Below are 57,671 nucleotides of genomic sequence, written 5' to 3'. Positions count from 1 at the left end.
GGCGTGCAGCTCGCGGTCGGTCTGGACCTCCGCGAGGAGGATGCCGTCCGTCATCAGCTTGATGAAGGTGCTGTCCTGGTTCACCTGGTCGGTGAAGCGGACCTTCCAGCCGACGGCCTCGCCGAGCGGGGTGTCCAGCTCGTCGGCGACCCGCTCCGCGACGGTCCGGGCGGCGATCCGGCGCGGCTGGGTGTGCCCGATCATGCCCCGGACGCCCCGGCCCAGCTCCAGGCAGATCTTCGGGATCTGGGTCGTCTTGCCCGACCCCGTCTCACCCGCGACGATCACGACCTGGTGGTCGCGTATCGCCTCCAGGATCTCGTCCTTCTTCTGGCTGACGGGCAACTGCTCGGGGTAGCTGACCGCGGGCACCCGCGCCGCGCGCCGCGCCGTTCGCTCGGCGGCCCTGCCCGCCTCGGCGGCGATCTCGTCCAGCACGGCCTGCCGCGCTTCGGGCTTACGGATGCGGCGGGCGCCTTCGAGACGGCGGCCGAGCCGGTGGGAGTCCCGCAGTGAGACCCCGGCCAGCAGCGTCTGGAGGTCGGCGAAGGAAGTAGACATACGGCCCCCAGGATCGCACCCTCGTCGGAGCAGTGGCGAACGCATTTCCAGCGCAAGCTGGTGCAGTATGGAGCAGATCATTCCGATCAGCTCGACCGAGCCCAGCCGGCCCAGCCACGGGAAGGGACAGCGCGTCCATGCCGCTCAGCCGTGCCCCGCGGAGCCGACTGCCGCTGTCGGCCGCCGTGCTGCTGGGCATGGTCCTCGCGCTGCTGGTGCTCGCCTGCCCGCTGTCCGCCGACGTACGAGGCGCGGACGCCGGGCCGGTGGCGAGCGCCCCGGGGGAGCCGCAGGGCTGCGGCAAGGGCGCGCCGGACGAGGACCGGGGGGCCCATCCCTCGCCGCCTCCGCGCCCGGTCTGCTCGTACGAGCCGGTGCCGGTGGCGTACGCCGCGTACGGGACGGGGGCCGGTCAGGTGTGGTCCGGCCGGCTGCCCGGCGGGGCGCCGGACCGGGGGCCGCCGCCACCTGTCCCACCGACCCCGGTGGACCTCTCGATCCTGCTGCGCGTGTAGGCCGGACCGCCCGGACCGGCACCCCCCTGCCCTGGGCCCGCGTCCTTCCGCGGCGGCTTCCGCGCCGTGCCCGCCCGCAGCCCGATCCGTCCGTGCACGAGGACGGGTGGGCGACGGCCGACGGTCGGCGTGGCGCGGCCGTACCCGTGGTGGGCGTGCCGCTGCCCGGATACGGGTCCGCCGCCGGGCACCGTCGTGTCCGTGTCCGTGTCCGTGTCCGTGCTGCGTGCCTGTGCCCGTGTGCGTGTCCGTGTCTGCGGGTCGTGTCCGTCCGCGCGGTCGCCGCGCCGCCGTGCCCACCGCGTCGGTGCGGCGCCGTGCCGGTGCGAGCGCTGTGTCCGGATGTCCGCCGACCGCCCCGCGCGGGGCGCGTCCCCGCCTTCCGCTCCCGCCTTCGTTTAGGAGAACCGAACCACCATGCCCTCCCCTTCCCGCACCTCCCGTCCGGCCGACCGGCGCTCGCGCAAGTCCGTGGTCATCGGCTCCGGCGTCGTGGTCGCGGCGCTGCTGCTCGGCATCGCCTCGTACACCGCGACCCGCCCCGACGACTCCCCGGCCCGGTCCTCCGCGTCCGCGCCCGCCGAGGTCTCCGCCGATCCGCAGAGCGGGGTCTACGCCGAGCTGGCCCGGCTCGCCCGGCGCGACGCCGCCGACCCGCTCGCCGTGGGGCGGGCCGACGCGCCCGTCGTCCTGATCGAGTACGCCGACTTCAAGTGCGGTTTCTGTGGCAAGTTCGCCCGGGACACCGAGCCCGGGCTGATCGAGAAGTATGTGGACTCCGGTGTGCTGCGGATCGAGTGGCGCAACTTCCCGATCTTCGGCGCGGAGTCCGAGGCCGCCGCGCGGGCCGCCTGGGCCGCGGGCCGGCAGGGCCGTTTCTGGCAGTTCCACGCCGCCGCCTACGCGGACGGCTCCAAGGAGAAGGGCTTCGGCGAGGAGCGGCTGAAGGAGCTGGCCGAGGAGGCGGGCGTCAAGGACGCCGACCGCTTCGCCCGGGACCTCGACAGCGCGGAGGCGAAGGCCGCCGTGCGCAAGGACCAGGAGGAGGCGTATCAGCTCGGCGCGAGCTCCACGCCGTCCTTCCTGGTCAACGGACGTCCCATCGCGGGCGCGCAGCCCATGGAGACCTTCACCGAGGCCATCGAGGCCGCGCACCGGGCGGCCCCCGAGCCCTCCGGCACGGCGGGCCCCGCGGAGAAGGCCGGTCCGGCGGATCAGGCCCCGGCGGATCAGAGCCCGGCGGATCAGGGTTCCCCCGCGCCGGGTTCCGCTGAGCCGGAGGAGGGGGCCGGACGATGACGGACATCGGCTATCTGGCCGCCTTCCTCGGCGGACTGCTCGCCCTGGTCAGCCCGTGCAGCGCGCTGCTGCTGCCCGCGTTCTTCGCGTACTCGCTGGACTCGGCGGGCAGACTGCTGCTCCGGACGGGCATCTTCTACGCCGGTCTCGCGACCACCCTGGTCCCCCTCGGTGTCGCGGGCTCGTACGCGGGCCGCTTCTTCTACGGCAACCGCGATCTGCTCGTCGCCGTCGGCGGCTGGCTGATCATCGCGCTCGGCGTGGCCCAGATCCTGGGCCTCGGTTTCGCCTCCCGCCGGATGGCCGAGATCTCCGGCCGGCTCCGCCCGGTGACCGCCGCCCCCGTCTACGCCCTCGGTCTCGTCTACGGCCTCGCGGGCTTCTGCGCGGGCCCCATCCTCGGCAGTGTGCTGACCGTCTCCGCGCTCAGCGGCAGCCCCGTCTACGGCGGGCTGCTGCTCGCGGTCTACGCCCTGGGCATGGCGGTGCCGCTCTTTCTGCTCGCCCTGCTCTGGGACCGTTTCGACCTCGGCCGCCGGGGCTGGCTGCGCGGCCGCCGGCTGCACCTCGGCCGCTTCCGCCCGCACACCACCTCGCTGGCCTCGGGGCTGTTCTTCATCGTGCTCGGCTCGCTCTTCCTGGTCTTCGACGGGACCACCGCGCTCCCCGGGCTGCTGTCGGTCGACGACTCGTTCACGGCCGAACGCTGGGCGGGCGAGGTCGGCACGGCCGTCCCCGACTGGGCGCTGCTGCTCGGCCTGGTGGCGGCGGTCGCCGTCGTCCTCGGGGCACGGGGCTGGAGGCGCCGCGGAACCGGCGCCGGGCCCATGGGGAACGGGACGGACACCGGACTCCTGGGGAACGGGACGGACGCCGGGCTGCTGGGGAACGAGACGGTGGGGGACGCCCGCGAGTCGGCCTGAGCCGTCGGCGCGGGGCCCTTCGGCCGGGCTCCGGCGGCGTCACACCGCCGTCAGGGCCCGGACCGCCCCGGGGGTCCAGGCCCCGGCCGCCCCCGGGGCCCCGGCCAGATAGCGGGCGACGCAGCCGCCGTCCCAGGTGCCCGCCGCGAGCAGCCCGACCGCGAGGTGCCGCAGATACACCGCCGACGGGCTGTTCAGGGCGGCCTCCGTCCAGGACCAGGGCCCGGTGACGGTCAGCAGGGGCACCCCGTTCAGCGAACCGGGGCACAGCAGCGTCCCGTACCGCGCCGGTGCCGCCGCCCGCGCCCGGCCCGTCCCGATCACCTCCCGGAGGCCGGGACACCACCCGGGGGGCCGGCGCGCCTCTTGGGCGGCGATGTCGCGGAACTGCCCCGCGGTGACGAGATGGGCGCGGGCCAGGACGGGGGAGCCCGGGTGCCCGGGGCCGGGGGAGGGGTCGTAGAAGGCGCTGCCGCCGGTCCATACGGGTGATTCCGTGGCGAAGTACAGCAGCCCGGGGAGTTCCACGGAGACGGTCCGTACAGGGTCGGCCGGGTTCCGGCACCCCGGGTGGCTCCGGGCCGCGCCGGGAGCCCGTCCGCCCCGGAGATAGCGGCGCAACCGCGCCGGGTCCATGTTCGAGCCGTAGGCGACGTACCAGACCCGGTCGGACTCCTCGGGCTCCACGGACACCGGGGGACGGGGGCCGGGGCGGTGGACGGTGCGCGGCGTCATGTCTTGATGAGACATGAGCAGCCCTGGGGGCACGAGCACACGAGCGCACGAGAACAGCCCCACCGGAACGCTCCGATGGGGCCGTGTGCCCCGAGGGGCGAAGGTGGCTGGGGCCGGGGTCGAACCGGCGACCTTCCGCTTTTCAGGCGGACGCTCGTACCAACTGAGCTACCCAGCCGTTACGACCACGGGGGCCGTAGCGGTCCTGACGGGATTTGAACCCGCGGCCTCCACCTTGACAGGGTGGCGAGCACTCCAAACTGCTCCACAGGACCAAGCGTTGTGCGAGCACCAGTCTCGCACAGGTAAAGCGTGCCCCCAACGGGATTCGAACCCGTGCTACCGCCTTGAAAGGGCGGCGTCCTGGGCCACTAGACGATGAGGGCTAAGGGCCCGCCTGGGCGCTTCGTCAGCGCGTCGGGGACGTGAGAAGCATATGGGATGGCAGGAGGTATCGCCAAAACGCTTTTCGCCAAGGGTCCTCAGCGGTCCTTCCCCGGGGTCTCGCGCCGGTCCGCCCGCCGGTCCCCGGGCGGGGCCCCGCGTCCGTCGTCGGCCGTGTCCGGGAGGCGGCGGCTGACCTCGGCCGTGGCCAGCCCCAGACCGCCGAGGGTGATCTCGTCCCACGCCTGGAGCCGCCGGGTGCCCCGGTCCAGATAGAGCACCGACGCCCGTATCCTCTCCGGCTCGCCGCTCCTGTTCTGGAGGGCGCGCAGCCCGCCGCCGCCCGTGGAGCCCTCGGTCCTCAGCCGGGTGCCGTGCGGGAGCACCTCGTTCACCCGGCGGTGGACATGGCCCGCCAGGACGAGCGGGACGGTGCCGTCGGTCTCCCGGGCGGCGATCGGGTCGTGCACCACCGCGAGGTCGGCGGGTGTCCCCGCGCGGGTCTGGTCGCGCAGGGCGGAGGCGAGCCGGATGCCCGTCATCCGTTCGGCCGGCTCGCCGAGGGCGGGCGTCGAGCGGTCGGGGGTGAACCGCGGGTCCCCGCTGCCCGCGATCCGCAGCCCGGCCACCGTGACGGCCCTGCCGTGGTCGAGCACCCGGACGTTGTCCATCCGTTCCAGATACGCCTGTGTGGTGGCCGAGTCGTGGTTGCCGCGCACCCACACATAGGGCGCGCCCAGATCGGCGATCGGGTCCAGGAAGCCGTTCTCGGCGGCGGTGCCGTGGTCCATGGTGTCGCCGGAGTCGACGATCACATCGATGCGGTACTGCTCCACGAGGGTGCCGATGACATGCCAGGCCGCCGGGTTGAGATGGATGTCGGAGACGTGCAGCACCCGGGCGGTCAGCGGACTCGGCCGGTAGGTCGGGAGGCTGGAGGCCGCCTCGTACAGCCGGGTGGCGTTGGTGACCAGCCGGGCCAGCTCCCGCTGGTAGACGTCGAAGTCGCTGACGATGGAACGGGCGTCGCCGACGAGCGAGGGCGCGCCGGTGAGCAGCCCGGAGAAGCGGGGCTCCAGCACGGATCGCGGGTTCCAGGTGACGGTGGCGACCGCGCCGGAGAGGGCGAGCAGGGTCAGCGCGAGTCCGCCCGCGGCGAGGGCGCGGCGCGGACGGCGGTAGACGGCGAGGCCGAGCGCGCTCGCGCCGCCGAGGACGGCGGCGCCGGAGCGCAGGACGAGTTCCGCGGTGCCCGCGGCCACATCGCGCGCCACCTCGTCCTGGAGCCCGGCGAGCCGTTCGGGGTGCTCGACGAGGGCCCGGGAGCGCACCGGGTCCAGCCGGTCCACGGAGACATCGAGACGGACCGGCGCGGTGTGGGAGTCGAGATGGAGCGCGCCGAGCGGGGCGATGTCGATGCGGGTGCCGCCCCGGAGGTCGGGGCGCAGGGCCATCCGGGTGTCCACGGGGCCGATGGAGGTGCGCACTCCGCCCGCGATCAGCAGTCCGAGCCAGGCGCCGGTCACGACGACGGCGATCAGGCCGAGCCCGTGCGACCAGGGGGGTACCGCGGCGGCCCGGAGGCCGGTGGTGTCGGTGGGGCGGGTGGGGCGCACCCGGGGTCGAGGACGGCTGCGGAGACGGTTCCGAAGACGGTTCCGGAGACGGTTTCGCAGCCGGGCCAGGGCTGCGCGTACGCGTGCCATTGGGCCGGTATGCCCGTCCGGCCGACGCCGTATGCGACGGCCGGACGGGGCGCTGTTCGGTCTCCGCGGTTTCCGCGGTCTCTGCTGTGCGCGCTGTCGTTGTGTGCGTGGTGCGTGGTGCGTGGTGCGTGGTGCGTGGTGCGTGGTGCGTGGTGCGTGGTGCGTGGGGGTGGGGGACGGGTCGGGCGCGGGGGCGGCCGGATCAGCCCCAGCCCAGCTCGTGCAGCCGGTCGTCGTCGATGCCGAAGTGGTGGGCGATCTCGTGGACGACGGTCACGGCGACCTCGTGCACCACGTCCTCGCGGGTCTCGCAGTAGCGGAGCGTGGGCCCCATGTAGATCGAGATCCGGTCGGGGAGCACCCCGGCGTACCACTCGCCGCGCTCGGTGAGCGGGGTGCCCTCGTACAGGCCGAGCAGCTCCGGGTCGGAGGGGTCGGGCTCGTCCTCCACGAACACGGCCACGTTGTCCATGACCCGGGTCAGCTCGGGCGGGATCGTGTCCAGGGCCTCGGCCACCAGCTCTTCAAAGGCGTCTCGCGTCATATCCAGCACACGGCCATTCTCCGTGAGCGGAATCACTTCCGGCGGGGGCCGGGGGCAGCAGGGCGCGCGAAGCCGTGCACAGGCTGTGGACGAAACCCCGTACGCGGGGTCGGACAGGTGCCGTAGACCGGGCCGATCAGGGCCCGTACGCAGGGGCGACGGGGCTCACGGGGGAATTCGGCCATGCTTCCGGAGCACCCCGTGAACGACTCGTGCGCGGGGTCCCCGGACGGCCGGTCGTGGCTGCGGGCGGTCGGCGGACGGCGGGAGAATGGCGTCCGTGGCGACAGGTGAACACCCCCCTTCCTCCGCGCACCGCCCCGGGGGCCGGGCCGGCGGCGCGGGCGCGGCGGTCCTTGAGGCCGTCGATCCGGATGTGGATCTCCGGGTACCGGAGCAGCGCGCGGAGATGGCCGGGGCGCGGCGGCTGCCGCTGCTCGCGGTGATCGCGGCGGGTGGCGTGATCGGAGCGCTCGCCCGGTACGCGCTCTCCGTGGCCTGGCCCTGGTCGGGCGAGGGTTTCCCCTGGACCACGCTGACGATCAATGTCAGCGGCTCCGCGCTCATGGGCGTGCTGATGCCGCTGGTCACGGCGGATGCGACGGATACGGCGGATGCTGCGGGCGACGGTGGCGCCCCGGTGCGCAGGGCCGCGCATCCCCTCGTACGGCCGTTCGCGGGCGTCGGGGTCCTGGGCGGGTTCACCACGTTCTCGGCGTACGCGGGCGACTTCCACACCCTGGTCGGACGCGGGGCCACCGGGCAGGCGCTGCTCTACGCGGCGGGGTCGGTCGTCCTCTGTGTCGCCGCCGTCTGGCTGACCGCCCGCGCCACCCGGGCGGCCATGGTCCGGCGGGCCCGGTGAGCTGGCTGCTGGTGGCGGTCGGCGCGGCGGTCGGCGCGCCGCTGCGCTATCTGACCGACCGCGCGGTGCAGACGCGCCACGACACGCTGTTCCCCTGGGGAACGCTGACGGTCAACGCCGTCGGCTGCCTGGTGCTGGGGGTGCTCACCGGGGCGGCGGTGGACCCGTCCGCGTACGCCCTGCTCGGTACGGGGCTGTGCGGTGCGCTCAGCACGTTCTCGACGTTCTCGTACGAGACGCTGCGGCTGGCCGAGCAGGGGCGGGCGGGGCTCGCGGCGGCGCAGGTGGGCGCGTCGGTGGGCGTGGGGATCGGGACGCTGTACGCGGGTGTGGAGCTGGGGCGCGTACTGCTGGGGTGACGCCTGCCGGTGAGGCTGACGGAGTCCACTGCCCGGTGCCCGGTGCCCGGTGCCCGGTGCCCGGTGCCCGGTGCCCGGTGCCCGGTGCCGTACGGCGTCCGGTCTGTCCGGAGCGCGGTGTGCCGGTGTGCCCGGTGCCCGGTGTCGTACGGCGTCCGGGGCGTGTACTCGTCAGGCACGGGGCGTGTCCCCGGCGGGGCGCAGGGAGTTGGGCAGGGTGACCGTCCTTCTGTCCCCTGCTTCGCCCCGGAGGTGCCCTCGTGCGCCGTATGTCCGCCCCTGCCCGTCTCGCTGCCGCGTTCGCCGCCTCGCTGGCGCTCGCGGCCTCGGCGGGCTGTATGAGCGTGAGCGACGACAAGGGGGGAGGCCGCAAGCCCGGACCCAGCCCTTCGGCGGACCGGCAGGACACCGTCGCGGAGCCCGACGGCGGCCACGCGGGGCCCGGCGGTCGGGTGCTCGACGGCACCGGGCCGCGGGCCACGCGTACCGGTGCGGAGGCCACGGGGGACGACGGGCGGCGCGGCGCGCGGGAGGAGTCCCGGAGCCCGAGCGGCGCCGGGACCCCGGGGACCGCGTCCAGGCCCGCACCGGGCGGCGGCGGGAGCGGTGGCGGCGGGGGCCAGGCGCCGGTCCGGCCGAAGCCGCCGGGGCCCGCGCCGACGCCGACCAAGGACGGTGGCTCGGTCCCCGTGGTGCCCCCGTCCCCCGTGACGCCGGTGGTGCCGTCGCCGGAGCCGCCGGTGGAGAGCCCCACGCCGGTGCCCGCCGAGCCCACGGAGGAGCCGTCGTCGCCCACCCCGCCGCCCGAGGCGCAGGCCGCGGGGGACCTGCGGATGACGGTGGTGGACGGGGACGGGAGCCCGGCGGGCCGCCCGGGGTCGGCGGCGCGGTTCGACGGCGTGATGTGAGCGGGTGTGCCGAGGGTCACCCGAGCGGTGTTTGCCTTCGGCGGGGGAGGGTGCGTATGGTGGTAGATCGTTTGATCCCATTGCCCGGCGCCGAAGAAGAAGCGCGCCGTGTGGCGCGTACTCTCCCTTGCCGTGGCTGACCGCATCGAGGCGGTCGATTTGCGAATCACGGAGTTTGGGCGCGTGCCGAGACTCCGGAAGGTTTCGCATTTCGCATGTCCAATTTCAGTAACGATCACGCCGTCCTGCCCGCTGACGAGGAGACCGCCGTGGTCGACTCCGTCGCCGTCGAGACGGCCCCCGAGGCCCCCGAGGTCGTCGAGACCGCCGCGCAGGCCGTCGTCGAGGCCGTCGCTGTCGCCGACGAGGACGGGATCGAGGAGGACGGGATCGAGGTCGAGGCCGACGTCGAGACCGCCGACGACTCCGCCACCGCCGAGCCCACGATCACCTTCGCCGACCTGGGGCTTCCCGAGGGCGTCGTCCGCAAGCTGGCGCAGAACGGCGTGACCACCCCGTTCCCGATCCAGGCGGCGACCATCCCGGACGCCCTGGCCGGCAAGGACATCCTCGGCCGTGGCCGCACCGGCTCCGGCAAGACCCTGTCGTTCGGTCTGCCGACCCTGGCGCGTCTCGCCCAGGGCCGCACCGAGAAGAAGAAGCCCCGCGCGGTCATCCTCACCCCGACCCGTGAGCTGGCCATGCAGGTCGCGGACGCGCTCCAGCCGTACGGCGATGTGCTCGGCCTGAAGATGAAGGTCGTCTGCGGCGGTACGTCCATGGGCAACCAGATCTACGCGCTGGAGCGCGGTGTCGACATCCTCGTTGCCACCCCGGGCCGACTGCGCGACATCATCAACCGCGGCGCCTGCTCCCTGGAGAACGTCGAGGTCGCCGTCCTCGACGAGGCCGACCAGATGTCCGACCTGGGCTTCCTGCCCGAGGTCACCGAGCTGCTCGACCAGGTCCCCGGGGGCGGTCAGCGGATGCTCTTCTCGGCCACCATGGAGAACGAGATCTCCACGCTGGTCAAGCGCTACCTGACCAACCCGGTCAGCCACGAGGTCGACAGCGCCCAGGGCAATGTCACCACCATGACCCACCACGTCCTCGTCGTGAAGCCGAAGGACAAGGCGCCGGTCACCGCCGCGATCGCCGCCCGCAAGGGCCGCACGATCATCTTCGTCCGCACCCAGCTCGGCGCGGACCGCATCGCCGAGCAGCTCCGCGAGGCGGGTGTGAAGGCCGACGCGCTGCACGGTGGTATGACCCAGGGCGCGCGTACCCGGACGCTGGCGGACTTCAAGGACGGCTACGTCAACGCGCTGGTCGCGACCGACGTCGCCGCGCGCGGTATCCACGTCGACGGCATCGACCTGGTCCTGAACGTGGACCCGGCCGGTGACCACAAGGACTATCTGCACCGTTCCGGCCGTACCGCGCGTGCGGGCAAGTCGGGCACCGTCGTCTCGCTGTCCCTGCCGCACCAGCGCCGTCAGATCTTCCGTCTGATGGAGGACGCGGGCGTCGAGGCGTCGCGGCACATCGTGGGCGGCGCGGGCGCGTTCGACCCGGAGGTCGCCGAGATCACCGGCGCGCGTTCGCTGACCGAGGTCCAGGCGGACTCCGCGAACAACGCCGCCAAGCAGGCCGAGCGCGAGGTCGCCGACCTCACCCGCCAGCTGGAGCGCATCCAGCGGCGCGCCGTCGAGCTGCGCGAGGAGGCCGACCGTCTGGTGGCCCGCGCGGCGCGCGAGCGCGGCGAGGACCCCGAGGCGGCCGTCGCCGAGGTGGCCGAGGCCGCCGGGGCCGAGCTGGAGGCCGCTGTGGCCGCCGCGAAGGCCGCGGAGCAGCCGGTGGAGCGCCGGGACGACCGGGGCAACTTCGAGCGCCGCGGGCGTTCGTTCGACCGCCGGGACGAGCGTGGCGATGACCGTGGTGGTCGTTCGTTCGAGCGTCGTGATGACCGTGGTGGTTCGTTCCGTCGTGATGACCGTGGTGGTTCGTCGTTCCGTGGTGACGACCGTGGTGGTCGTTCGTTCGAGCGCCGTGACGACCGTGGTGGTTCGTCGTTCCGTGGCGATGACCGTGGTGGTCGTTCGTTCGAGCGTCGTGATGACCGTGGTGGTTCGTTCCGTCGTGATGACCGTGGTGGTTCGTCGTTCCGTGGTGACGACCGTGGTGGTCGTTCGTTCGAGCGCCGTGACGACCGTGGTGGTTCGTCGTTCCGTGGCGATGACCGTGGTGGTCGTTCGTTCGAGCGCCGCGACGACCGTGGTGGTTCGTTCCGCCGCGACGACCGTCCGTCCGCCCACCGGGGCAGCGACCGCCCGTTCAACCGCGACCGCCACGACGACCGCCCCTCGGGCGGCTACCGCTCCGGCGGCTCGGACCGCCCGCACGGCCGCCGCGACGACCACCGTGGCGGCAGCAACACCGGCTCCTTCGGCCGCCGCGACGACAAGCCGCGCTGGAAGCGCAACGGCTGACCCCTCGTCCCGGCCCCGGGCCGTGACGACGACCAGCGCCCGTGTCCCCGCGACACGGGCGCTGTCCCGTTCCCGGCCCGGAATCCGTCTTTCCCCCTTCGCCGCCCACGTTTGATCGGATACCCGATCGGCTCACGCGCCATGGGAAGCTATGCTCGGGGATGACTCGTAGCGGGCCGTTAGCTCAATTGGCAGAGCAGCGGACTTTTAATCCGTTGGTTGTCGGTTCGAGTCCGACACGGCCTACCGAGTGCGGGGGCGGGCGCAAGCCCGTGACCTGCGAAGAAGCGCCCCATTTGGCTTTGGCCGGGTGGGGCGCTTCGGTGTTGGGGGGCGCGGGTGGGCGTCTGCATGCCCGAAGCATGCCCGGCTCGCCGTCGGACGGGTGTTCGCCGAGCTATTGCGCCGCTGAGGCGACCGGGTTGGACAGGGTGCCGACGCCGCTGATGGAGACCTCCACGGTGTCCCCGGGGGCGATCGGTCCCACTCCGGCGGGGGTGCCGGTGAGGATGATGTCCCCGGGGTCCAGGGTGACGGCGGCGCTGATGTACGCGATCAGGTCGGCGACCGGGGTGAGCAGTCGGCTGGTGCGGGCGTGCTGTCGGCGTTCGCCGTTGATGTGGCACTGGATCTCCAGGTCCGCCGGGTCGAGTCCGGTGGTGATCCAGGGGCCGAGTGGGCAGAACGTGTCGAACGCCTTGGCCCACGACGGCTGCCCGTCCGCCTTCTGGATGTCCCGGGCCGTCACGTCGTTGGCGCAGGTGTAGCCGAAGACGTGGGAGAGCGCGTCCGCCGCCGGTACGGCCCGGGTGGTGCGGCCGATGACGACGGCCAGTTCCGCTTCGTGCTCGACCTGCCGGGACTGGGGTGGGTAGTGGATGGGCTCGTCCGGTCCGATCACGGCGGACGGCGGTTTGAAGAAGAGCCGGGGTACGGCCGGTGCGCCCATGCCCGTCTCGGCGATATGGTCGGCGTAGTTCCGGCCCACGGCCACGATCTTCCCGGGGCGGACCGGAGCGAGAAGCCGTACGTCCTTCAACGGAACGGTCTCTCCTGTGGGCCTGGCGGCGCTCCGTACGGGGTCCCCGTCCAGGAACTCCACCGTGATGCCGTCCGTACGGCCGTACCGCGTATCACTGCGGTGTGCGAAGCGGGTGAACCGATGTCCTTCCATAGACCGGGATCGTAGGCACGCCGTGGGAGCGGGGAAAGCCGCTCCATGGACGAAAGCGTGAAGGTCACGATCCTTCAACGCGGTGGTGGCCCAGACGTGACGGGCAGGTCAGTTCCCGGTCGGCCGGGCACCGTGCGCGTCGGCGAGGGCGGTGAGGCGGGTGGCCATCGCCGTGTCGAGGGCGGTGATCGCGTCCCCGGCGTCATGGGTGTTGAGGGCGAAGCCGATGGTGCCGTAGAGGATCGTGACCTCGGCGTGGTGGTTGGCCTCGTCCTCGGCCGCCGCGACGGCGGCGTAGAGGGCGGGTACGGCGGGGCGGTCGGCCCTGAAGGTGGCGGTGAGCTTTCCGTTCCGGACGGTCCAGTCGGGGAGGTCGGTGAGGACCTGGGCGAGTTCGGTCTCGGTCAGCGGGGTCGCGGGCACGCGGGGCTCCTTCGGGGCGGGTCGGCTCGGTTACGTTCCGGTCATACGCTCATCGAGGCGCCATCATGCGTGGCCGGGACAGTGGCGCGCATGCATATGAGTACGCGTGTCCTGCCGAATCCGCACCCGCGCCCGCACTCGCAGCGGCGTCCAGTCGTCCGGCGGCGGGCCCTGTCGGTGCTGCTGGCCCTGTCGGCGTCCGCCGCCGTGGTTGCTCCCGGTGCGGCCGTGGCCCAGGAGGGGGCCGGGGCCACGGCGGTCGCACCGCCGCCGATCCGCTGGGGGGCCTGCCCCGCCAATCCGCCCATGCCCGACCCCAGCCCCCGGGCGCAGTGCGGAACGCTCCGGGTGCCGGTGGACTGGGCCAATCCACAGGGGCCGAAGACCTCGGTCTTCGTCGCCCGGTACCGGGCGACCGAGCCCGGGAAGCGGGTCGGGGTACTGATGACGAACCCGGGCGGGCCCGGGAACCCCGGCGCCGATGCCGCGATGTACGCGGACGATCCGTACGACGGCTACACCCCGGAGATGCTCCAGCGCTTCGACATCGTCTCCTTCGACCCGCGCGGCATCGGCCGCAGCGAAGGCATCCGCTGTGACGAGTCGATCGCCGGGAAGATTCCGTCCCGGCCCCGCGACGCCGCCGAGTTCGAGCGGTTGCGCACCCTGAACGGACAGCTCGCGGAGAGCTGTCTGCGGCAGATGGGGCCGCTCGCCGCCCATATGGACACCGAGAGCGTGGCCCGTGACATGGACGCGCTGCGCGCCGCCGTCGGAGAGCAGAGGATCAGCTTCCTGGGGCACTCGTACGGCACCTCCATCGGTGAGCGGTACGCGCGTCTCTTTCCGCAGCGGCTCCGGGCGCTGGCCCTGGACAGCGCGGTGGCCCCGGGGCGGGTGGGCGCCGAGCGGTTCCTCACTGAGGGCAGTGCCGCCGTCGACGACATCTTCGAGAAGCTGCTGGCCCTGTGCGAGAAGGACACCTCCTGCGCGTTGAAGGGGCAGAGGCTGATCGACGTCACCAGGGAGCTGTTCGCCCGCGCCGACGCGGGCACGCTCCGGGCGCCGGGGACGGACGGGCCCACCCAGGAGAAGATTGACGCCGATCAGCTTGTGGACCACCTCTACGGAGCGCTCCGCAGGCTGGACCCGGAGACGGCGACGCGGGACCTCGCCGCTCTGCACAGCGGCACGGGCGAGGTCCATCTGGGCGACTCCGGTCCGGAGCGCGCCTGGCAGCTCGTGCTGTGCCGGGACGACGACCTCCGGATCAGGGACTGGGCGGAGTACCGGGCCATCCGGGAACGGGTCGCGAAGGCCGCCCCGTATGTCCGCTACAGCTCCCAGGCGCTGGACATGGTGCTCGGCTGCCAGGGCTGGATGCCGCCCAAGGCCCCGTCCGGGAAGGCCGAGGCCCCGTCCGGGAAGGCCAAGGGTCTGTCCGGGAACGTCGAGGGTCTGTCCGGGAAGGCCAAGGGCACATTGCCGCCGGTCCTCGTGGTCAACGCGACGCACGACGCCGCGACCCCGCTCGCGGGCGCGCGGCGGATGGCCGCCGTCTTCCCGAAGGCGTCCCTGCTCACCGTGGACACCGTGGGCCACTGGATGTACGCGCTGCCGGAGCCGAAGCGGGCGATCAACGCCTATCTTAGCGGCCGTGGGTAAGAGCCGGTCGGACGCTGTCCGGTGCCGTCCGCCGACGCGGATGGGCCGGGCGGCCCGCCCGTCGCTGGTGCCGATGCGGCCCGTCTGACCGCCGCTGTCGCCCGTTCATCTGGCTGGTTCTCGCTCAACCTCACCGGACCGGGCAACGGCCGCCGAGGGTTCTGAGTCCTGTCTGCCGGGTGCGCCGCCGCTCTCAGGAGTGCGCCCGCACCCGGCCCGCATCCGTACCCGTACCCGCACCTGTATCCGCTTCCGGCAGACAGGAGGACCCATGTCGTCGCGACCGTCCACCCCCGGCCCCGGCCGAGTCCTCGGCGCGGCCCTGGCGGCGGCGGCCGTCACCGTCGGACTGCTTCAGGCGCCGGCCGCCTCCGCTGCCTCCGTCGCCTCGACGGCCACCGCGGCGGAGGACCGGCCCCGGGGTCGTCAGGGCGCCGCCGTGCAGCAGGTCCTTGAGGACGCGGTGCGCTCCGGTACGCCCGGAATGCTGGCCTCCGTCACCAGTGGCGGGCCGGGCGGCAACGTGTACACCTGGCGGGGCGCGGCGGGCGTCGCCGATCTGCGGACCGGTGAGAGACGCGGGCACCACGACCGCTTCCGCATCGGGTCGGTCACCAAGAGTCTCACCGCCGCCGTGGTCCTCACGCTGGCGGCCGAAGGGCGGCTGGACCTGGACGACACCGTCGAACAGTGGCTCCCCGGCCTGATCGCGGGCCATGGCCACGACGGCTCCGCGGTGACCATTCGCCAACTCCTCAACCACACCAGCGGCATCAGCGACTACAGCTCGAACCGGGAGTTCTTCGACCGTTACATCGGCCGGGACTTCCTGAAGAACCGCTTCCAGCGGCACACCCCCGAGAGCCTGGTCGGCTGGGCCGTGCGCGCCGCCCCCGACTTCGCCCCCGGCACCGGCTGGCGCTACTCCAACACCAACTACATCGTGGCCGGGCTGATCATCCAGAAGGTGACCGGACGGTCCTACGAGAACGAGGTCGAACGGCGGGTGCTGCGCCCCCTGGGTATGCGGGACACCTCCCTGCCCCGCCACTCGGTGACACTGCCCCGGCCCTCGGGCCGCGGCTACACCAAGGTCCCGTTCGGCGACCCCGCCGGAGCCGTGCACGACGGCACCGCGCTGAACACCTCCACCGGCTGGGCCGCCGGGGACATCATCTCGACGACCGGCGATCTCCAGCGTTTCGTCCGTGCCCTGATGTCCGGGCGGCTGCTGCCCCCCGCGCAGCAGAAGGAGCTGACCACGACCGTGCCGACCACCGAGGAGGGCCACCGCTACGGGCTCGGTGTGGGCTGGACGACGCTGCCGTGCGGGGTCGGGATATGGGGGCACGCCGGTGGAATCCATGGTTCCCGCACCGGTGTGTACGCCGACGGGCGGGGCGGACGGTCCCTCGTCGTGAACGCCAACGCCGACTGGGCCGGCAGTCCCGAGGCGGCGCTGAACGCGGCGTTCTGCCCGCCGGAGCCCCGGTCCGGTCCATCGGCGTAACGGACGCCGACAGCGCCCTGTTCAGCGATTCAGCGCCGGTCAGGGGCGGTGCGGGAGCGTGCGCGCATTGCTGTACTGTCCACCTTCACATTCCTACTTCAGGGGGACACATGCGTACCAGAGCCACCGCCACCGCCGCCGCCGTGGGCGTGCTGCTCGCCGTGCTGACCGCGTGCGGGGAGACCGAGGAGAAGAAGGCGGACGCCGGAGCCTGCAAGGCGGCCGTGGCCAAGGTCCTTGAGGACAGCGCCTCGGACGGCAAGCTGAAGGACGGCGAGCGGCCGAAGGGCTGTGAGGGGCTGAGCGACAAGGAGCTGGAGAAGATCACCAAGGACGCCGCTCAGGAGTTCCTGGACAAGAAGAAGAAGGAGTTCACCGAGGACCTCAAGAAGGACGCCGACAAGCTGGTGGACCAGGGGACGGGGGCCGGCGAGGACGTCGGCAAGGAGCTGGACGACGCGCTCAAGGAGCTGGAGAAGGCGACCAGCGCGCCCAACCCGTAAGGCACGGAGGCCATCTGGGGCCGTAACACGCCAGATGGCCGAATCCCTGGCCGAAGAGTACGTGGTGCGTAGTACGCGTCACGAAGCACTCTGAGGGGCATGCGTACCCAGGATGCCCAGACGCTCGTCCTCTGCACCCTCGCCGACGGCCCGCTGCACGGATACGCGATCAATACCGCGATCGAGAGGCTGTCGGGCAGTCGGCTCGGCCCCGGCAGCCTCTATGGAGCCCTCAACCGGCTGGAGGCCAAGGGGCTCGTCGAACCGCTGGAGGGCCAGGGCCGCGCCCGGCCCGTGCGGATCACCGCGCAGGGGCGGGCGGTGCTGGAGCGGGAGGCACGCTCGATGGCCCGTGTGAGCGACCGGGTCTTCGAGTCCGTGCCGCCCGACGAGATCCACTACCTCGACCGGGTCGCCGCCGGCCGGGCCGGGCGCTCGTACAAGAAGGTCATGCTCGACGCCCTGGCGGCCCGGCCCGGGCACACCGCCCTCGACCTCGGGTGCGGTCCGGGCACCGACCTCGGCGCGCTCGCCGAGGCGGTAGCACCGGATTCCGGTTCCGGTTCCGCTGACGGCCGTCGCGAGGACAAGGGCACCGGCCCCTGTCCCGGGCGCGTGATCGGCGTCGACATCAGCGAGGAGATGGCAGCACAGGCCCGGGAACGGACCGCGGGGCTCCGTCCGGTCCGGATCCGCGTCGCCGACATGCACCGGCTGCCGTTCGCCGACCGCAGCGCCGACCGGGCCCGCACCGACCGCGCGCTCCAGCACGTCGACGATCCCGTCCGGGTGCTCGCCGAGATCCGACGGGTACTGCGGCCCGGCGGGCGGCTGGTGCTCGGCGAGCCCGACTGGGACTCCCTCACCGTCGACCACCCCGACCGGGAGACGTCCCGCGCCTACACCCGTTTTGTCGCCGACCGGGTGATCCGGAACGGGACCCTCGGCCGGGAACTGCCCCGGCTCGCCCTCGCCGCCGGATTCACCGTTCCGGCCGTGCTGCCCGTCGTCTCCGTCTTCCGCGATGTGCGGTCCGCCGACGCGATCCTGGGGCTGAAACGGACCACCGAACGGGCCGTAGCCGCCGGATATCTCACCGACACCGCCGCCCGGGACTGGCTGGACCACCTGGCCACCGGGCCGTTCCTCGCCGCCGTGACGCTGTATGTGGTGGTCGCGGCGGTGCCGCTGGAGATCGGCTGAGGCCACTGGGGGCAGGGAGCGGCCCGCCGCTCCCCTGTCCTCCCGGGCCGGTATCGAGGGGACAGGCTACGGCGCGGTCTCCCAGCTCACCGTGGTCGTCGGGCAGCCCGCCGCGACCGTGAACAGCCTCTCCCGCTCGGTTCCGTCGACGGTGAGGTTCCAGCGGAGCTTGGTCGCCGTCCACTCCGCGACATAGCGGCAGAGCGCGCTCTGAGCCGGAGGCAGCCACTCCGCCGGGTCCTGGTCGGCCTTGGAACGGTTCGCCCGCGCGGTGACCGCCACCAGCGAGGACGCCTGGCCCTGGTCGTTCGCGTACGCCTCCCGGCGGCCCGGGTCCCAGCCGTGGGCGCCGGAGTCCCATGCCTCGGCCAGCGGAACCATATGGTCGATGTCCAGTGCCGTGGCAGGGGTCACCCGCACCTCGTCGTAGTACGACAGCCACATCCCGCCCGTCAGCGCGCAGCCGGGGCCGACCGTGGGCGGCTCGACGGCCTCCGCGATCAGCACCTCGTTACGGGTGTTGCAGCCGTCGCGGAGGTTCAGCCCCGCGTTCCAGTGCCGGAAGAGATTCCGGCTGTAGCCGGTCCGGTTCTCGTCGGCGATGACCAGCCGCCCGACGGCGACCCCGAGCCGCGCGGTCTCGGCACGGAGTCCCGGGGCACCACCCGGCGCGTCAGGGGAGGAAACAGAGGAAACAGAGGAAATAGAGGCAGCAGAGGCAGCAGAGGTAGCGGTGGAGGCGGTGGAGGCGGAAGCCGGAGGAACGAAGGAGAAAGCGAGCACGGCACAGGCCGCGGCGACGGCGGTACGCCTCAGATGAGTGATCACGTCACCCGAATTACGGGCAGACCACCCCGAAGCGGTGCAGCGAAACGAACGATTGCGCCAGACGGGCTCAGGAGTTCACCCGTTCCGCCCTCTCACGGGTGCCCCGGACGGCGTAGGAGTGCTTCATTCCGCCGCTCGCTGACGTACAGGTGTTCGTATGGACCTACTTGCGGAGGTACGGCGGGAACGCCCTCGCCCCTTGCGGGTCAATCCCCGTCCACGGCCCGTGACTCCAGCCCCTTTTGGCCGTTTGTCCCGGCATGACCAAGACATACCGTGCCCTTGCGACCGCCGTCCTCGCCGCCGGGGCCTCCGTCCTCTCCATCGCCGGGGCCACCGCTTCCCCCGTGCCCGCCCCTGCGGCCCCCACCGCGCCCGCTCCCCAGGGCTCCGCCGTCGAGCAGGTGCTGAACAGCGTCAACGGCCTGAGCCAGCTCAACCAGCTCAGCACCCTCACGGACGCCCCCGGCCAGCTCACCGCCCCCGCGACCGACCCGCTCACCACGCTCACGGGGTCCGTCACCGGTCTGACGAGCACGGTCCAGCCGTAGCCGAGCTCCGCCTCTCACCAGCCCCGTCGGGACCCGGACTCCCAGAGGATCCCGCCGGAACCCCCACTCCCAGGGGAACCACCAGGACCTCCACTCCCAGGAGATCTGTCTCTATCCCCACTCCCAGGGGAATCGCCTTACCCCCCGATCTCAGGGAACTCCCCGATCACAGGGGAAACCCGACCTCCGGGGACACACATCGACGGGGCCTCCCTCCCAGGGGCCCCGTCGCTCATGAGCGCCCGTTGTCCACAGGAGCGCGTCGTCCATGAGCGCCCGCCGTGCACAAGTACCCGTCGTGCACGAGCCCCCGTCGTCCAGGGGAGCAGGGCGTCCCTGGTGGGGCGCGTCGCCCGTCCGCAGCCCCGGAAACGGCACTGTCCCCCGGAAACGGCGCTTGACCTTTACGCAGCGTCAACTTCTACCGTTCAGGTCATGGAGTGGTCGATCCAGGAGATCGCCCGGCGCGCCGGGACGACGAGCCGGACCCTGCGGCACTACGGGGACGTGGGGCTGCTGCACCCCAGCCGGGTGGGGGCCCATGGCTATCGCTACTACGGACCCGAGGCCCTGGTGCGTCTCCAGCGCATTCTGCTGCTGCGCGAGCTGGGGCTCGGTCTGCCCGCGATCGCCGAGGTGCTCGAAGGGGAGCGGGACGCCGCGGCGGCCCTGCGGACCCATCTGGAACTGCTGGAGCTGGAGCGCGAGCGCGTCGGCCGGCAGATCGCCTCGGTGCGGACCACCCTTCACAAGATCGAGACAGGGGAGGACCTCATGCCCGAGGACGTATTGGACGGTTTCGACCACACGCGGTACGAGCAGGAGGTCACCGAGCGCTGGGGCCGGGAGGCGTACCGGCGCGGTGACCAGTGGTGGCGCTCGCTGAGCGAGTCACGGCGGCGCGCGTACCAGGAGGAGCAGAAGGAGATCGCCCGTGCCTTCGGCCAGGCGCTGGCGGACGGTCTGGCCGCCGGCAGCGGGGCGGCGCAGGGGCTCGCCCACCGGCAGTATCTGTGGCTTTCGGTCTTCGAGCCGCCCTCCAGGTCCCATTTCGCCGGACTGGGGGAGATGTACGTCGCGGATCATCGCTTCGGCGCGCACTACGACCGGCACGGGGCCGGGACGGCGCTGTTCGTCCGTGACGCGATGGCGGTCTACGCGGAACGGAATCTGACCGACGGCTGACCCGCGGCTGACCGGCCATTCGACCTCCGATCTCTGACCTCCGACCCCCGATCTCCACTCTCCGGCCCGCCGCCGGTCGGGCCGTCTGCCTGATTTATCCCTCTATGTTGCTGTTCGATCGCGGCTGATCGTCGACCGATTACGAGCCGGACGGAAAAAGTGGAGTGGATCTTGCTCGGGATGGCGTAAGGTTGTGTTCACCGACGCGGGGTGGAGCAGCTCGGTAGCTCGCTGGGCTCATAACCCAGAGGTCGCAGGTTCAAATCCTGTCCCCGCTACTGAAAGACCGTGGCCCGGCACTTCGAACCGAAGTGCCGGGCCATTGTCGTATCCGGACCTGCCCCCTCCCGCGGTCCAGGTCGTGCCCGCCCCGCCCCGGCCGGGACCGGGCCGTGTCCGCCCCGGGGCGGACACGGAACCGAAACCGAGGCCGGGGCGGCCGCTCGCCCGGTTGGACGGTGGCGGCTCGCCTCCCCCGCCGATTCCGGCCAGCCTGAAGGGGGCGCGGCAACCGTGTCCGCGGCGATCGGCGGACCGGTCAGGAGAGGCCCCCTTGGCGCAGGCAGAGCAGCGGAGCGGATACGGCGGTCGCCGCTTCGTCCGGATGCTCCCCGCGCTGATGATCGTCGCCGGAACGGTCTTCGACCTGTCCACCCCGCCCCGCTACACCGCCGCCCCGATGTTCACGGCGGCCCCGCTGATCGCCGCGCCCTTCTTCTCCTGGCGCGCCACCCTGCTGACGGGGATCACGGCGGTCTGCGGGGTGGTCGGGCTCCACCTCTACAAGGGCACGATGGACGAGCCCACGGCGTACACCGAGCTGTTCACCGTGATCACGGTCTCCGCCCTGGCACTGGTGATCAACCGGGTCATCCAGCGCAGCAGTGAGCGGCTGGCCTCCGCCCGGGTGATCGCCGAGACCGCACAGCGCGCCGTACTGCCCACCCCCGCCGAGCGGATCGGCGGACTCCGGATCGCTGCCCGCTATGAGGCCGCCCTCGCCGACGCCTTCATCGGCGGCGATCTCTTCGCCGTGCAGGACACCCCGCACGGGGTCCGGCTCGTGGTGGGCGACGTCCGCGGCAAGGGGCTGGGCGCGGTGGAGGCGGTGGCGGTCGCGATCGGCGCGTTCCGGGAGGCGGCGGAGCAGGAGACGACCCTGGAGGGCGTCACCGGGCGGCTGGAACGGGCGCTGCTCAGGGAGGCGCAGCGGCGGGAGACCCTGGACGCGGTCGAGGCGTTCACCACCGCCGTCCTCGCCGAGATCCCCCGGGGCACCGGGGTCGTCCGGCTGGTGAACCGGGGCCACCCCGAGCCGCTGCTGCTGCGCCCGGACGGCGGTCTGGACGTCCTGGAGCCGACGGAGCCCGCGCTGCCCCTGGGCATGGCCGAGCTGGGCGTCTGGCCGGACCGCGCCGAGGAGTACCCGCTGCCGCCCGGCACGACCCTGCTTCTCTACACCGACGGACTCTCCGAGGCGAGGGACGCGAAGGGACGCTTCTACGATCCCGCCGAGCGGCTGGCGGGCAGGGTGTTCCCGGGGCCGGGGGAGCTGCTGGACGAACTCCTGGACGATGTGCGGCGGCACACCGGCGGCGGTGCCACCGACGACATGGCGCTGCTCGCGGTGGCCCGGCCGCCCGATGCCCCGGGACCGCCGGGGGACCGCCGCCGCTGGCGCTCCCTAGGCGGTCCGCGCCCTCCCCGGTGAGCATTCCGGTGAGGCTCCGGTGAGGGCTGGGGTGAGGGCTGGGGTGAGGACGACTCGGCGAGCGCTTCAGAGCGGCGGTCATAAAGGGTCCGTAAAGGGCTGCACGCTCCGTAGTCGGAAGGCAGCCCTCCGATAACAATTGATGCACAGTCAGATGAACGAGGTTTTTCGACACTCGCTCAAGTCGCCCGAATCCGTCCGCTTATGCCGGGGTAAGTCCAAGGCAAAGAGAGTAAAGATCGTCTGGTGCAACTTGGAATCCGGTCCGCGTGTCTATTAACGTTCGATAACGCAGCGCGGTCGTCCCAGCCGCCGTCAGGGCGGCACCGTGCGCGTGCGCCGAATCCCGCGAGGGAACCGGGGAACCACCTTTTGGGGTGAATCGGGCTTCATCCGCCGTGCAGTTCGCGGTGGAGGCCGCCCGTAGGAGACCTTCCTGCTCCGAACCCGTCAGCTAACCCGGTAGGCGAGAAGGAAGGAAAGGAGTGCGCCTCGGTGGCGTCCAACAGCCCTGCCCCGGAAAACCCCTTCGGGTCCGGTGTCTTCAGCGAGGATGGGGCGGCTGCGTCCCCCGGTGTCTGGAACCCTTCCGCGGAAACGGTTCGCCCTGTGCGCGGCCGTCACCGTCAGCGGGTGCTGAAGCAGCGCGGCGGTATCGCCCGTAGCTCCACCGTGCTCGGTGTCGGCGTGATGGCGGCCGTCGGCGCGGGTGGCATCGCCACCGCCCAGGACAAGCCCGCCGTCTCGATCTCCCTCCCCGACGCCAAGTCCCTGCCCGGCGTCGGTTCGCTGGTCTCCGGCGACGAGGGGTCGACAGCGGACGAGAACGCTCCGACCGCCGCGATGGGACTCGCGGCCCAGCAGACCGGGGAGCAGCAGACCGCCGCCGAGGCGCTGCGCTCCCGGATCCTGGAGCAGGCCGAGGAGCAGCAGTCGAGCGCCGACGCCGCCGCCCGTGCCGCCACCGAGCTGGAGGCCGCCGAGCAGGCCGCCGCCCAGGCGGAGAAGGCCGAGCGCGCCGCCGAGGCGAAGGCGAAGAAGGAGGCCGAGGCGGAGGCCGAGGCCAAGCGGAAGGCCGAGGAAGAGGCGAAGGCCAAGGCGAAGGCCGAAGAAGAGCGGAAGGCGGAGGAGGAGCGCCGGGCCCGGCTCGCGAACAGCTTCTCGCTGCCCACCTCCAGCTATGTGATCACCTCCACCTATGGCCAGTCCGGCTCGATGTGGTCCTCCGGTCAGCACACCGGTCTGGACTTCGCGGCCGCGGCCGGCACCCCGGTCAAGGCGGTCGGCAGCGGCACCATCACGGCGGCGGGCTGGGCGGGCCCCTACGGCTACCGCATCCTGCTCCAGCTGTCGGACGGTACGGAGATCCTGTACGCCCACCTCTCCTCGATGACCGTCGGCGTCGGCCAGCAGGTGTCCGCGGGCGAGACGATCGGCCGGGTCGGCGACTCCGGCAATGTGACCGGCAACCACCTCCACCTGGAGGTCAAGACCTCCGGCGGTGCCGCTGTCGACCCGATGGCCTGGTTGCAGAACAAGGGCCTCGCTGTCTGATCGAGCCCCAGGGCCCCTGAATCCAGGGGCCCTGCGGTCGTTTCGGGGCCGTTCGCACAGCCCGCGCGACGCTGGATCCCTCTGCGGTGCCCCGGTACGCCTCTGCGGTGGGTGACACGTGTCACCCACCCCAGGTGTCCCCCGTTCCCCTTGTCCCGCAGCCCCGTTCCGCCTCCGCCCCGTGCCCGTTCCGCCTCCGCCCCGTGCCCGTTCCGCCCCCGCTCCGTCCTCTCCGTCGCCGCCCCGACCGGCGGTTTCAGCGGCGGCAAAGCCCCCACCGGCACCCTTGTCGGTGAACCGGCCCACCGGTGGACGGACGACGGGCACCCGGCGGCGGAACCCGTTCTCCGGCGGCCCTGGCGCACACCCCCCGATGCCAGGGCCGCCGGTTCCTCCGTTCCGGCACGGGCCGGTCGGACCGGACCCCTTCCGGCGCGGGACGGTCAGGCGCGATACGGGTTGTAGGTCTCGTAGTCCCGGTACGGCGGCGGTACCCAGACCCGGCCCGTCGCCCGGGCGGCGTAGGTCAGCGCCGGGGAGGCCACCGCCTTCCGCTGCCACATGTGGTGCAGCAGCTCCTGTTCACGGGCGACGAAGTCCGGGACCTCCACCCCCCGTTCGGCCCGGTGCCGCAGAAACGCCAGCGAGGTCGCGAACCGCTGGTACTCCGTCACCGTGTGCGCCGCGGCCGGGCCGTGCGCGTGCCGGGCGGCGGTGCGGGCCATCGTGCGCGCCTTCATCGAGGACAGGGCCTGGGGTTCAGCCGGGGCGATCCACCCCGCGATCGCGTACTTCGGCAGTTCGGCGGCTATCGTCCGCAGCTCGCTCTGCCGGGACCAGATCGCCAGCCAGGTCAGCAGCCCGAAGGCGGGCACCATGAACATCCCGTACACCGCGTAGAAACCGAGCGGGCCCAGATACGAGGCCGACCCGTTCCAGAGGGCGTGGACACCCATCGCGAGCAGGACGCCGAGCACCGGCAGCAGGGTGCGGCGGGTCGTGCGCGACCGCGGGGCCATGGCCGCCATGCCGAAGCCGATCCCGGCGAGCACGGTGAAGAGCGGATGCGCGAACGGCGACATCACGATCCGGACGAAGAAGGTCGCGGCGGTCACCGACGGCAGCCCCGAGTAGCCGAGCTGCTGATCCTCGCCGAAGGCGTTGCCCAGATAGAGGATGTTCTCGGTGAACGCGAAACCGGTGGCGGTGAATCCGGCGATCACCACCCCGTCGACGATCCCGTTGAAGTCCCTGCGCCGGAAGAAGAAGATCAACGCGATGGCCACCGCCTTGGCGCTCTCCTCCACCACCGGTGCGATGACCGTGGCGCCGATGGAGTGGGCGTCGGTGGTGTCGGCGGTGGCCGTGGCTATCCAGCGGGTCGCGAAGGTGTTCGCCAGGATCGCGATCAGCGCGGCGGCGAAGGCGCCCCAGGCGAAGGAGAAGATCAGATTCAGCCAGGGGCCCGGCTCCACCCGGTCCAGCCAGCGGAAGGCGGCGATCAGCAGCGGCACCGGCAGGGTGGCGAGTCCGAGTCCGACGAGGAACCCCTCGGTTCCGGTCTCCTCCCGCACCAGCGCGAGGATCACCAGGGCGCAGAGGGCGAGCAGCGTGATCAGGATTCCGGCTCTGATCGCCTTCGACTGCCAGAGCCGGGAGACCCGCCGGGGCTTGTAGCGCCAGCGGGAGCGCTCCGGGACGGCGTCGAACCTCGGGTCCTGGCGGAAGGCGGGCACCGCTGGTCCCGCCGGTCCTGCTGTCGGCCCGGGCGCGGGCGCGGAGGCGTCCGGACCGGTCCGCGCGCTGGGCGCGGGGGCCGCCGGACGGGGCTGCTGGTGGTGCGGGAACGGCTCGGACACCCAATGACCCTAACGACGGCCACCGACACCTGGCGACGCACTTCCCGCGGGGCCCTTCCGCGCGGGGCCCGCGCGGACCGCTCCGGCCGGGCCCGGTCGGACGGTCGGACCGGGGCTGCGGGACCCGGTCGGACGGTCGGTCCGGGGCCGCGGGACCCGGTCAGACGGCGGGGTCGGCCGCCCGGCGGAACAGCAGGTCGTGCACGACATGCCCCTTGTCGAGCCCCTGTCCCTCGAAGCGGGTCAGCGGCCGGAACCCGGGACGGGGCGCGTAACCGCCGTCCTCCTGGGTGTTCTCGAAGTCCGGGTGGTCCGTGAGGACCTGGAGCATCTGCTCCGCGTACGGCTCCCAGTCGGTGGCGCAGTGCAGCACGGCCCCCGGCCTCAGGCTCCGCGCCGCCAGCGTCAGGAACTCGGGCTGGATCAGCCGCCGCTTGTGGTGCCGCTTCTTCGGCCAGGGGTCCGGGAAGAAGATCCGCATCCCGTCCAGCGAGCCGGGCGCCAGCATCTCTCGCAGCAGGATGATCGCGTCGCCGTTGGCCACCCGGACGTTGGACAGTCCGTTCCGCTCGGCGAGGCCGAGCAGATTGCCCTGGCCCGGGGTGTGGACGTCCACGGCGAGGATGCCGGTGCCGGGGTCGTCGGCGGCCATCCGCGCGGTGGCCTCGCCCATGCCGAACCCGATCTCCAGTACGACGGGCAGTCCGCCGAACATCGTGCCGGGGTCGAGGGTCTCGCGGCCGTCGATCTCGATGCCCCAGATCGGCCAGAGCCGCTGGAGTGCGTCGCCCTGTCCGGTGGTGACCCGGCTGCGCCGGGGCTGGAAGCTCCGGATGCGCCGCTCGTGGTGCGAACCGGCGGGGTCGGCGATGGGCCCTCCGGGGAAGCGGGGCTCGCTCCGGTCGCGGACGGCGGGTGCGGGGGTGTGGTTCTTCAGCTCGGACACAGTGCTTTCGATTCTACGGGTCCACCGGCCGCTCTCCCGGGGTGAGCGGCCGGTCGCGGACCGTCGCACCGGGGTGCGGTCCCGGACGGTCAGAGCAGCCGCAGTACCCGGGCCGCCACCTCCCGCCCGATCGGCAGGGACGCCGTCGCCGCCGGGGACGGCGCGTTCAGCACATGGACCGTACGGGGGGCCTCCTTGATCAGGAAGTCGTCCGCCAGGGTGCCGTCCCGCAGCACCGCCTGCGCCCGCACCCCGGACGGGGCCGGGCGCAGATCGGCCTCGGTGACTGAGGGCAGCAATCGGCGCACCGCCGCCGTGAACGCCGTCTTCGACAGGGAACGGTGCAGCTCACCGGCCCCGTACCGCCAGTGCTCCCGGGCCATCTGCCAGGTGCCGGGCCAGGCCAGCGTCCAGGCCAGCTCCCGGGGCCGGACCGTCGACCGCCGATAGCCCTCGCGGGCGCCCGCGGGCACCGCGTTCGGACCGACGTGGACACCGCCGTCGATGCCGCGGGTCAGATGGACGCCGAGGAAGGGGAAGGCCGGGTCCGGCACCGGATAGACCAGCCCCCGGACGCGTGCGGGGTCCGCCAGCTCGTAGTACTCCCCCCGGAAGGGGACGATCCGCATCTCCGGGTCGTCACCCGCCAGCCGGGCCACCCGGTCGCAGTGCAGCCCCGCGCAGTTGACCAGGGCCCTGGCCCGCAGGACCCGCCCCGTCGCGGTGCGCACCGCGACGCCCCACGCCCTGCGGTCCACGGCTGTGACCTCCTCGCCGCAGTCGACCCTGCCGCCGGACTTCTCTACCAGCACCGCCAGCCGGGCGGCCACCGCGCCGAAGTCGCACACACCGGTCGTCCCCACCTGGATGGCCGCGAGCCCGCGCACCTCCGGCTCGTACTCGGTGATCTGCGCCGGGCCCAGCTCCCGCACCGGGATGCCGTTCTCCCGGCCGCGCTGGACGAGGGCGTGGAGCCGGGGCAGCTCGTCCCGTGAGGTGGCGACGATGAGCTTGCCGGTGACCCGGTGCGGCAGGTCGTTCTCGGCGCAGAACCCGACCATCTCGGCGGCGCCCCGCACCGCGAACCGGGCCTTGAGCGAGCCGGGGCGGTAGTAGATCCCGCTGTGGATCACTCCGCTGTTCCGCCCGGTCTGGTGGGCGGCCGTGGTGGCCTCCTTCTCCAGGACGGTCACCCGGGTGCCGGGAGCGGCGCGGAGGAGGGCGTGGGCGGTCGCCAGGCCGACGATCCCACCGCCGACCACCAGGACGTCGCAGTCGAAGCCACCGCGGTGGCCGGTGGGTGCCCAGGGCCCCGTCCCCGGGTCCGCCGGCCCCGGGGACGATCCGCCCGTGTCCGCCGCCGTATCCCCTGCCGTGTCTCCCGTCGCGTCCCCTGCCGTGCCCTCCCCCGTGCTTTCCGTGTCCTCCGCCGTGCCCTCTTCCCCGTCCCCGGCTCTGCCGTCGACCACCGTCACCCGCGCCACCTCCCACCCCCGATACTGCACCCGGCCACTGACAACACCGTCCGACCTGCCCGCCGAAGGTGCTGTACCCCCTGTGTCCGTACCCGAGTCCGTGCTCTGTGCCACCACCCCGTGCCACCACCCGTGCGACCTCATGGGAACGGGCCCCGCGACGGCTCGGGGCGGCCCGCCACGGGGCGGCACTGATCGGATGACGGATGACGGATGACGGATGACGGCGGCCGCGCCGCCCGGCTACACCGGTGCCATCAGCAGCGGCCTGGCCCGCTCCCGCAGCTCCGCCACCCTCGGCTCGTCCCCGTACGGCTCCAGCCGGTTCAGCAGATCCCGCACATACTCCGTGGTCCGCGCCGAGGAGATCCGCCCCGCGACCTCCACCGCCCGGGTGCCCGCCGCGCACGCCGCGTCCAGGTTCCCCGACTCCAGTTCGGCGACCGCGCTGACGACCAGCCGCAGCCCGTGCGAGCGGACGAACTCCTCCGTGGGCCGCGACAGCGCCTGCTCGGTGAAGCGCCGCACCTGCCGGGGGGCCTTGAGATCGCGGTAGCACTCGGCGGCGTCCGCGCAGAACCGGTCGTACGAGTAGAAACCCAGCCAGGTCGGGTCGCAGTCGCCCTCGCGCGAGCGCTCCAGCCAGCCCTCGGACGACTTCAGCGCCGCGCCCGCCGCCGCCGCGTCATTCGCCTTGGCATGGGCGCGGGCCTCGACCAGCCGGAAGAAACTCATGGTCCGGGCGGTGGCGAGCCCCCGATTGCGCTCGATCGCCGCCTGCGCCAGATCCACGCCCTCGTCGGCGAACCCCCGGTAGACGGCCTGGAGCGACATCGACGCCAGCACATAGCCGCCGAGCGGGACGTCCGCCGCCGCCCGGGCCAGCCGCAGGGCCTGGATGTAGTACCGCTGCGCCGCCTCCTGCTGGCCGGTGTCGAAGGCCATCCACCCGGCGAGCCGGGTCAGCTCGGCGGTCGCGCCGAAGAGCGCGCGGCCCACCTCGTCGGAGTACGAGCCGAGCAGCAGCGGCGCGGCGTCCACCCGCAGACACTCGGGGACCATGGACGAACGCCAGTCCCCGCCGCCGTACTTGGAGTCCCAGCGGCGGGCGTCCTCCGCCGCCTCACGCAGCTTGGCCACATCGCTGTGTCCCACCCGGGTGGGGGCCTCGTCGGAAGCGGTGTCGGCGGCTCCGTGGCCCCCGGGTCCCGTCCCGGGCCCGATCCCCGTGCCCGTCCCCGACCCGGTCCCCGCCCCGACGGAACTCCCCGCTCCGGAGGCCGTCCCACCCGGCTGCCCGACCCCACCGTGCCCGATACCGCCGGGGCCACCGCTTCCGTGACCGGCGGCCCCGGCGCCCCCCGCCTCCGGTATCCGCTCCACGGAGGGGTCCGCGGGCGTTATCAACCAGCGCGAGGCGGGGGTGGCATACGCGCTCACCGAGAAGGAACCGGCCAGCGACTGCCAGATCCCGCCACTTCCCGCTCGTCTGCCCGCCAGGTCCAGGCGGTACAGCTCGGTCGCCGACTTCACGGCGGCCCCCACATCGCGGGGGAAGGCGAGTCCGACCTCGGGCGCGGGGTCGGCGTCGGCGAGCCCGATCTCGTGCAGCGGCACGGGGCGGCCCAGCTTGGCGCCGATCGCGGCGGCGATGAGATGGGGTGCGGCGCCCTGCGGCACCATGCCCTTGGACACCCATCGCGCCACGGAGGTCTTGTCGTAACGGAGGGTCAGACCGCGCTGCGCGCCGAGGTCGTTGACGCGGCGGGCCAGTCCCGCGTTGCTGATTCCCGCGAGGGCGAGAACGGTGCCGAGCTTTTCGTTCGGCCCGCGTTGCTCCCTGGACATGGCCCACCCCTCGACACACAGACGGCCGCCGCGTCCCTGTCCGGCGTGCGGCATTCGTACGGAAGCCTGCGCCGCCGGGTGGCTCCCGTCCCCCGGTCCGCGGTCCCGGTTGCAAAAGTGCCTGGCCGAGCCCATCGGAGTATGCCCGTCGGTGCAGAACATCAGCGAACACAGCGTAGTTCGCTGCATCCCGACCGTTAAGAGGCGGTGTTCCGTATGGCGAGATTGTTGTGCGTGTACGGAGGTTCCCTCCGGATGATTTCGGGGCAGGAGCGCCGGTGTGCCCCGCTGTGCCCCGTGCGTGTGGCCGTGCGCCCGTGTGTGCGCTCTGTGCGGGGGAGGGGTGCGGGCGCTTCCATGGGTATCGCGTGGGTCGGCCTGCTGTGTACGGGAATCAGCGGGCCGGGGGACGCCGTCGCCTTCAATCCCCGTGGGTGACGGCCCGGTCCGGGAGGCGGACTGCGCCTCCCGGGCTGCTGGACGCCGATCCCGGACTCTCCGGTTCCGTTCTGCCGCCGGAGGTCGCGCGGTCCTCTGTGCTGCCCGGACTCTGTCCGAGATTGGCCGGATCTCGACTGTCTGTCTTGCGTATTAAGTCGCGTCCCACTCCCGTCCGCCGCACCGGTGTCCGTCGTACTCCCCTGTCCGTCGGTTCTCAAGTCCCCGTCCCTGTGCGCACGTTCACTTTTCGCACCTGCTACCCATGGCGCCACCGTGCGCCGCCTTCGTGGCAGCATGGTCCCGAACGGCCGGACGCGCCCCTTCCCGCGAGGGTCCGGGAGCGCCCCGGCGGGCCGGGGGAGGATCGTGCCGCCCCGCGGCCCCCGGACGGCCGGAGTTGTCCACAGCCTGTGGAGGCGCCGATGCGGTGGTTGGTGGGTTGGAGCGGTATCGCCGCCGACTTCCCCACGGCCGCGGCGTTCACCGACCCCGGCACCGCACCCGCCGGGTACATCGGGGACGCCGACGAGGGCCGCACCGTCCAGCCGGTCGGCTCCCAACTGCTGTGGGGCGACCCCGACCCGCTCTGGGCCGTCGGCGACTGGCGTCCCGACGAGGTCCGTGTCGTCGGCCTCGACCCCGCGCCCCTTCCCGGGCAGTTCCCCGGTTCCGCGGCCCCGCAGCACGGCCTCGCGACCGGCTGGACCCGGATGGCCGTCCTCGGCTGCTGCGCCGCGAGCGACGACGAACTGCGCGCCGGACTCGTCACCGCACGCGGCGGCGCCCTGCGGCACCTCACCTCATGGCCCGGCAGCTACCTCGTCGTCGTCCAGACCGCGGGCGGCACCCCCGGCCAGACCCGGGGCCGGACCACCGTCCTCGGCGACCTCGCGGGAGCCCGCCCCGTCTTCCACACCCCCTGGCAGGGCGGCACCGCCTACGCGACCGCCGCCCTCCCGCTCGCCGACCTCGTCGAGGCCCAGCTCGACATCGGCCATCTCGCCGCGCTGCTCGCCTGCCCCGAGACCCCCGAAGCCTTGGGCGACTCCACCCCGTACGAGGGGGTACGGCGCGTTCCGCCCGGCCACGCGCTGATCCTGCGCGAGGGCTCCCGGGAGATCACCGGGTACGAACCCGTCGCGTCGCTCGCCGTCGCGGGCCCGCGGATCGAGGCCGACCGCGCCGTCGACGGCATACGGGACGCGCTCCTCGACGCCGTGCGCGCCCGGCTGACCGCCCCCCGGCACGCGCCCCACGCCCTGCCGCCCGACCCCGGGCCGGTGCCCGGGATGGGCCCCGCGGACCGGCGCGCCCGGCGCGGCGCCCCCGCGCCAGGGATCGGCGCCGACCTCTCCGGAGGAAGCGCCTCCGGGACGCTCGCCCTGCTCGCCGCCGGGCTGCCCGGCCGCCCCGGCACCGTCATGGGCCACGGCACCGGCGCCGGGGAACGCCTGCTCGCCGTCACCTACAACGACCTCACCGACGAGGGCCGCGCGGCGGAGCTGGAACGGGCCCGCGCCATCGCCGACGACCCCCGGCTGCACCATGTCGTCGTCGCCGCGGGGGACGAGGGACTGCCCTACGCCGGTCTGGCGAACGCTCCGCTCACCGACGAGCCCGCCCCCTCCCTCGTCCTCGCCGAACGCCACCGCGGCCGGCTCGCGGCGGGCAGCGCCGACCACTTCAGCGGGGCGGGCGCCCGCCAGGTGCTGGACGCCCACCCGGCCCGGCTCGCGGACCTCCTGCTCGACCGCAGACGCCGCCATCTGCTGCGGCCCGTGGCGGCCCTGGCCCGCGCCGAGGGGACGTCACCGGGGTCGGTGTTCGTCCCGCTGACGGTCTACCGGGCCGCCCGGCGGCTCGCCCGCACGCCCTACCGCACCGGCCTGGAGACGGCGGCCGACCGGCTCGCCGAGGCCAACCGGCCCACCGGCCGCCCCTCGCTCGGCCCCGTCGACGCCTCCCTCGCGGCCCTGACCTGGTCGCGCCCCGGCCCGGCCGCGCGCTGGCTCACCGGCGAGGCCCTGGCCGAGGTGGCGGTCCGGCTCGCCGAGGCCGCCACCCGGCCCGTCGTCGTCCAGCGCCCGGGCGAGGCCCGGGCCAGGGCCGCCCTGCACCGCCACGCCGCCGGACAGCGCGTCCTGGAACAGGCGGCGGAGGTGCGCAGCCAGCGCGTGCACACCCCGTTCCTCGACAACCAGGTCGTCCGTGCCTGCCGCGACCTCCCCGAGTCCCTGCGGGTCCGGCCCGGCGCCCGCGCCGAGATCCTGCGGACGGTCCTCGGGGGCGCGGGGGTCCGGGCGCTGCCACCCGGCTGGGGGACGCCCACCCACACCTCGTCCGCGGAGACCGCCCGCAAGGGGCTGCGCGCCGCACTGCCCGAACTGATGGCCCTCTTCGACGTCCCGCTGCTGGCGGACGCCGGGCTCGTCGAGGCCCGCGTCGTCCGCAAGGCCCTGCGCGCCGCCTCCGAGGGCGAACCCCTCCCGCTCGACGGCCTCGCCGACCTGGTCGCCACCGAACTCTGGCTCCGCCGCCTCCTCTCCCGCCGCGGCACCTGCTGGACCGGCACCGCCGCCCCCCGCACCCGCGCCGTCGCCACCGGGGTCCCGCCCCGCCCCTCCCTGCGTTCCTGACCACCCCGACCGCCCGGCGGACGGCTGCGGGGTACCGTCCCGCCGCACTCCAGGGCAACGGGTGAACGGGGATACGCGCCCGCCCCGGCGACCCCTTGCGGAGGGAGAGCGCCCGGACCCCGACAGTCGCCCCCCGGCTGCCCGACGACGGATACGAGGGCGTGCGGAACGCGGTCGCCCGCGCGGCCCGTCGACACACCGCCCGGGAGCGCCCGGACCACGAACGCCCGGACGGCGGGCCGTGCGGACGACGGGGAGCGGCGGGTCGTGCGGAGCTGTACCCAGACGTACCCGAGCGCCGCTCGGGCGCACCGGATGCCGGACCGCGCCCGGCTCGCCAGTACCGCGGTGTCGAGCCGGGTGCGCGGGACGCGGTCGTCCGCACGGCTCCGCCGCGAGGGCTTGTTGACGCGTCGCCCGGGAGCACCCGGGCCGCGGCAGGCCGTGGCGCGTCGGCGGACCGGCCGTCCGGCGGACGCCCGAGCGGGCCACGGCCGCCCGCACACGGGCCGCCCGGACACCGAACGTGTGGAGCGCCGGGAGCGGTGGGCCGTGCGGAGCGGTTGCTCAGGCGCACCGGAGCGTGGGCCGTGGGGGACGGGTGCTCAGGCGTACCAGAGCCGTGCTCAGGCGCACCGGATGCCGGACTGCGCCCAGCTCGCCAGTACCGCCGTGTCGAGCTGGGTGTGCGGGGTGACGACGAGCCGGATGGAGGTCCGGCCGGTGATCGGCACCCGGAGCCGGACGGCCGGGTCGCCCGAACGGACCACGGGCGACTTCCACAGCCGCCGTTCCTTGCCGGACGCCGAACTCCCGTACACGGAGAAACGCACGGAGAAACGCACCGGGAAGCGCGCCGGGCCCCAGCCCGTCATCAGGTCGTCGACCCCGACCGCGGCCTCGTAGCGGGAGCAGCGGCGGTTGAGATCGATGGTGACGGACGACGCGCCGTGCACCGTGGCCCCGTGCCGGTAGTGGACCTCCCCGATCGACAGCCCGGGCCGCTGCCAGAACCAACTGCTCGCACCGCTGCGCACCTCGGGTCCCGTGCCGTCGCCCTCATGGCTGTGGCGCAACTGGCTGAGCCGGTACATCGTCGGCGCCGGTGCGCTCGCCGAGGGCGACGGCCTCGGCGACGGTTTCGGCGGTGCGGGCCTCGGTTTCGGCTTCGGCGGCGGGGACGGCTCCGGCTCCGGGGGGGTGGGCCGCGGCGGCACGGAACGCGACGGCTTCGGCGACGGCCGCGCCGGAGAGGGCTTCGGCGCGGGCGGCGGCACGGCCCGCGGCGGTTTCGGCGCGGGCTTCGGGGACGGCGGTGCGGGCCTCGGCGGCGGTGGCGGGTCCGGCGGTGCGACGGTCCGCGCGGCGGGCGGCTTCGCCCGGGGCTCCGCGGGCTCCCCGGGGCTGCCCGTGAGGGCCCACACCAGCCCGGCCGCGGCGGCGACCGCCGCCAGCGCGCCGATGCCCGCCTTCGCGGGCATGCCGAGCCCTTCGGAGGCCGCCGCGCCTCCGGCGGCCGTGCCCCCGGACCCACCGGCCGTCGCCCCCGAGCCCGTGGCAGCGGCGGCGGCACCCGCACCGGCCGCGCCCGCGACCCCTCCGGCGGCGATCCCGGCGGCCTTGAGGGAGTAGCCCGCCGCGAACCAGCCGATGACGGCGACCGGCAGCAGCGCCGGAATCCCGGCGTTGACGTGCTCCAGCTCGCCCGCGGCCAGCCGGCACTTGGCGCACTCCTCCAGATGCTTGCGCAGCCCCCGCTCGGCCCGCATCCGCAGCCCGCCCCGGGCGTACGCGCCCAGCCGGTCGGCGTAGCGCGCGCAGTCGCCGCCGGAGGTGAGCGCGGAACTCACATGCGCCTGGAGATACGCCTGCTTGAGCCCTTCCCTGGCGCGGCTCGCGAGCACCGCGGTGGCGTTCGCGGTCAGCCCGAAGAGCGGCGCCACCTCGCTGGGGGACTCCTCCTCCACCGTGGTGTGCCACAGCACCGCCTGCCAGCGCTCCGGCAGCGACCGGAACGCCTGCACCGCCAGCGACCGTTCGGCCTCCCGCATGGCCCGCACATCGGCGCCGAGGTCCAGCGTCATATCGGCGGAGACCTCCACCGCCCGCCCGGCCTCCGCCGCGAACAGCGCGAAGTCCTCGACGAGTTGCTCCCGCCGGGCGCTGCGGGTCCACCCGGCGGCCACCCGCCGGACGGTGGTCAGGAGATAGGCCCGTACCGCCTGCTCGGGCCCCGCGCCGCCGCGCACGGCCTGGAGCGTCCGCGCGAACACCTCGGCGGTCAGGTCGTCCGCCGTATGGGCGTCACGGCAGCAGGAGCGGGCGTAGCGTCGTACGGCGTCCGAGTGACGCCGGAACAGCTCCGCGTAGGCGCTGTCGTCACCGGCGCGCATCCGCTGGATCAGCTCGGCGTCGGACGGCCCGGTATCGCGCGGGGGCGGCAGCACCGAATCGCTTCCCCCGCTCCCGGCCCGCTCCCGCTGCGGCGGAACGGAGGGCTCCCGGGGCTCCGCCGCGGCGTCGGCGGTGAACCCGGGGGAGTCGTCCGCCCGGGCACCGGCCGTCCCCTGACCGGGTACCACGGGCCCGCCCCCATGCGCTCCGCCCGGTGCGCCACCACGGCCGGCCGTCCCGGCACCCGGCCCACCGGGACCGGGCACCCGGGGATCGACGGGCACCCGGGGATCGGCGGGTATCCGGGGGTCGACCGGCGGACGAGGGCCACCGGGGCCACGAGGAGCGCCGACGGCGTGGGAACCACCGGACGCACGGGGGCCGACGGGCCCGCCCTGCCCCGGTACCTGGGGCGAGGGCAACCCGGAAGATTCCGCTCCGGCCGTGCCGTCCGTACCGCCCGAGCCGCCCACGGGCTCATCCCGTGCGTCCCGCCCGTCACCGCTCATCGCGGAAACCCTCAATCATCGCGGAAGCCACCGTCAGCACCTCTGACCCGAACACCGGGCCAGCGTGCCACACGGGCCACCGCACGGCGGACCTCCGGCGGTGTCAACCACTCATCCGGGGAATCCGGGGAGAAGTGATCGAAAATCCGCGCGCGGCCCGGCCGCGCCGACGCCCTCGGGTCAACCCGACCGGGGTCTCAGCCCCTCCAGCAGAATGTCCAGCAGCCGGGACGAGGCCGCGGCCTGCTGCGCGGCGTCCGGCAGCGAGGGAGCGGCCGTCGCGATCACCAGCAGCACATCCGCGACGGTCACATCACCGCGCAGCTCACCCGCGGCCCGCGCCCGGTCGACCAACTGCCCCACGACCTCCAGCAGATCGGACGCACCGGCGTCGTCCTGACCCCCGTCGGCCGCGACGGTCTGCGGACCGACGATCCGCAGCTCCGGCTGGACGGCACCCGACACCCCCGGACCGCCCGACACCCCCGGCACACTCGCCCGCTGCGGCGGCACCCGCGTCTCGTCCCGGGCCGTGTCCTCCGGCTCCACGCCCACCCGCAGCACCTGCGGCGGCAGCAGCCGTCCCGCGCCCGAGGCGACCGACGTCCGCAGGAACCGGGCCAGCGCGGACCACGGCTCCTCCTCCTGCCCCAGCGCCGTACGCGCCTGCTCGGTCAACCGGGAGGTCTCCTCCTCGGCTATTCGGCGCACCAGCACGTCCTTGCTCGGGAAACGGCGGTACACCGTCCCGACACCCACTCTGGCCCGGCGCGCCACGTCCTCCATCGGCGCCCCGTACCCCAGCTCGCCGAAGACCTCGCGAGCCGCCCGCAGCACATGCTCAAGATTGCGCTGCGCGTCCACCCGCAGCGGAGCCGAGCGGCCGGTCACGCCCGCTCCCACCCGCCCGTTCCCGTCGCTGCCCGTGCCACCGCTCTGCACCTGTGCCTCCGCGGTCGGCGGAACGGCAGCCTGCCAATGCGAATCATGAATGGTCATACGGGTTCCCCCGGTCACTGTGTCTCCCCCCGGAGACCCCCCACCTGGTCCGCCGGGCGCGCCTTGACCAAGCACCCCGACGAGGTACGAACATAGTTGAGCTGGGGTCAATTCAGAAGAGGGTAGTTCCGCACGGAGCGCCCCCCGATCGGAGCAAGGACCGGAAGGCTACCGTTTACGCCCTGCGCGTCCGACCCCTCCGCCGCCCCTGACCTGCGCACCTTCTCCAAGGCCCGAGAGCGCGGCCGATTCCGGCCGCCCCTCGTCTCCGGTCACACAATTTGCCGGGCCTGTGGACAAACGCCGGGGACCGTTGCGTCATGGGATGGTGAAGGAAGCTGACTCCCGGGGCCAGATCCCCGGCACCCCGCCGTCCGCGCGCCCCTGTGGCAAGCGGCTCCTCGTCCTCGGCGGCGGCTATGTCGGGATGTACACGGCCCTCCATCTCCAGCACCGGCTCAAGGGGGAGCTGGCCCACGGCGCGGCCGAGATCGTGCTGATCACGCCCGACCCGTATATGACGTATCAGCCCTTCCTCCCCGAGGCGGCGGCCGGTTCCATCTCACCGGCCCATGTGGTGGTCCCGCTGCGGCGGGTGCTGAGCAAGTGCCGGATCATCATCGGCGAGGCCACGGCCGTCGACCACGCCAAACGCACCGCGACCGTCACCACCCTCGCCACCGAGGAGGAGGGAACCGGCGCCACCGAGCTGACGTACGACGAACTCGTCATCGCCCCCGGCTCGATCTCCCGCACCCTCCCCGTCCCCGGCCTCGCCGCATACGGCATTGGTTTCAAGACACTCGAAGAAGCCATCGGACTGCGCAACCATGTCATCGAACAGATGGACATCGCCTCCTCCACCCGTGACCCCGCGCTCCGCGACGCCGCCCTGACCTTCGTCTTCGTCGGCGGCGGCTACGCCGGGGTCGAAGCCCTGGGCGAACTGGAGGACATGGCCCGCTACACCGCCCGCTACTACCACAACATCAAGCCGGCGGACCTGAAATGGATTCTCGTGGAGGCCAGTGACCGCATCCTCCCCGAGGTCGGTGAGGAGATGGGCGGCTACGCCATCCGCGAGCTGCGCTCCCGCAACATCGACGTCCGTCTGGAGACCCGGCTCGACTCCTGCGAGAACCGGATCGCCCGGCTCAGCGACGGCAGCCGCTTCCCCACCCGTACCGTCGTGTGGACCGCGGGCGTCAAACCCGCCCCGCTGCTCGCCGCCACCGACCTCCCCCGCAACAGCCACGGCCGACTCCGCTGCACCCCCCGTCTCACCGTCGAGGGAACGGAACACGCCTGGGCCGCGGGGGACGCCGCGGCCGTCCCCGACATCACGTCCGACGACCCGGACGCGCTGTGCGCCCCCAACGCCCAGCACGCCGTCCGCCAGGCCAAGGTCCTCGCCGAGAACCTCGCCGCGTCCCTGCACGGCAAGCCGCTCAAGGAGTACGCGCACCGGAACGCCGGTTCCGTGGCCTCCCTCGGCCTCCACCGGGGCGTCGCCCATGTGTACGGGCGCAAGTTCAAGGGCTACCCCGCGTGGCTGATGCACCGGATCTACCACCTCAGCAGGGTCCCCACCCTCAACCGCAAGGCCCGGATCCTCGCCGAGTGGACCCTCTCGGGACTCTTCAAACGGGAGATCGTCTCTCTCGGCTCGCTGGAACACCCGCGCGCCGAGTTCGAACAGGCCGCGGGCGGCGGCACCGGCCGGAACACGCCGAAGCCCCCATCGGGCGGCGGCGGCCCCAGAAGCACCTGACAACGGAACGCGGAGCCCGCCGCCACCCCCGAAAGGGGCCCGGTGGACCTCCGGACGACACCGGCTGTCAGTACGTTCGGTCACACTGGACGTGTGACCATAGGTGGGCTCACATTTGCACAGAGTGACCCCTGTGACCCTTGGCGACAACCATTGAGGCTAGAAAGTCAGTGAACTTCACGCGTTGGAGCGCAAGGCTCCCCGGTACGCAGCGCCGCGCCGCAGCGCGGAGGTCCGACCGAGGAATCTCCACGGCACCACCGCGCCCGGCCCAGCGGGACGCCGGTGACCGGGGAGACGGCAGGGCCGACGGACGCGGGGAGAGCCCGGTCCCCGCCGCCCGGGGCGAGACCGCGCACGACGAGGCCGACTGCCCGGCCCCAACCGCCGCCGACGGCCCGGAGACCTCCGCCGTCGGCACCGCGCCCGCCACCGCCCCGGCCGCGGGTGACCCCGCCGGCCCACCGGGCGCCGCCGCCCCGCTGCCCACCGCGCCCGCGCTCGACGACGTACCGCTCCGCGAGATCCTCGGCCGACTGCCCGCCCTCGTCGTCCTCACCTACGGCAGCGACCACCGCGTCGCCTATGTCAACGACGCCTACACCGCGGCCTTCGGCCCCCGCCCCATCGGCCTCCGCGCCGCCGACTCCTGCCCCGAGCTGGCCGAGCTGAGCCTCCACCCCCTGATGGACCAGGTCCTCCGCAGCGGCCGTCCCCGTACCGTGAAATCGCGCAAGGTCGCGTCCGGCGGCTCGTACACCGTCACCTGTCTGCCGCTCGAACTGCCCGGCCGCGGCAGCGGCGTCCTCGTCTTCGCGGCCGACGTCACCGACCACGCCGAGGCCGCCGAGCGGCTGCGCGCCAGCGAGCGCCGCCAGCGCGAGATGGCCGTCACCCTCCAGCGCTCCCTCCTCCCCCAGGAGCTGGAGCAACCCGACGACCTGCGGATCGCCGCCACCTACCAGCCCGGCAGCGAGGACGCGGCCGTCGGCGGCGACTGGTACGACGTGATCACCCTCGGCGCGGGCCGCACCGCCCTCGTCATCGGCGACGTCATGGGCCGGGGCGTACGCGCCGCCGCCGTCATGGGCCAGCTCCGCACCGCCGTACGCGCCTACGCCAGACTCGACCTGCCCCCGCACGAGGTGCTCCAGCTCCTCGACGGACTCGCCGCCGAGATCGACGCCAGCCAGATCGCCACCTGCGTCTACGCCGTCCACGACCCCAATGAGGGACGGCTCGTCTACGCCTCGGCCGGACACCTCCCCATGCTGGTGCGCGACGAGGACGGAACGGTCCGCCGCGCCGCCGAACCCACCGGCCCGCCGCTGGGCACCTGCGGCTGGCTCCACAGCTCCGGCACCATCGCCCTGCCGCCCGGCTCCAGCGCCGTCCTCTATACGGACGGTCTCGTCGAGCGGCGCGGGGAGGACATCGACGAGGGCGTGGCCTCGCTGGAACGGGCCCTCGCCGGGGCCGCGGGCAGCCCCCAGGTCGTCTGCGACCGGCTGCTCCGCTCCCAGGGCGTCACCGCCGACCACGACGACGACGTGGCCGTGCTCGTGGTCCAGCACCCCTGCCGCACCGGACCGGCGGCCGAGCTGTTCCACAATGCCGCGCTCGACCTGCTCGGCGGCACCGAGGCCGCGCCGCGCGCCCGCGCCTTCGCCTCCGGGGTGATGGCCTCCTGGCGCTTCTCCCCGGAACTGCACGACCTCGGTGTGCTGGCCACCAGTGAGCTGGTCGCCAACTCGCTCCAGCACGGCACCCCGCCCATGCGGCTGCGGCTCCGCCGCACCGACCGCCGACTGATCATCGAGGTCACCGACGGCGACGACCATCTGCCCCGCCGCCGCAGGGCGGAGACCGAGGACGAGTCGGGCCGCGGTATCTCCATCGTCGCGACGATCGCCTCGTCCTGGGGCTGCCGCCGCACACCGGGCGGCGGCAAAGCGGTCTGGTGCGAGTTCGCCCTGCCCGTCTAGCCGTCCAGCCACCGGCCCCGGACCGGCCCCGGTCCAGCAGGGGCCGGGTACGCGAAAGCCCCGCGGGGCAGGACCCCACGGGGCTCGCAGCGCGTCAGACCGCCGTCCCCACCTGCTCGACCGGCTTGTGCTGCGCCACCACGCGCGTCTTCACCGCGAGATACGGCTGGTTCTGCATGGGGGTGAGCTGCCGTCCCAGCCGCACCGCCAGCACGGTGATACCGAGCGAGAACAGGACGAAGGTCACGATGTACGGGGCGTGCCAGGCGGCGCCCATGGGACCGCCCACGGCCGGGCCGATCGCCAGCGCCAACTGCTTCACCAGCGCGAACGCGGAGTTGTACTGCCCCACCATCGACTCCGGAGCCAGATCCGCGACCAGCGGCGCGACGGTCGGCGCGAGCATCGCCTCACCGAGCCCGAAGAGCGCGTAGGTCGCGATGAAGGCGGCCGTGGCCATGGCCTGGCTGCCCTCACCGAGGCCCGCGTACCCGGCCAGCAGCCAGGCGACGGTCCAGATCAGGCCAACCGCGCCGATCATGCGGCTGCGCTTGCGGCGCTCCACGAACCTCAGCACCAGGAACTGGGCGAGCACGATCACGGCGGTGTTCGCGGCCAGGGCCGTACCGAGCGTGGCGGGCTCGATGCCCGCGGCCTCCGTGCCATAGGCGGCGAGACCCGATTCGAACTGTCCGTAGCAGGCGAAGAAGAGGACGAAGCCGAGCACACAGAGCTGGACCATGGCCTTGTGGCCGAGGAGGGCCTTCAGCCCGCCCTTGGCCGTGCCCTGCGCGGGCGCCCCCACCGGGGTCGCCGGGCGCGGCAGCCGGATGGTGAGCCCGATCCCGGCGAGCACCAGGAACATCACGGCCTCGATGCCGAAGAGCAGCAGAAAACTCTCGGGCCTGCTCTTGTCCACGATCTGCCCGCCGAGCAGTCCACCGAGCCCGAGCCCCAGGTTCTGCAGAAAGAACTGGAGGGCGAAGGAACGGGTGCGGGAGGAGGGGTCCGAACACCAGACGATCATCGTGGCGAGCGCCGGCTGCATGACGGCCGTACCGGCTCCCAGCAGCGCGGCGGCGAACACCACGGCGACGACACTGCTCGCGAAGCCCATCGCCACGGCGCCCGCGCCCGCCAGCAGGGAGGCTCCCACCAGCACCGGAAGGGGCCCCTTCCGGTCGATGACCCGTCCGGTGAAGGGCAGGGCGACCAGCGCGGCCATGGCGAAGACCCCGAGGACGGCCCCGGCCGTCGTCGCGCCCAGGTCCCGCGTCTGCGCCACATAGACGTAGAGATACGGAACCGTGAAACCGAGTCCGAACGCGCTCAGCGCGTTCCCTGCCTGGATTCGGCGCATCGCTGCACCCGCCACCCTGCTCACACTCACCTGCCTCAAGATCTGAAGGAGAAGGACTGAAGCCTGAAGACTTCAACACTAAAGTTAGATCCTTAACAATACACATTGAAGGACTTCAAGGCCAATGAGTCGCGTGCCATACTGCGCCGTATGCCTAACGCGAGCCCCGAGGGCCCAGCAGTGACGGGTGCGGCGATCCAGGAGCCGACCCTCGATGAGCAGATCGCCGCCTACCAGCGCGAGTACGGGGATCTCGACCCGCAGGTCGAGAAGGTGGTGTCGGCCCTCGGCCGGCTCAACCGCCGGATGAACGTCGCCTACGGCCGCCAGGTCGCCACCCTCGGGATCAGCAACGCCGAGTGGGAGGTGCTCAAGACCCTCGTGCTCGCCGGCTCCCCCTATCGGATGGGCCCCGGTGAACTGGCCAAGCGCCTCGGGCTCACCCCCGCGGCCATGACCCACCGCATCGACCGGATGGCGACGGACGGCCTGGTCACCCGCGACCGCGACGAGAGCAACCGGGTCCGTGTGATCGTGGAGCTGACCGACGAGGGCCGGACGAAGTGGCTGGAGGCCATGCGCATGGCCTCCGACTTCGAGGGCGATCTCCTCCAGGACCTCTCGGCCGAGGAGCGCGGGGTTCTCGGGGAGCTGCTGATCCGGGTGCTGCGCCGGGTGGAACACACCCAGCCGGACGCCGGCGGGCGGCTCACCGACCTGGATTAGGCCGCCGTCCACGGCGGCTCCCCGGACGGCCCAGGCGAGTTGACACGGACTTCACCGGTCCGTAAGGTTCTTCGAGTTGTCACGGGCTGGAACCATTTTCCGCGACAGCCGATCCCGCCGCGAACGCGGCACCCACACTTTGCACGATCTCCCGACCGGGATGCTTTTCGGCCTGTCCGAATCCATTTCGAACGGACTCGATTAGGAGTCCCCCGGGAAATCCGCTAGAGTTTGGGACGTCGGAACGGCCGAAGGGCCGGAAAGACAACCCGATTTCGACCGGGAATCAGGACCGAAAGGATCTGATAAAGTCGGAGCAGCCGAAAGGCGAAAGGCCGGTCCAACTGGCCGCTGGATCTGAAGGTCCGAATCCCGGGAGACCGGGGGGCGGGAAAAGGATCTGGTAGAGTTGGAAACGCCGAAAGGCAAGAAAGACCGAAGGGAAACTGCCCGGAGGGCCTGGTGAAAAGGGCCTGAAGGAAGCGTCCGTTCCTTGAGAACTCAACAGCGTGCCAAAAGTCAACGCCAGATATGTTGATACCCCGTCCGGGAGCTTCTGCTCCGGGATGAGGTTCCTTTGAAAAAGTCCTCCGTTTCATCCCTCTGTGGGGTGGCGGGGGCGCACACAGCGAGGACGCTGTGGACCGGGAGTGATTATTCCTTGCTCCTGGTTCCGCTCCCGTGTGTGTCGACCAGGATTACCTGGAAGCATTCACGGAGAGTTTGATCCTGGCTCAGGACGAACGCTGGCGGCGTGCTTAACACATGCAAGTCGAACGATGAACCCGCTTCGGTGGGGGATTAGTGGCGAACGGGTGAGTAACACGTGGGCAATCTGCCCTGCACTCTGGGACAAGCCCTGGAAACGGGGTCTAATACCGGATACCACCCGGGGGCGCATGCCCTTGGGTTGAAAGCTCCGGCGGTGCAGGATGAGCCCGCGGCCTATCAGCTTGTTGGTGGGGTGATGGCCTACCAAGGCGACGACGGGTAGCCGGCCTGAGAGGGCGACCGGCCACACTGGGACTGAGACACGGCCCAGACTCCTACGGGAGGCAGCAGTGGGGAATATTGCACAATGGGCGAAAGCCTGATGCAGCGACGCCGCGTGAGGGATGACGGCCTTCGGGTTGTAAACCTCTTTCAGCAGGGAAGAAGCGAGAGTGACGGTACCTGCAGAAGAAGCGCCGGCTAACTACGTGCCAGCAGCCGCGGTAATACGTAGGGCGCAAGCGTTGTCCGGAATTATTGGGCGTAAAGAGCTCGTAGGCGGCTTGTCACGTCGGGTGTGAAAGCCCGGGGCTTAACCCCGGGTCTGCATTCGATACGGGCAGGCTAGAGTGTGGTAGGGGAGATCGGAATTCCTGGTGTAGCGGTGAAATGCGCAGATATCAGGAGGAACACCGGTGGCGAAGGCGGATCTCTGGGCCATTACTGACGCTGAGGAGCGAAAGCGTGGGGAGCGAACAGGATTAGATACCCTGGTAGTCCACGCCGTAAACGTTGGGAACTAGGTGTTGGCGACATTCCACGTCGTCGGTGCCGCAGCTAACGCATTAAGTTCCCCGCCTGGGGAGTACGGCCGCAAGGCTAAAACTCAAAGGAATTGACGGGGGCCCGCACAAGCAGCGGAGCATGTGGCTTAATTCGACGCAACGCGAAGAACCTTACCAAGGCTTGACATACACCGGAAAGCATTAGAGATAGTGCCCCCCTTGTGGTCGGTGTACAGGTGGTGCATGGCTGTCGTCAGCTCGTGTCGTGAGATGTTGGGTTAAGTCCCGCAACGAGCGCAACCCTTGTCCTGTGTTGCCAGCATGCCCTTCGGGGTGATGGGGACTCACAGGAGACCGCCGGGGTCAACTCGGAGGAAGGTGGGGACGACGTCAAGTCATCATGCCCCTTATGTCTTGGGCTGCACACGTGCTACAATGGCCGGTACAAAGAGCTGCGAAACCGTGAGGTGGAGCGAATCTCAAAAAGCCGGTCTCAGTTCGGATTGGGGTCTGCAACTCGACCCCATGAAGTCGGAGTTGCTAGTAATCGCAGATCAGCATTGCTGCGGTGAATACGTTCCCGGGCCTTGTACACACCGCCCGTCACGTCACGAAAGTCGGTAACACCCGAAGCCGGTGGCCCAACCCCTTGTGGGAGGGAGCTGTCGAAGGTGGGACTGGCGATTGGGACGAAGTCGTAACAAGGTAGCCGTACCGGAAGGTGCGGCTGGATCACCTCCTTTCTAAGGAGCACATGGCCGGATGCGAGCGAATGTCTCGCACGGTTGCTCATGGGTGGAACGTTGACTATTCGGCACAGTAGGGTCTGCTTCTTTCACTAGTACTGCTTCGGCGTGGAACGTGGATGGGGTGGGGTCTGCTGGGCCGGGCGCGCTGTTGGGTGTCTGAGGGCACGGGCTTCTGCCAGTGTCTTCGGTTGCCGGCCCCGGTGAACTCACCATGTTGTGGTGGGGTGGCGGGTGGTTGGTCGTTGTTTGAGAACTGCACAGTGGACGCGAGCATCTGTGGCCAAGTTTTTAAGGGCGCACGGTGGATGCCTTGGCACCAGGAACCGATGAAGGACGTGGGAGGCCACGATAGTCCCCGGGGAGTCGTCAACCAGGCTTTGATCCGGGGGTTTCCGAATGGGGAAACCCGGCAGTCGTCATGGGCTGTCACCCGCTGCTGAACACATAGGCAGTGTGGAGGGAACGAGGGGAAGTGAAACATCTCAGTACCCTCAGGAAGAGAAAACAACCGTGATTCCGGGAGTAGTGGCGAGCGAAACCGGATGAGGCCAAACCGTATGTGTGTGATACCCGGCAGGGGTTGCGCATGCGGGGTTGTGGGATCTCTCTTTCACAGTCTGCCGGCTGTGAGACAAGTAAGAAACCATGGTTATAGGCGAAGGGCATGCGAAAGGCCCGGCGTAGAGGGTAAGACCCCCGTAGCTGAAATGATCATGGCTTGTTTGAGAGACACCCAAGTAGCACGGGGCCCGAGAAATCCCGTGTGAATCTGGCGGGACCACCCGTTAAGCCTAAATATTCCCTGGTGACCGATAGCGGATAGTACCGTGAGGGAATGGTGAAAAGTACCGCGGGAGCGGAGTGAAATAGTACCTGAAACCGTGTGCCTACAAGCCGTGGGAGCGTCGGGATGCGAGTTTACTCGTATCCTCGTGACTGCGTGCCTTTTGAAGAATGAGCCTGCGAGTTTGCGGTGTGTTGCGAGGTTAACCCGTGTGGGGAAGCCGTAGCGAAAGCGAGTCCGAACAGGGCGGTTCAGTAGCGCGCTCAAGACCCGAAGCGGAGTGATCTAGCCATGGGCAGGTTGAAGCGGCTGTAAGAGGTCGTGGAGGACCGAACCCACCAGGGTTGAAAACCTGGGGGATGACCTGTGGTTAGGGGTGAAAGGCCAATCAAACTCCGTGATAGCTGGTTCTCCCCGAAATGCATTTAGGTGCAGCGTCGTGTGTTTCTTGCCGGAGGTAGAGCACTGGATAGGCGATGGGCCCTACCGGGTTACTGACCTTAGCCAAACTCCGAATGCCGGTAAGTGAGAGCGCGGCAGTGAGACTGTGGGGGATAAGCTCCATGGTCGAGAGGGAAACAGCCCAGAGCATCGACTAAGGCCCCTAAGCGTACGCTAAGTGGGAAAGGATGTGGAGTCGCAGAGACAACCAGGAGGTTGGCTTAGAAGCAGCCACCCTTGAAAGAGTGCGTAATAGCTCACTGGTCAAGTGATTCCGCGCCGACAATGTAGCGGGGCTCAAGCGTACCGCCGAAGTCGTGTCAATCCAGCAGATAGCCCCAACGGGTGCTGGGTTGGGTAGGGGAGCGTCGTGTGCCGGGTGAAGCCGCGCCGGAAGGCAGTGGTGGACGGTTCACGAGTGAGAATGCAGGCATGAGTAGCGATACACACGTGGGAAACGTGTGCGCCGATTGACTAAGGGTTCCTGGGTCAAGCTGATCTGCCCAGGGTAAGTCGGGACCTAAGGCGAGGCCGACAGGCGTAGTCGATGGACAACCGGTTGATATTCCGGTACCCGCTTTGAAACGCCCAATATCGAATCCTCTGATGCTAAGTCCGTGAAGCCGCCCTTGATCTCTTCGGAGTGAGGGGGAGTGGTGGAGCCGACGACCCGAGGTGGTAGTAGGTAAGCGATGGGGTGACGCAGGAAGGTAGTCCAGCCCGGGCGGTGGTTGTCCCGGGGTAAGGGTGTAGGCCGTGTGATAGGCAAATCCGTCACACATTAAGGCTGAGACCTGATGCCGAGCCGATTGTGGTGAAGTGGATGATCCTATGCTGTCGAGAAAAGCCTCTAGCGAGTTTCATGGCGGCCCGTACCCTAAACCGACTCAGGTGGTCAGGTAGAGAATACCGAGGCGTTCGGGTGAACTATGGTTAAGGAACTCGGCAAAATGCCCCCGTAACTTCGGGAGAAGGGGGGCCATGTCTGGTGATCCAACGTGCTTGGTGAGCTGGGTGTGGCCGCAGAGACCAGCGAGAAGCGACTGTTTACTAAAAACACAGGTCCGTGCGAAGCCGTAAGGCGATGTATACGGACTGACGCCTGCCCGGTGCTGGAACGTTAAGGGGACCGGTTAGCCAGGATTCGTTCTGGCGAAGCTGAGAACTTAAGCGCCAGTAAACGGCGGTGGTAACTATAACCATCCTAAGGTAGCGAAATTCCTTGTCGGGTAAGTTCCGACCTGCACGAATGGCGTAACGACTTCTCGACTGTCTCAACCATAGGCCCGGTGAAATTGCACTACGAGTAAAGATGCTCGTTTCGCGCAGCAGGACGGAAAGACCCCGGGACCTTTACTACAGTTTGATATTGGTGTTCGGTTCGGCTTGTGTAGGATAGGTGGGAGACTGTGATACGGGCACGCCAGTGTTCGTGGAGTCGCTGTTGAAATACCACTCTGGTCGTGCTGGATGTCTAACCTGGGTCCGTGATCCGGATCAGGGACAGTGTCTGATGGGTAGTTTAACTGGGGCGGTTGCCTCCTAAAGAGTAACGGAGGCGCCCAAAGGTTCCCTCAGCCTGGTTGGCAATCAGGTGTTGAGTGTAAGTGCACAAGGGAGCTTGACTGTGAGACCGACGGGTCGAGCAGGGACGAAAGTCGGGACTAGTGATCCGGCGGTGGCTTGTGGAAGCGCCGTCGCTCAACGGATAAAAGGTACCCCGGGGATAACAGGCTGATCTTCCCCAAGAGTCCATATCGACGGGATGGTTTGGCACCTCGATGTCGGCTCGTCGCATCCTGGGGCTGGAGTCGGTCCCAAGGGTTGGGCTGTTCGCCCATTAAAGCGGTACGCGAGCTGGGTTTAGAACGTCGTGAGACAGTTCGGTCCCTATCCGCTGTGCGCGCAGGAGTCTTGAGAAGGGCTGTCCCTAGTACGAGAGGACCGGGACGGACGAACCTCTGGTGTGCCAGTTGTCCTGCCAAGGGCATGGCTGGTTGGCTACGTTCGGGAGGGATAACCGCTGAAAGCATCTAAGCGGGAAGCCTGCTTCGAGATGAGGACTCCCACCCACTTGATGGGGTAAGGCTCCCAGTAGACGACTGGGTTGATAGGCCAGATATGGAAGCCGGGTGACCGGTGGAGTTGACTGGTACTAATAGGCCGAGGGCTTGTCCTCAGTTGCTCGCGTCCACTGTGTTGGTTCTGAAACCACGAACAACCTATTGCTGGTTTGTTGATTGTTTCATAGTGTTTCGGTGGTTATAGCGTTAGGGAAACGCCCGGTTACATTCCGAACCCGGAAGCTAAGCCTTTCAGCGCCGATGGTACTGCAGGGGGGACCCTGTGGGAGAGTAGGACGCCGCCGAACAATTTTTGGGGAAGGCCCCGCACCGTATGGTGCGGGGCCTTTCGCGTTTCCAGACCCTTTTTCCGGCCTTTCCCAGGCCCTGTCAGGCCAGGCCATGCCAACCCCTCCCCGTAACCCCTTCCGAGCCGCCCGGCCCCTGCGTGGTCGAGCAGCTCAGCGGTCTCGGTCGTCTCAGTGCTCCAGGGGCTCCGGCCAGCGGGCGCGGGCCTGTTCGGCGGAGCGGAGAAGAGCGAGCGTCGGAAGGCCGTACTCAGCGCCCGTGGACAGCAACTCGGGAAGCCGGGGGAACGGGGCCACGGCGGCGACATCGTCCAGGACGAGGCTCATTGGTGGGTCGAGCCGGCCGGCGGATGACCGTGCGGCCATGCGGCGGCCGTGCTCGACCACGTCTGCTGCCAGTGCCGTGAGCAGTGGCATAGCTCCGGGGCGGGATCGCGGGTCCTCGATGGACTCACCCACCAGGTAGAGCGTTCCCCCTTCATCCGCAAATGATTCCAGGGTGAGCGCATCAGTTCGGTTCGGGGCGCACGCTTGGCGGATATGCACCGATGAGAGGGCGGAGAGGGCTCGTGCCACGAGCTGCTGGGCGACCTCCCGGCGTTCGGGGTGGGCGGTCAGCGCGGCTTCGAGAAGCCCGGCGAGACCACCTGTGGCCTTCGGGTTCGTCCGCAGGACCCGGACGGCGTCCTGGGAGCCCGTGCCCTGGGCCCAGCGGTGGACCTGTTTGAACGGGCGGTTGTCGATGGCCGCCGCGTGCAGCCAGCAGCGCAGCAGGGTCTCGGCGTTGTCGGCCATCGCCGCGTCCAGCAGGGCGCGGGGGCGGACGGGGGCGAGGAGCGCGGTGGCCCGGGCGGCGGCGACATCGTCGTTCTCGCAGCCTGCCGTCGGGGACCAGTGGAGCCGGGCGGGGGTGTCGCAGAGATGCCCCGGGTCATAGACGAGAACGGGCCCCAGCTTGGCGCGGGTGTCCTTGGTCTCGGCCCACACGCCCGGGTCGGAGGTGATCACGAGGGCGGGGCCCTCGGCGTCGAGGATGGCTTGAACCGCGGCGGGCCTGCGGACGGTTGGAGCCCCGTACAGCACCCGCGGAGCGCGGGGCGGGGGCAGGACGGCCGGGACCGCCACGGGCGCCATGGGAGCGGGCCGGGGCGGCTCCTTCGGCACCGGCGGCGGTGCGACGGGCCGCGGTACGGGTGGGACGACCGGCGGTGGGCCGTCCGCGGCCGACGAGGGCTGCGGGAAGGCCCCGAAAGGCGCGGGCGGCGGGGCGGCGGAAGACGCCGCAGAGGTGCTCGGCGGCGGTGCCGTGGCCCGGGAAGCGGCCTCGGCGCCCTCGGCGGACACGGACGTGGACAGGGACGCGGACGTGGCGGACCTGGTGGCCCGTACGGCCTTCCAGCGGGCCACCGTGCCCACCAGGAAGACGCCCAGCACGGCCAGCACCATCAGCTCGCCGATCGCGAGGCCCCAGAACAGCCCGTACCCCGAGAGAGCCCCGGCGGGGGCCGCGGGCCAGGCCGCGGGCAGGTCCTGGGGGGCCGAGACCAGCGAGCGCAGCGCCGGTGGGGTGTTCCCGAAGGTGACGCCGTCCGGCCAGGAGCCATGGGCGAGGAGGGCCGCGAGTCCGGTGGCCGTCCAGGTCACCAGCAGGACGCAGATCCCGAGGCCGATGATGCCCAGCAGCAGTCCGTCGGGGACTCCCCCGCTCCCGGCCCGGCCTGACGGGCCGGGCTCACGGTACCGCCGCTGGTCGCGCATCTCAGGCCACCGTCGACTCGGAGGGGTCGGACGCGGTGCCGCCGGGGCCGTACTGGTGGCGTTCCATCAGGGTGGCGCGCTGTTCGGCCTCCCACTCGGCGGCCTGCAACTCCTCGGACAGCTCCGGTACGGCGGGGGCGGACGACTCGGTCATGGCCCGGTCGGTGAAGACCAGGGGCCGTTCCGCCTCGGTGATCAGGTGTTTGACGACCTGGACATTGCCGTTGACGTCCCAGACGGCGATGCCGGGGGTCAGGGTCGGGATGATCTCGACGGCCCAGCGGGGCAGTCCGAGGACCTGGCCGGTGGCCCGTGCCTCGTCCGCTTTCTGCGCGTAGATGGTTCGGGTGGACGCCATCTTGAGGATCGCGGCGGCCTCCTTGGCGGCGGCTCCGTCCACGACGTCGGAGAGGTGGTGGACGACGGCGACGAAGGAGAGGCCGAGTCGGCGGCCGAACTTCAGCAGCCGCTGGAAGAGCTGGGCGACGAAGGGGGAGTTGATGATGTGCCACGCCTCTTCGACCAGGAAGATGCGTTTCTTCCGGTCGGGTCTGATCCAGGTGTGCTCCAGCCAGACGCCGACGATCGCCATCAGGATCGGCATGGCGATCGAGTTGCGGTCGATGTGGGAGAGGTCGAAGACGATCAGGGGGGCGTCGAGGTCGATGCCGACGCTCGTCGGCCCGTCGAACATGCCGCGCAGATCGCCGTCGACGAGACGGTCGAGGACGAGGGCGACATCGAGGCCCCAGGCCCGTACATCGTCTATGTCGACGTTCATCGCCTCCGCGGACTCGGACTCCGGGTGGCGGAGCTGTTCCACGATGTCCGTGAGGACGGGCTGCCGGTTGGTGATGGTCTCGTTGACATAGGCGTGGGCGACCTTGAGGGCGAAGCCGGAGCGTTCGTCCAGGCCGTGGCCCATCGCGACCTCGATGATGGTGCGCAGCAGGGCGAGCTGGCCCGTGGTGGTGATCGACGGGTCGAGCGGGTTGAGCCGGATGCCGCCGTCGAGGGCGGTCATCGGGTCCAGCCGGATGGGGATTATCCCCAGTTGCTGGGCGATCAGGTTCCATTCGCCGACGCCGTCCTCGCCCTGGGCGTCGAGGACGACGACCTGCCGGTCCCGGAAGCGGAGCTGGCGCAGGACGTAGGTCTTCTCCAGCGCGGACTTGCCGTTTCCGGACTCGCCGAGGACCAGCCAGTGGGGGGCGGGGAGCTGCTGGCCGTAGAGCTGGAAGGGGTCGTAGATGTAGCCCTTTCCGCTGTAGACCTCGCGGCCGATGATCACTCCCGAGTCGCCCAGGCCGGGGGCCGCGGTCGGCAGATAGACGGCCTGGGCCTGCCCGGTGGAGGTGCGGACGGGCAGCCGGAGCGTCTCCACCTTGCCGAACACAAAGGAGGTGAAGGTTTCGGTGACGGCGGTCAGCGGATCACGCATCAGGATCAGGGCCCCTAACGGCGGATGCCGGTCGCGAACGGCAAGGTGTTCACAAAGGCCCGGTGGTGCTCGCGGTCGCACCATTCCAGCTTCAGATAGGACTTTCCGGCCGAGGCCCTGATCGTTCGTTTGTCCCGGGCCAGGGCCTCGGGGGAACGCGACGACACCGTGATGTACCCGACGAGGTTGACGCCCGCCGCGCCGCTGGCGAGGTCTTCGCCCCGCTGGTCGAGCCGGCCGTGGGCGGCGACGTCGCGGGGGTCGACGGTGCGGTTCATTTTGGCGGCCCGGCTGGCGTCGGCGGCGTCGTTGGTCTTCTCGGTGAGCATCCGCTCGATGGCGACCTCGGTCGGTTCGAGGTCCATGGTGACCGCGACCGTACGGATCACATCGGGGGTGTGGACGAGGAGCGGGGCGAGGAAGTTGACGCCGACCGGGGTCATCGGCCACTCCTTCACCCAGGCGGTGGCGTGGCACCAGGGGGCGCGGGTGGAGGACTCGCGGGTCTTGGCCTGGAGGTAGGTGGGCTCCAGGGCGTCCAGCTCGGCGGGCCAGGCGTTCCGCTTGGTCATGGCCTGGATGTGGTCGACGGGGTGGTCGGGGTCGTACATGGAGTGCACGAGGGAGGAGAGCCGACTCTGGCCGAGCGGCTGGCGGACCCGGATGTCGGCCTCGGCGAGCCGGGCGCAGATGTCGGTCAGTTCACGGGCCATGACGACGGCGAGCCCGGCGTCCTTGTCGAGCCTGCGGTACTTGGTTCCGGGGGTGGCGGAGCGGGCGGCGCGGGCCATGGCGTGGGCCTCGGCGGCCAGCTCGCGGGTGTAGTGCATACAGGCGACGAGGTAGGCCCGGTGCTGCTCGCTGGAGGTGGACACCATCGACTGGAGCTGGTCGTAGGAGTCCCGCAGCCACAGGGGGGAGTCCTGGTCGCCGCGCTGGGCGACGTCCTTGGCGTGGGCGTCGGGATCCGCGGGCAGGGTGCGGGCGAGCATCTGGAGCCGGGTCACGAAGCCGTCGCCGTTGGCGACGTGCTTGAGGAGGGTGCCGAAGCGGTCGACGAGGGCCTCCTGGTCCTCGCTGTCGCGCAGGCCGACGCCGGGGCCCTCGATCTCGATGGCGGCGGTGACGGTCCGCCGGTCGGCGTGGAGGAGGACGGCGATCTCGTCGGGGCCGAAGGGGGCGGCGAGCCAGTTGATGCGGCCGATGCCGGGGGGCGGGCCGATCTCGATCTCGCGGCCGTCGAGCCGGGTGCCGGCCTCGACGGCCCCGGAGCGGTAGACGGAACCGGCGGAGCGCACGGTGCGCTTGAAGCTGCGGTTGATCTCGAACCACTTGTAGAAGGTGCGCTGCTTGTACGGGACGTACACGGCGGCGAGGGCGAGCATCGGGAAGCCCGTGAGCAGCGCGATCCGCAGGGGGAGCACCGGGACGAGCAGCCCGCACATCATGCCGAGGAACGCGCCGACGACGATCAGGGCGATTTCGCCGGTCTCACGGTTCTTGCCGATGATCGCGTTCGGCCTGGCGCGGCCGATGAGATAGGTACGGCGGGGCGTGAGGGTGTGGGACGGGGTCGTCAACGCCCTGCACCTCCTGTGGTGTTGCGGTTGCTGTGCGGGGTGCTCGTGGCGGGTCCTGGGTTACGCGGCGGGGGTGCCGCGGCGCCGGGTGCGGGGCCCGCGCCTCCGGAGGCGGTGCCCGCGGGACGGCTGCTGTGGGCGGCCATGCCGCCGCCCACGGGGTTGGCCGGGCGGGGGGCCGTGGAGCCGCCGCCTCCGGCGGAGCCCTCGCCGGGGTTGCCCCGGGCGCTGTGGGTCTTGATGCCCTGGGAGACCAGGGCGGCGGGGGAGCTGATGACGGCCGCGGCACGGTTCTCGACCCCGCCCTGGAGGCGGTTGTTCCGGGAGGCGATGATCTCGTCGCCGAAGCCGGGGACGAAGCGGTAGATCATCGCCGAGGCGACGATGGCCAGGATGATGATCGCGAGTCCGGAGACGATGGAGGAGATGGCGTCGTTGTCGGCGCTGTTGGTGAGGGCGCCCGCCAGTCCGAGGACGATCGCGATGACCGGTTTCACCAGAATGATCGCGATCATGATGCCCGCCCAGCGGCGGACGTTGCCCCACATGTTCTTGTCGACGAGACCGGAGTAGACGACCACGCCGAGGAGGGCTCCGACGTAGAGCACGATCGCGCGGATGAACAGCTCCAGATAGAGCACGCCCGCCGCGACGATGGTGACCAGGGAGACCACGATCTGCATGATCGGGCCGCCGCCGATGCCGTTGCCCTGTTTGAGGGCGGCGGAGAAGTTCCCGAAGAACTGCTCGGTCTGGTCGTCGGTGCCGCCGGTGATGACCTCGGTGACGCTGTCGGTCGCGGAGACCAGGGTGTAGAGGACCAGCGGGGTGAAGGCGGAGGCGAGGACGGTCAGCCAGAGGAAGCCGATGGCCTCGGAGACGGCGGTGGTGAACGGGACGCCGCGGATGGCGCGCTTGGCGACGGCGAGGAGCCACAGCAGCAGCGTCAGGACCGTGGTGGCGGCGAAGACGATGGCGTACTGGGAGATGAAGGTGGGGTTGGTGAAGTCGACGGTGGCCGTGGACTTCACCGCCTTGGAGAGGGTGTCGACGGTCCAGGAGGCGGCTTCGGCGCAGGCGCGGCCCAGCGCGCCGAGGGGGTCGGCGGCGCTGGTGGGGTCGAGCCCGCCGGACTGGGTGCCGCCGCCGCTCTCGCCGTTCTCGCAGCGGTCGCGGACGGGTCCGGAGAGGAGTTCGCAGCGGGAGTCGCCGCCGGGCGACGCGCCCGGGGACGGGCTGCCCGAGGTCGAGGGGGTCGGGGTGGGTTCCGCCGCGGCACGGGAGGCCAGGACCACCGCCGTGGCCTGGAGCGAGACGAGGGCGGCGGTGAGCGAAAGGACGCGGCGTCGGCTAGCGGGCATACGTGTATCCGCCGAACTGCTGCACGGCATCGGCCATCTCCTTGGCGCCGGATGCGGTCTGGTCACGGCCGACCGGGACGGGGCCGTCCTTCTGGGCGTAGTCGGCGACCTTCCAGTCGCCGGAGGCCCACTTCAGCTGAAAGGTGTACGTGTACCAGCTCTGGGTGACGGGGTTCTTGGAGGTCTCGCCGGCCATGCCGAACAGCGCCGTGTACCAGACGGAGACGGTGGCCGCGCTGTCGCTGTAGCGCTCGACCTTGGAGCCGAGCGGGGTGAAGCGGCTGACGAAGGTCTGCCCGGGCGGAGCGGTGCCGTCGGGCCGCAGTCCGACCTCGGCGAACAACTCCTCGCCGTACACCTTGTCCAGGGCGGCGCGGCGCTCCCGCGCGGCCCCACGGGTGTAGACGGTGTCGACGATCCGCCCGCGCCGCTCGCTGTCGTACATGCCGTCGGAGCCGAGGGCCGCCGTGTAGTTGGCGGCGGCGCTCTGCGCGCCCTGTTCGTCGCGCGCGTAGCCGGTGGGGACGCCTTCGGTCCTCCCCTTGACGGGGGTGACCCCGCTGGCCGCTGTCGCCGCGGCGCCCGGGCGGGACTTCGGGGAGTCCGCGGAGTCGTCCCCGGTGCCGTCGCCTCTGTTCACGAATGCGATGGCGGCGATGAGCAGGACGACGACCGCCACCACCGCGAGCATGGAACGGGAGGTGCGCGGCGGGCGGCGGGCGGCGTACGCGTCGGGGTCGGCGGCGCCGGGCAGCCGGGTACGGGTCTGTCCGGTGCCGCCGAAACCGTCGTCCCAGTGGCCGCCCGTCCCGTCGCGGTGTCCGTGTTCGTCGCCGAGGCTCATCCCGGGTACTTCCCCTCGCTCGGCCGGGGCAGTCGTCCCCCGGCCACGTACGGCTCCGTGTCGTATGACACGGGGTCATACGACGACGGTAGCCGCCGCGCTCGGCGCGCGTGCGCGGTGTGGTGACTCGACATCGGGAGACACAACCTCTGAGGGTGGGCCGGGCACGGGGGGAGGAGGCCAGGGGTGCTCCGGAGGAGGTCCGGAGCGGGGCCGCGGACGAGGGGAGTGGAGAAGCGGGAGGGGTCGCAGGAGGGGTGGCGGGGGAGTGGGAGCGGGCGCGCCGGGTGAGGCGCGGTCAGACCGCCATCCCGTACACGATGGTGAAGACCGTGCCCAGGGAACCGATGATGAACACCCCGGTGAGACCGGCGACGATGAGGCCCTTGCCCTGTTCGGCGCTGAAGGTGTCGCGCAGCGCCGTCGCCCCGATCCGCTGCTTGGCCGCTCCCCAGATCGCGATGCCGAGGCAGATCAGGATGGCCACCGCCATCACGACCTCGATCATCACCCGTGCTTCCTGGCCCAGGTCGCCGAAAGGCCCCCAATCCGGGGCGATTCCGCCAATGATGGTGTCGATGTCGCCCTTTTCCGCTGCCAGTTTCATCTGTAACTCACCGCCCCTGTCGGGTTGTTCGCCACCCCTGCCGAGCGGCAGGGTCGTCGCTCTATCTTCGCTGATGAAACCGCCCGCGTGAGCCGACTTGGCTGGTCTCTTTACCCGATCTCCGCACGTTTGACCGAAGTCACCGTCCGGACCTGCGGAGATGTCGGTTCGCGCGCCCCGCGGCCCGTCACTTCAGTCACTCTGTGTATCACGAGGCGTGACTCCGGGCAATGACTGTCGTTGTTCCACCTTTGGGGCGCTCCTCACGTTTCGGGCGGGCGGTGTCCCCTTTGATGGAGGGTGCATCCGATCTGTCCCGGGCCGCCGGGGAGGGGCGGCGCGGTGTCGCGCCGGAGTTTTCCACAACCCCTGTTCAGCGGTGCGGACTTGGATACCGTGATCCGTGTGACTGGATACGAGGACTTACGCGGCAGGATCGACACCTCGCGCGCGCATACCGCCCGCATCTGGAACTACTGGCTGGGAGGCAAGGACAACTACCCCGTCGACCGCGAGGCGGGGGACCAGATCAAGGCGATCCACCCGGGCATCGGCGCCTACGCCCAGGCCGACCGGCTCTTCCTGGGGCGGGCCGTGCACCATCTGGTGGCCGATGTCGGCGTGCGGCAGTTCCTCGATATCGGCACCGGGCTGCCCAGCGCGGACAACACCCATGAGGTCGCCCAGCGGACGGCGCCCGACGCCCGCGTGGTCTATGTGGACAACGATCCGCTGGTCCTCTCCCACGCCCGGGCGCTGCTCACCGGCACCCCCGAGGGGCGCACCGACTATCTCGACGCCGATCTGCGCGACGTGGACCTGATCCTGGAGCGCGCGGCCCAGACACTGGACTTCACCCGGCCCGTCGCGCTGATGCTCCTCGGCGTGGTCATCTTCGTCCCGGACCACGAGCAGTCCTACGGCGTCGTGCGGCGGCTGATGGACGCGCTGCCGCCCGGCAGCCATCTGGTGCTCTCCCACACCATCACCGGTCCGTCCGTGCCGGAGATCGACGCCGCGGTCAGATTCTGGAACGAGCACGGCACCCCGAAGCTGACCCAGCGCACCCCCGAGCAGATAGCGCGGTACTTCGACGGTCTGGAGCTGCTGGAGCCGGGGCTCGTCTCCTGTTCCCGCTGGCGCTCGGGCAGCCCGCCGGGCGAGGAGCCCGAAGAGGTCGCCATGTACGGGGCGGTGGCCCGTAAGGCCCACTCCTGATCTCGGGCTCCCCCGCCTACACTGGCGCGGGACGTACTACTCCCCTGGAGTGAAGGGCGGTTGACGGTGCGTAGGGCGTGGCTGGTCGCGGGTGTGTCCATCGGGATGGCCCTGTCGTTCATCGCGCTGCTCGTCATCGGAACCTTCACGGCGGCGGCCGGGCTCTTCGGCGCCGCCGACGGGCGGAACGGCTCCGTGGGGCTGGCCAAGGGCGCCGTGCCGGCGCGCTACCAGGCCCTGGTGCAGCAGTGGGGCAATCTCTGCCCCGCGATCAACCCGGCGCTGCTCGCGGCCCAGCTCTATCAGGAGAGCGGCTGGAATCCGCGGGCCCAGAGCCATGCGGCGGCGCAGGGCATCGCGCAGTTCATCCCCGCCACCTGGGCCACGCACGGGATCGACGGGGACAAGGACGGCGACCGGGACGTCTGGGACCCGGCCGACGCCATCCCGTCCGCCGCCTCCTACGACTGCGCCATG

The 57,671-nt window shown here is 71.3% G+C and carries 41 protein-coding genes, 5 tRNA genes, 3 rRNA genes and 1 riboswitch (2 of these 50 cut by a window edge); of the genes, 26 read left to right on the top strand and 23 right to left on the bottom strand.

Annotated features, from left to right (window positions below; all coding sequences use genetic code 11):
• Positions 1 to 561 carry the 5' end (the start) of an ATP-dependent RNA helicase HrpA gene (hrpA, locus tag CRV15_RS12930; RefSeq protein WP_009997006.1) on the bottom strand. The gene continues 3,372 nt to the left of window position 1, outside the view, so the window shows 561 of its 3,933 coding nt (coding positions 1-561); the start codon lies at positions 559 to 561; its stop codon lies off the left edge, out of view.
• Between the two features lie 137 nt (positions 562 to 698).
• On the opposite strand from hrpA, the gene CRV15_RS12925 reads away from it, so the two are divergent.
• The 3 genes from CRV15_RS12925 (at position 699) to CRV15_RS12915 (ending at position 3,298) form a co-directional block, all read left to right on the top strand.
• A complete protein-coding gene (locus CRV15_RS12925; RefSeq protein ID WP_003954976.1) occupies positions 699 to 1,076 on the top strand; it encodes a hypothetical protein in 378 nt (125 codons plus the stop codon).
• 417 nt (positions 1,077 to 1,493) lie between these two features.
• A complete protein-coding gene (locus CRV15_RS12920) occupies positions 1,494 to 2,375 on the top strand; it encodes a DsbA family protein (RefSeq protein WP_003961216.1) in 882 nt (293 codons plus the stop codon).
• Positions 2,372 to 3,298: a cytochrome c biogenesis CcdA family protein gene (locus tag CRV15_RS12915; protein WP_003961217.1), complete on the top strand. Its 927-nt coding sequence runs from the start codon at positions 2,372 to 2,374 to the stop codon at positions 3,296 to 3,298. Before CRV15_RS12920 ends, CRV15_RS12915 begins: the two co-directional genes overlap by 4 nt.
• 39 nt (positions 3,299 to 3,337) lie before the next feature.
• Here CRV15_RS12915 and CRV15_RS12910 read toward each other — a convergent pair whose 3' ends face one another.
• From CRV15_RS12910 to CRV15_RS12885, 6 genes are all read right to left on the bottom strand, one after another.
• Complete coding sequence (locus tag CRV15_RS12910) at positions 3,338 to 4,033, bottom strand: hypothetical protein (RefSeq protein WP_003954973.1); 696 nt, start codon at positions 4,031 to 4,033, stop codon at positions 3,338 to 3,340.
• Positions 4,034 to 4,137: 104 nt separating this feature from the next.
• Positions 4,138 to 4,211 (bottom strand) — tRNA-Phe (locus tag CRV15_RS12905).
• Positions 4,212 to 4,233: 22 nt separating this feature from the next.
• Positions 4,234 to 4,308 (bottom strand) — tRNA-Asp (locus CRV15_RS12900).
• A gap of 38 nt (positions 4,309 to 4,346) precedes the next feature.
• Positions 4,347 to 4,419, bottom strand: a tRNA-Glu gene (locus CRV15_RS12895).
• Between the two features lie 96 nt (positions 4,420 to 4,515).
• On the bottom strand, positions 4,516 to 6,123 hold the full coding sequence (locus tag CRV15_RS12890; RefSeq protein ID WP_003954972.1) for a metallophosphoesterase: 1,608 nt from the start codon (positions 6,121 to 6,123) through the stop codon (positions 4,516 to 4,518).
• Positions 6,124 to 6,325: 202 nt separating this feature from the next.
• Positions 6,326 to 6,676, bottom strand: a complete 351-nt coding sequence (locus CRV15_RS12885) for a metallopeptidase family protein (RefSeq protein ID WP_003954971.1) — start codon at positions 6,674 to 6,676, stop codon at positions 6,326 to 6,328.
• A gap of 271 nt (positions 6,677 to 6,947) precedes the next feature.
• Between CRV15_RS12885 and CRV15_RS12880 the strand changes: the two genes are divergently transcribed.
• The 5 genes from CRV15_RS12880 (at position 6,948) to CRV15_RS12860 (ending at position 11,534) form a co-directional block, all read left to right on the top strand.
• Positions 6,948 to 7,532, top strand: coding sequence for a fluoride efflux transporter FluC (locus CRV15_RS12880; protein WP_003954969.1), 585 nt, complete (start codon positions 6,948 to 6,950; stop codon positions 7,530 to 7,532).
• Positions 7,529 to 7,891 carry a fluoride efflux transporter FluC gene (locus tag CRV15_RS12875; protein WP_003954968.1) on the top strand — a complete coding sequence of 121 codons (363 nt, stop codon included), beginning with the start codon at positions 7,529 to 7,531 and terminating at the stop codon, positions 7,889 to 7,891. The genes CRV15_RS12880 and CRV15_RS12875 overlap by 4 nt, the downstream gene beginning before the upstream one ends.
• A 269-nt stretch (positions 7,892 to 8,160) precedes the next feature.
• Positions 8,161 to 8,799, top strand: coding sequence for a hypothetical protein (locus CRV15_RS12870; protein ID WP_003961219.1), 639 nt, complete (start codon positions 8,161 to 8,163; stop codon positions 8,797 to 8,799).
• Positions 8,800 to 9,014: 215 nt separating this feature from the next.
• Positions 9,015 to 11,288 carry a DEAD/DEAH box helicase gene (locus CRV15_RS12865; protein WP_003961220.1) on the top strand — a complete coding sequence of 758 codons (2,274 nt, stop codon included), beginning with the start codon at positions 9,015 to 9,017 and terminating at the stop codon, positions 11,286 to 11,288.
• Positions 11,289 to 11,461: 173 nt separating this feature from the next.
• Positions 11,462 to 11,534: transfer RNA gene (locus tag CRV15_RS12860), tRNA-Lys, on the top strand.
• A gap of 151 nt (positions 11,535 to 11,685) precedes the next feature.
• On the opposite strand, the gene CRV15_RS12855 is transcribed toward CRV15_RS12860, so the two are convergent.
• Positions 11,686 to 12,462, bottom strand: a complete 777-nt coding sequence (locus CRV15_RS12855; protein ID WP_003954964.1) for a fumarylacetoacetate hydrolase family protein — start codon at positions 12,460 to 12,462, stop codon at positions 11,686 to 11,688.
• 108 nt (positions 12,463 to 12,570) lie between these two features.
• Complete coding sequence (locus CRV15_RS12850) at positions 12,571 to 12,885, bottom strand: 4a-hydroxytetrahydrobiopterin dehydratase (RefSeq protein ID WP_003961221.1); 315 nt, start codon at positions 12,883 to 12,885, stop codon at positions 12,571 to 12,573.
• Between the two features lie 90 nt (positions 12,886 to 12,975).
• Between CRV15_RS12850 and CRV15_RS12845 the strand changes: the two genes are divergently transcribed.
• The 4 genes from CRV15_RS12845 (at position 12,976) to CRV15_RS12830 (ending at position 17,766) form a co-directional block, all read left to right on the top strand.
• Positions 12,976 to 14,550 carry an alpha/beta fold hydrolase gene (locus CRV15_RS12845; RefSeq protein ID WP_003954963.1) on the top strand — a complete coding sequence of 525 codons (1,575 nt, stop codon included), beginning with the start codon at positions 12,976 to 12,978 and terminating at the stop codon, positions 14,548 to 14,550.
• Positions 14,551 to 14,821: 271 nt separating this feature from the next.
• Positions 14,822 to 16,060 carry a serine hydrolase domain-containing protein gene (locus tag CRV15_RS12840; RefSeq protein ID WP_003961222.1) on the top strand — a complete coding sequence of 413 codons (1,239 nt, stop codon included), beginning with the start codon at positions 14,822 to 14,824 and terminating at the stop codon, positions 16,058 to 16,060.
• 110 nt (positions 16,061 to 16,170) lie between these two features.
• Entirely contained in the window at positions 16,171 to 16,563 is a 393-nt protein-coding gene (locus CRV15_RS12835) for a hypothetical protein (RefSeq protein WP_003961223.1), read from the top strand.
• A gap of 99 nt (positions 16,564 to 16,662) precedes the next feature.
• Entirely contained in the window at positions 16,663 to 17,766 is a 1,104-nt protein-coding gene (locus CRV15_RS12830; protein WP_003954959.1) for a methyltransferase domain-containing protein, read from the top strand.
• A 66-nt stretch (positions 17,767 to 17,832) separates the two neighbouring features.
• On the opposite strand, the gene CRV15_RS12825 is transcribed toward CRV15_RS12830, so the two are convergent.
• Positions 17,833 to 18,549 carry an HNH endonuclease family protein gene (locus CRV15_RS12825; protein WP_003954958.1) on the bottom strand — a complete coding sequence of 239 codons (717 nt, stop codon included), beginning with the start codon at positions 18,547 to 18,549 and terminating at the stop codon, positions 17,833 to 17,835.
• A 305-nt stretch (positions 18,550 to 18,854) separates the two neighbouring features.
• Between CRV15_RS12825 and CRV15_RS12820 the strand changes: the two genes are divergently transcribed.
• From CRV15_RS12820 to CRV15_RS12800, 5 genes are all read left to right on the top strand, one after another.
• A complete protein-coding gene (locus tag CRV15_RS12820) occupies positions 18,855 to 19,145 on the top strand; it encodes a hypothetical protein (protein ID WP_003954957.1) in 291 nt (96 codons plus the stop codon).
• Positions 19,146 to 19,580: 435 nt separating this feature from the next.
• Positions 19,581 to 20,330 (top strand): MerR family transcriptional regulator, encoded by a 750-nt coding sequence (locus tag CRV15_RS12815; protein ID WP_003954956.1) that lies wholly within the window; start codon positions 19,581 to 19,583, stop codon positions 20,328 to 20,330.
• A 204-nt stretch (positions 20,331 to 20,534) separates the two neighbouring features.
• Positions 20,535 to 20,608, top strand: a tRNA-Met gene (locus tag CRV15_RS12810).
• Between the two features lie 275 nt (positions 20,609 to 20,883).
• Positions 20,884 to 22,041 carry a PP2C family protein-serine/threonine phosphatase gene (locus tag CRV15_RS12805; protein ID WP_003954955.1) on the top strand — a complete coding sequence of 386 codons (1,158 nt, stop codon included), beginning with the start codon at positions 20,884 to 20,886 and terminating at the stop codon, positions 22,039 to 22,041.
• Positions 22,042 to 22,368: 327 nt separating this feature from the next.
• Positions 22,369 to 22,525: riboswitch (cyclic di-AMP (ydaO/yuaA leader) on the top strand.
• Between the two features lie 11 nt (positions 22,526 to 22,536).
• Positions 22,537 to 23,595: a M23 family metallopeptidase gene (locus tag CRV15_RS12800; RefSeq protein ID WP_003954954.1), complete on the top strand. Its 1,059-nt coding sequence runs from the start codon at positions 22,537 to 22,539 to the stop codon at positions 23,593 to 23,595.
• 443 nt (positions 23,596 to 24,038) lie between these two features.
• Here CRV15_RS12800 and CRV15_RS12795 read toward each other — a convergent pair whose 3' ends face one another.
• The 4 genes from CRV15_RS12795 to CRV15_RS12780 form a co-directional block, all read right to left on the bottom strand.
• Positions 24,039 to 25,454 carry a PrsW family intramembrane metalloprotease gene (locus CRV15_RS12795; RefSeq protein ID WP_003954952.1) on the bottom strand — a complete coding sequence of 472 codons (1,416 nt, stop codon included), beginning with the start codon at positions 25,452 to 25,454 and terminating at the stop codon, positions 24,039 to 24,041.
• A 160-nt stretch (positions 25,455 to 25,614) separates the two neighbouring features.
• Positions 25,615 to 26,400 (bottom strand): tRNA (guanosine(46)-N7)-methyltransferase TrmB, encoded by a 786-nt coding sequence (gene trmB / locus CRV15_RS12790; protein ID WP_009997023.1) that lies wholly within the window; start codon positions 26,398 to 26,400, stop codon positions 25,615 to 25,617.
• An 89-nt stretch (positions 26,401 to 26,489) separates the two neighbouring features.
• Positions 26,490 to 27,665 carry an L-2-hydroxyglutarate oxidase gene (gene lhgO, locus CRV15_RS12785; RefSeq protein ID WP_029182989.1) on the bottom strand — a complete coding sequence of 392 codons (1,176 nt, stop codon included), beginning with the start codon at positions 27,663 to 27,665 and terminating at the stop codon, positions 26,490 to 26,492.
• 453 nt (positions 27,666 to 28,118) lie between these two features.
• On the bottom strand, positions 28,119 to 29,723 hold the full coding sequence (locus CRV15_RS12780; RefSeq protein WP_009997028.1) for an NsdA family TPR-like regulatory protein: 1,605 nt from the start codon (positions 29,721 to 29,723) through the stop codon (positions 28,119 to 28,121).
• An 863-nt stretch (positions 29,724 to 30,586) separates the two neighbouring features.
• Here CRV15_RS12780 and CRV15_RS12775 point away from each other — a divergent pair.
• Positions 30,587 to 32,800, top strand: coding sequence for an asparagine synthase-related protein (locus tag CRV15_RS12775; protein ID WP_009997030.1), 2,214 nt, complete (start codon positions 30,587 to 30,589; stop codon positions 32,798 to 32,800).
• A 626-nt stretch (positions 32,801 to 33,426) separates the two neighbouring features.
• Here CRV15_RS12775 and CRV15_RS12770 read toward each other — a convergent pair.
• Positions 33,427 to 35,703 carry a sigma-70 family RNA polymerase sigma factor gene (locus CRV15_RS12770; protein ID WP_078566365.1) on the bottom strand — a complete coding sequence of 759 codons (2,277 nt, stop codon included), beginning with the start codon at positions 35,701 to 35,703 and terminating at the stop codon, positions 33,427 to 33,429.
• A gap of 180 nt (positions 35,704 to 35,883) precedes the next feature.
• Entirely contained in the window at positions 35,884 to 36,702 is an 819-nt protein-coding gene (locus CRV15_RS12765) for a TetR/AcrR family transcriptional regulator (protein ID WP_003953584.1), read from the bottom strand.
• Positions 36,703 to 37,027: 325 nt separating this feature from the next.
• Between CRV15_RS12765 and CRV15_RS12760 the strand changes: the two genes are divergently transcribed.
• Together CRV15_RS12760 and CRV15_RS12755 are read left to right on the top strand one after the other, a co-directional pair.
• Complete coding sequence (locus CRV15_RS12760; protein ID WP_009997033.1) at positions 37,028 to 38,473, top strand: NAD(P)/FAD-dependent oxidoreductase; 1,446 nt, start codon at positions 37,028 to 37,030, stop codon at positions 38,471 to 38,473.
• Between the two features lie 170 nt (positions 38,474 to 38,643).
• On the top strand, positions 38,644 to 40,458 hold the full coding sequence (locus CRV15_RS12755; RefSeq protein ID WP_003953581.1) for an ATP-binding SpoIIE family protein phosphatase: 1,815 nt from the start codon (positions 38,644 to 38,646) through the stop codon (positions 40,456 to 40,458).
• A 94-nt stretch (positions 40,459 to 40,552) separates the two neighbouring features.
• Here the strand turns inward: CRV15_RS12755 and CRV15_RS12750 are convergent, their stop codons facing one another.
• Positions 40,553 to 41,818, bottom strand: a complete 1,266-nt coding sequence (locus tag CRV15_RS12750; protein WP_003953580.1) for an MFS transporter — start codon at positions 41,816 to 41,818, stop codon at positions 40,553 to 40,555.
• 150 nt (positions 41,819 to 41,968) lie between these two features.
• On the opposite strand from CRV15_RS12750, the gene CRV15_RS12745 reads away from it, so the two are divergent.
• From CRV15_RS12745 to rrf, 4 genes are all read left to right on the top strand, one after another.
• Positions 41,969 to 42,544, top strand: coding sequence for a MarR family winged helix-turn-helix transcriptional regulator (locus CRV15_RS12745; protein ID WP_003961235.1), 576 nt, complete (start codon positions 41,969 to 41,971; stop codon positions 42,542 to 42,544).
• Positions 42,545 to 43,255: 711 nt separating this feature from the next.
• Positions 43,256 to 44,783, top strand: a 16S ribosomal RNA gene (locus CRV15_RS12735).
• A gap of 284 nt (positions 44,784 to 45,067) precedes the next feature.
• A 23S ribosomal RNA gene (locus CRV15_RS12730) occupies positions 45,068 to 48,193 on the top strand.
• Positions 48,194 to 48,268: 75 nt separating this feature from the next.
• Positions 48,269 to 48,385: ribosomal RNA gene (gene rrf, locus CRV15_RS12725) — 5S ribosomal RNA — on the top strand.
• Together the 16S, 23S and 5S rRNA genes form the textbook arrangement of a ribosomal RNA operon.
• Positions 48,386 to 48,556: 171 nt before the next feature.
• Here the strand turns inward: rrf and CRV15_RS12720 are convergent.
• The 6 genes from CRV15_RS12720 to CRV15_RS12695 form a co-directional block, all read right to left on the bottom strand.
• The gene (locus CRV15_RS12720; protein ID WP_003953575.1) at positions 48,557 to 50,143 is read right to left on the bottom strand and encodes a type IV secretory system conjugative DNA transfer family protein; all 1,587 of its coding nucleotides are present in this window, start codon (positions 50,141 to 50,143) and stop codon (positions 48,557 to 48,559) included.
• Between the two features lies 1 nt (position 50,144).
• Entirely contained in the window at positions 50,145 to 51,584 is a 1,440-nt protein-coding gene (locus CRV15_RS12715; protein WP_003953574.1) for an ATP-binding protein, read from the bottom strand.
• 14 nt (positions 51,585 to 51,598) lie between these two features.
• Positions 51,599 to 53,164, bottom strand: coding sequence for an SCO6880 family protein (locus tag CRV15_RS12710; RefSeq protein ID WP_003953572.1), 1,566 nt, complete (start codon positions 53,162 to 53,164; stop codon positions 51,599 to 51,601).
• Positions 53,161 to 54,525 (bottom strand): hypothetical protein, encoded by a 1,365-nt coding sequence (locus CRV15_RS12705; protein ID WP_003961236.1) that lies wholly within the window; start codon positions 54,523 to 54,525, stop codon positions 53,161 to 53,163. Before CRV15_RS12705 ends, CRV15_RS12710 begins: the two co-directional genes overlap by 4 nt.
• Positions 54,515 to 55,369 (bottom strand): DUF8175 domain-containg protein, encoded by an 855-nt coding sequence (locus CRV15_RS12700; protein ID WP_003961237.1) that lies wholly within the window; start codon positions 55,367 to 55,369, stop codon positions 54,515 to 54,517. The genes CRV15_RS12705 and CRV15_RS12700 overlap by 11 nt, the downstream gene beginning before the upstream one ends.
• A 298-nt stretch (positions 55,370 to 55,667) precedes the next feature.
• Complete coding sequence (locus tag CRV15_RS12695; RefSeq protein ID WP_003953568.1) at positions 55,668 to 55,976, bottom strand: hypothetical protein; 309 nt, start codon at positions 55,974 to 55,976, stop codon at positions 55,668 to 55,670.
• Positions 55,977 to 56,372: 396 nt separating this feature from the next.
• Between CRV15_RS12695 and CRV15_RS12690 the strand changes: the two genes are divergently transcribed.
• Together CRV15_RS12690 and CRV15_RS12685 are read left to right on the top strand one after the other, a co-directional pair.
• The gene (locus CRV15_RS12690; protein ID WP_009997040.1) at positions 56,373 to 57,194 is read left to right on the top strand and encodes an SAM-dependent methyltransferase; all 822 of its coding nucleotides are present in this window, start codon (positions 56,373 to 56,375) and stop codon (positions 57,192 to 57,194) included.
• Positions 57,195 to 57,299: 105 nt separating this feature from the next.
• Positions 57,300 to 57,671, top strand: partial view of a C40 family peptidase gene (locus CRV15_RS12685; protein ID WP_003953566.1) — the 5' portion only. The gene runs 606 nt beyond the window's last position; the window shows 372 of its 978 coding nt (coding positions 1-372); the start codon lies at positions 57,300 to 57,302; the stop codon falls past the right edge of the window.

Origin of the sequence: Streptomyces clavuligerus, assembly GCF_005519465.1 — a bacterium.
In the GTDB taxonomy this organism is placed as follows: domain Bacteria; phylum Actinomycetota; class Actinomycetes; order Streptomycetales; family Streptomycetaceae; genus Streptomyces; species Streptomyces clavuligerus.
The sequence above is the reverse complement of the archived record's forward strand: the minus strand, read 5'-3'. Positions and strand labels throughout refer to the sequence as shown.

Bases quoted from the DNA above. Each gene is read 5' to 3' on its own strand.
- CRV15_RS12780 (WP_009997028.1), bottom strand. From the start codon at position 29,723: ATGTCCAGGGAGCAACGCGGGCCGAACGAAAAGCTCGGCACCGTTCTC.
- CRV15_RS12815 (WP_003954956.1), top strand. From the start codon at position 19,581: ATGGAGTGGTCGATCCAGGAGATCGCCCGGCGCGCCGGGACGACGAGC.
- CRV15_RS12750 (WP_003953580.1), bottom strand. From the start codon at position 41,818: ATGCGCCGAATCCAGGCAGGGAACGCGCTGAGCGCGTTCGGACTCGGT.
- CRV15_RS12890 (WP_003954972.1), bottom strand. From the start codon at position 6,123: ATGGCACGCGTACGCGCAGCCCTGGCCCGGCTGCGAAACCGTCTCCGG.
- CRV15_RS12845 (WP_003954963.1), top strand. From the start codon at position 12,976: ATGCATATGAGTACGCGTGTCCTGCCGAATCCGCACCCGCGCCCGCAC.
- CRV15_RS12765 (WP_003953584.1), bottom strand. From the start codon at position 36,702: ATGACCATTCATGATTCGCATTGGCAGGCTGCCGTTCCGCCGACCGCG.
- CRV15_RS12870 (WP_003961219.1), top strand. From the start codon at position 8,161: ATGTCCGCCCCTGCCCGTCTCGCTGCCGCGTTCGCCGCCTCGCTGGCG.
- CRV15_RS12715 (WP_003953574.1), bottom strand. From the start codon at position 51,584: ATGCGTGATCCGCTGACCGCCGTCACCGAAACCTTCACCTCCTTTGTG.
- CRV15_RS12910 (WP_003954973.1), bottom strand. From the start codon at position 4,033: ATGACGCCGCGCACCGTCCACCGCCCCGGCCCCCGTCCCCCGGTGTCC.
- CRV15_RS12745 (WP_003961235.1), top strand. From the start codon at position 41,969: ATGCCTAACGCGAGCCCCGAGGGCCCAGCAGTGACGGGTGCGGCGATC.
- CRV15_RS12695 (WP_003953568.1), bottom strand. From the start codon at position 55,976: ATGAAACTGGCAGCGGAAAAGGGCGACATCGACACCATCATTGGCGGA.
- CRV15_RS12920 (WP_003961216.1), top strand. From the start codon at position 1,494: ATGCCCTCCCCTTCCCGCACCTCCCGTCCGGCCGACCGGCGCTCGCGC.
- CRV15_RS12915 (WP_003961217.1), top strand. From the start codon at position 2,372: ATGACGGACATCGGCTATCTGGCCGCCTTCCTCGGCGGACTGCTCGCC.
- CRV15_RS12770 (WP_078566365.1), bottom strand. From the start codon at position 35,703: ATGAGCGGTGACGGGCGGGACGCACGGGATGAGCCCGTGGGCGGCTCG.
- CRV15_RS12760 (WP_009997033.1), top strand. From the start codon at position 37,028: ATGGTGAAGGAAGCTGACTCCCGGGGCCAGATCCCCGGCACCCCGCCG.
- CRV15_RS12855 (WP_003954964.1), bottom strand. From the start codon at position 12,462: ATGGAAGGACATCGGTTCACCCGCTTCGCACACCGCAGTGATACGCGG.
- CRV15_RS12865 (WP_003961220.1), top strand. From the start codon at position 9,015: ATGTCCAATTTCAGTAACGATCACGCCGTCCTGCCCGCTGACGAGGAG.
- CRV15_RS12835 (WP_003961223.1), top strand. From the start codon at position 16,171: ATGCGTACCAGAGCCACCGCCACCGCCGCCGCCGTGGGCGTGCTGCTC.
- CRV15_RS12705 (WP_003961236.1), bottom strand. From the start codon at position 54,525: ATGCCCGCTAGCCGACGCCGCGTCCTTTCGCTCACCGCCGCCCTCGTC.
- CRV15_RS12840 (WP_003961222.1), top strand. From the start codon at position 14,822: ATGTCGTCGCGACCGTCCACCCCCGGCCCCGGCCGAGTCCTCGGCGCG.
- CRV15_RS12775 (WP_009997030.1), top strand. From the start codon at position 30,587: ATGCGGTGGTTGGTGGGTTGGAGCGGTATCGCCGCCGACTTCCCCACG.
- CRV15_RS12700 (WP_003961237.1), bottom strand. From the start codon at position 55,369: ATGAGCCTCGGCGACGAACACGGACACCGCGACGGGACGGGCGGCCAC.
- CRV15_RS12820 (WP_003954957.1), top strand. From the start codon at position 18,855: ATGACCAAGACATACCGTGCCCTTGCGACCGCCGTCCTCGCCGCCGGG.
- CRV15_RS12720 (WP_003953575.1), bottom strand. From the start codon at position 50,143: ATGCGCGACCAGCGGCGGTACCGTGAGCCCGGCCCGTCAGGCCGGGCC.
- CRV15_RS12830 (WP_003954959.1), top strand. From the start codon at position 16,663: ATGCGTACCCAGGATGCCCAGACGCTCGTCCTCTGCACCCTCGCCGAC.
- CRV15_RS12925 (WP_003954976.1), top strand. From the start codon at position 699: ATGCCGCTCAGCCGTGCCCCGCGGAGCCGACTGCCGCTGTCGGCCGCC.